This is a genomic window from Microbacterium sp. LRZ72 (assembly GCF_033792225.1).
GTDB lineage: Bacteria > Actinomycetota > Actinomycetes > Actinomycetales > Microbacteriaceae > Microbacterium.
Map to the genome: position 1 here is coordinate 57435 of NZ_JANGEX010000005.1, position 57259 is coordinate 114693.

The following is a 57259-nucleotide window of genomic DNA, read 5'->3' on the forward strand; positions in this document are numbered from 1 at the left end:
CGGTCGTGCGCGCGGTCGACTTCGCCGATGCCGCCCTCGAGCCGCTCGGCGCGCCGACCGTGGAGGTCGTGGCCGTGGCCAAGTCCGCCCTGCCCGCGGGCACGGTGATCGACGGCCTCGGCGGCTACCACACCTACGGCGTCGCCGAACGGGCCGACGTCACCGCCGAGCAGCGGCTGCTGCCCATCGGCGTCGCTGAGGGATGCCGACTGACGCGAGACGTCGCGGCCGACGACGTGCTGACCTACGCCGATGTCGAGCTGCCCGCGGGCAGGCTCGTCGACCGTCTGCGCGCCGAGCAGGCGCGGGAGCTTCCGTCTGGCCCATCGGGCGGGTGACGGATGTCGGGGCGGGTTCTTGGGGACCCGAAAGGTGACCCGCCTCGAGAACAGGAGAACCGGTGGCCAGCCCTCGCGGCAGCCACCGGTTCTCTCGTGTGAGCAGGGGGCGTCAGGCGCGGCGTGGCGCGGCGCCCGTCGCCTCGTCGATCGCTCGTCCGAGCGGTTCGAGCACCAGGTCCGGCATGTCTCGGCGCAGCGCCCGCAGGCGCCACAGATCGGCGAACAGCGCGAGGTACTCGTCGTCGCGGCGCGCGATCTCGAGGTCGCGCCGCCCCTCGAGCAGGGCGACGTCGGCGGGGTCCACCCGGCACACGACCGTGTAGGGCAGGGGCGAGAGCCGCATCGCCGCCGAGAAGTCCACCTGCATGCGCTGGGCGGCGACCTCGAACTGCATCTCGCCCACCGCGCCGAGCATCGGTGTCTGCACGCCTCGTCGCTCGGACTCGAGCAGCTGCACGACGCCCTCCTCGGCGAGCTGGGCGATGCCCTTGCGGAACTTCTTCGCCGTGCTCGAATCCGCGGGAGAGGCGAGCGCGAACACCTCGGGCGCGAAGCGCGGCATGCCCGCGAAACGCACCGCATCCTCGCCGTGCAGCGTGTCGCCGGGGCGCAGCGACGACGCGTTGACCAGCCCGACGATGTCGCCGGGCCAAGCCTGCTCCACCGTCTGGCGCTCCTGCCCGAACATCTGCTGCGCGTACTTCGTCGCGAACGGCCGGCCCGACTGCGCGTGCTGCGTCGTCATGCCCCGTTCGAAGACCCCCGAGCACACCCGCAGGAACGCGAGGCGGTCGCGATGGGCGGGATCCATGTTGGCCTGGATCTTGAACACCTGCGCCGAGAAGCCGGCGGTCACCGCACGGGGGTTGCCGTCGACATCCAGGCGCGGCCGCGCGGCGGGGGCCTCGTCGCGCACGAAGTCCAGCAGGTGCGCGACGCCGATGTTCTGCACGGCCGAGCCGAACAGCACGGGGATGCCGGTGCGATCGAGGAATGCGTCGCGGTCGTACTCGCCGCCATCGAGGGTCACCAGCTCGGACTCGTCGACGGCCGTGCTCCAGTCCGCTCCGGCGACCTCTTCGGCCTCGCGGCCGTCCACGCGGCGGGACTCGGCCACCTGGGCTCCGCCGGCCGTGCGCTCGTACAGCTCCAGGTCGCCGGATTCCACGTGGCGAAGGCCCACCATGTGGCCCGACATGCCGACGGGCCACGTCAGCGGCATCGGGCGCATGCCGGTGACATCCCGCACCTCGTCCATCAGCTCGAGGGCGTCCTTGCCCGGTCGATCCCACTTGTTGATCATCGCGACGATCGGGATGCCGCGATCGGCGCACACGTCGAACAGCTTCACGGTCTGGGCTTCCATGCCCTTGGCGGCATCTATCAGCATCACGGCGGCGTCCACCGCGGCGAGCACCCGGTAGGTGTCCTCCGAGAAGTCGGCGTGGCCCGGGGTGTCGACGAGGTTGACGATGACGTCGCCGACCTCGAACTGGATGGCCGCCGAGCTGATCGAGATGCCGCGCGCCTGCTCCATCTCCATCCAGTCCGACACCGTGCCGCGACGCCCCGCCTTGCCGTGCGTCGCGCCGGCCTGCGAGATCGCGCGGGCGTGCAGCAGCATCGCCTCCGAAAGGGTCGACTTGCCGGCATCCGGGTGCGAGATCACCGCGATCGTGCGCCGCCGGGCGGCCTCGTCTACGACGCGTTGCTGTTCGATGCGGTCCTCCTGGGGTTCCTCACGCAACGTCACAGTCTACCGGCGCAGACCGGGACGGATGCGGTCAGCGCTCGGTGAGGCGCTCGACGAACTCGTCGGCCGCCTCCAACTGCCGGCGCAGCCGGTCGCGCCGCAGCACGGCCTCGTCGCGGATGTCGCCGAGCCGAGCTCGCATCGCCGCATCCCGGGGCTCTGCGGCCAGCGCGTCGATCACGCGCAGCAGCTCGCGCATCTCTTCGAGCGTGTAGCCGAGGGGCTTCATCCGGCGGATGAGCAGGAGCCGCTCCTCGTCGGCCTCCGCATAGAGACGGAAACCCCCCTCGGTCCGCATGGCGGGGGCGAGGAGGCCGACCTCCTCGTAGTGCCGGATGGTGCGCAGCGACAGGCCCGTGCGCTCGGCGAGTTCACCGATGTGCATCGTGTCGTTCACCGTCATGCCGCATCCTCGATTCCCGCCCAACCCTCACGTTGGGGTAGAGTTCAGCGTGCGCGTCCACTCGGACGCACCACACCCCATTTTCACCGCCGGCGCTGGTCGGCACCTGTGCGCAACGGTGCGCTCTCCTCCACCCACGCTTTCCCAGAGAGCACCGACCCCGGGAGCCGAATGACCGCCGTCACCCCTGCTCGCGACAGCGCCAGCCGCTACCGCATCGAACCTACCGTCTTGCAGGCGCTGCGCAGTCCGCGCCTGCTCACCCGCGAGGTGCTGGCCGGGCTCGTCGTCGCGCTCGCCCTCATCCCCGAGGCGATCGCCTTCTCGATCATCGCGGGCGTCGACCCGCGCGTCGGCCTGTTCTCGTCGTTCGTCATGGCCGTGGCCATCTCGTTCCTCGGCGGCCGACCGGCCATGATCACCGCCGCGACCGGCGCGATCGCGCTCGTCGTCGCTCCGGTCGCGCGCGAGTACGGGCTCGACTACCTGATCGCAACGGTCCTGCTGGGCGGTCTCATCCAGATCGTGCTCGCCGTGCTCGGTGTGGCCAAGCTGATGCGCTTCATCCCGCGCTCGGTGATGGTCGGGTTCGTCAACGCGCTCGCGATCCTCATCTTCACGTCGCAGTTCCCGCAGCTGATCGGCGTGCCGTGGCTGGTGTATCCGCTGGTGGCCGCCGGGCTGCTCGTGATGTTCGTGATGCCGCGCATCACGAAGGTCGTGCCCGCTCCACTGATCGCGATCGTGCTCGTCACCGCCGCGGTCGTCGTCATGGGCATCGCCGTGCCGAACGTCGGCGACCAGGGCGAGCTGCCCGACAGCCTGCCTGCCCTGTTCATCCCCGACGTGCCGCTCACGTTCGAGACCCTGGGCATCATCGCGCCGTACGCCCTCGCGGTGGCCGTCGTCGGCCTGCTGGAGTCACTCATGACGGCGAAGCTCGTCGACGACATCACCGACACCCACTCCCGCAAGACGCGCGAGGCGTGGGGGCAGGGCGCCGCCAACATCCTCTCGGGCGCCTTCGGCGGCATGGGCGGCTGCGCCATGATCGGCCAGACGATGATCAATGTGAAGGCCTCGGGGGCGCGCACGCGCATCTCGACGTTCCTCGCCGGCGTTTTCCTGCTCATCCTCGTGGTCGCACTCGGGGGCGTCGTCGCGATCATCCCGATGGCAGCCCTGGTGGCCGTCATGATCGTCGTGTCGATCGCGACCTTCGACTGGCACAGCATCCGCCCCGCCACGCTCAAGCGGATGCCCAAGAGCGAGACGATGGTGATGCTCGCCACCGTGGTCGTCACCGTCTGGACGCACAATCTCGCCATCGGCGTGGCCGTGGGAGTGCTCGCCGCGATGGTCCTGTTCGCCCGGCGCGTGGCCCACTTCGTCACCGTCACCCGCACGCTGCCCGAGGGCGAGGCCGTGCCCACCGCGTATTACACCGTGGACGGCGAGCTGTTCTTCGCCTCGAGCAACGACCTGACGACGCAGTTCGAGTACGCCGACGACCCCGACCGCGTCGTGATCGACATGTCCCGCTCCCACGTGTGGGACGCGTCGACGGTCGCGGCGCTCGACGCCATCGTGAACAAGTACGAGCACCACGGCAAGCGGGTGGTGATCGGGGGCATGAACGAGGCCACCGTCGCGTTCCACGGTCGCCTCACGGGCAACCTCGGCGCGGGGCACTGACCGCGACACGGCGGTCAGGCCACCCGCTGCGGCCCCTCTCGCGTGTCGGCAGCGTACGCGGGCGGGAGCAGCCCCGCCAGCGCATCCGCGGAGACCGACGTGGCGAAGCGCTGCACGAAGACGTCGCGGATGGCGTCGCCGAGAGCCACCGGGTCTGCGGCGCGGATGCGGGCGGCGACCGCCGTCGCGTCACTCCAGTCGTCGATTGGAATATAGGCCCCGGCGCAGTACTCCTCGATCACGGGCGTCGGCGTGGCGACCACCGCGACACCGAAGGCCGCGGCCTCGACGATCTTCGAGGGCAGCTGGTTGCGGGCGGCGCTCGAGGCGGCGCTCTGCGGCACGAGGGTGAAGTCGATGTCGGCATAGACAGCCGGCAGCGCGGCCGCGGACTCGATCGCGCGCCAGGTCGCGCCCCCCGTCGTCGGGCGGAACGAGCCCGAGAAGCTCGCGAACTCGATCTCGGGCATCGCACGTACGAGCTCGAGGATGCGGTCCGCGCCCTTGTGCGGGCGCACCGTGCCGAGATATCCGAGTCGCAGCGGCCCGGGGCGGCGTGTGTCGCGCTCAGCACGCAGCCACGCGGTCGGCCGGGCGTGCGGGACGATGACGGAGGGCCGCTCCGGCAGGCCCCGCGCCTGATACGTCGCGCGGAGCGTCTCGCTCGAGAAGGTGTAGGCGTCGGCGGCGGCCGCCGTTCGGCGTTGGGCGCGGGCCACCCGCACGGGCGACTTGCGGTGCAGCACGTTCAGGTGCACCGCCGTCTTCCATCCCTTGCGCATCTGCTCGCGCATGAGGCTCACGTCGTCGTCGTCGAAGTCCGCGACCACCGTCACTCCGCGCACGCCCGCGACGGCTCGGGCCACGCGGTCGAGCGGCGCGATGCCCTTCGACACCCACACGAGCACGGGCTCGGCGCGCGCCGCCGTGCGGATGCGCTCGACGAGCCGGTCGATGCCGGCGCGTGAGAAGCGGTGCACCGTGAGATCGAAATGGCGCGCCCCCGTCCACGCCGGACCATCGTCCACGGCCCACAGCTCGACGGCGCCCAGCTCGGCGGCGACGAGGCTCATGCTGATGGCGCGACCGAGCGAGTTGTCCCGCGCCGATTCGGCGAGAGCGATCGTGAGCATGGTTCCCCCAGAAACCGTTCGGCCGACGTCCCCCGTGCACACCGGCCCCGCCAGAATAGCGGTGCGCAGACATCGGCGTACACCCCGACGCGGATCGGGCACTCGGGGACCCGGCGTGTCGTCAGGCTGCGGTCGTACACTTAGGCGATCCCGCGTCCCCCCGACATGCCGCATCCGATGACCCTCGCCCCGCCTCGCACCGCGCCCCGCACCGCCCCCGCGCCTCGCCCGCAGCAGGGGGCGGCTGCGCGCCGCGTCCACTACGCCGGCCTCGACGGCCTGCGTGCGATCGCCGTGATCCTGGTGGTGGTGTATCACCTGTTCCCCGCCGCGGGCATCCGGCAGGGGTTCCTCGGCGTCGACGTCTTCTTCGTCATCAGCGGATTCCTGATCACCTCGCTGCTGCTGCGCGAGCGCGCGGCCACCGGCCGAATCGCGCTGGGGGACTTCTGGCGACGCCGCGCGCGGCGGCTGCTGCCCGCGCTCGGCACCGTCGTGCTCGTGGGCACCGCCTGGGCCGCCGTCGTCGGCGGCGACGTGCTCGTCGGCATCGGCCGCCAGGTGCTCGGCGCCGTGACGTTCAGCTACAACTGGGTCGCGATCGGTGCCGGCACGGGCTACTTCAGCGCGTCGGCGCCGGAGCTGTTCCGCAATCTGTGGTCACTCGCCGTCGAGGAGCAGTTCTACGTTCTGTGGCCGCTCGTGCTGCCCCTCGTCCTGCTCCTGCGAGCGACGTGGGCGCGAGTCGCCGTCGCCGTCGCCGCTGCGGCGCTGTCCGCCGCCGTCATGGCCGTGCTGGTGCTGCTCGGCGCCGATGCCACGCGCGTCTACTTCGGCACCGACACGCACGGCTTCGGCATCCTGCTGGGCGTCGCGCTCGCGTTCGCCCTGCATACGGCCCTCGGCCGCACGCGTCGCCCCGCGGGCGGCTCCTGGCTGGCCGCCACCGGCCGCGCGCTCGGGCTCGTCGGCCTCACCGCGCTCGGTGTCTTCGCGCTCGCCGGCATCCTGCTCGTCGCCGTTCTCCGCCCCGCGCCGGGGATCGCGACATTCCCGGGCTGGCTGCTGCTGGCCTCCGTGCTGACCACCGTGGTGATCGCCTGCTCGGTCTGGGCGTGGTCGCCGCTCGGGCGCGCGCTGGATGCCGCTCCGCTGCGGTGGATCGGCATGCGCTCCTACGGCATCTACCTGTGGCACTGGCCGCTCCTGGTGCTCGTGCTGGCGAGCGTGCCGGGCGCGAGCTGGGGCGAGCAGCGCGTGCCGATCTGGGCGGGAGCGCTCACGCTCGCGCTGACGCTCGTGCTCTCGTGGGCGTCGTACCGCTTCATCGAGTCGCCGGTGCGCCGGCACGGGTTCCGCGCCACGCTTCGCCTGGCCTGGCAGCGCGCGGGCCGCAGCGCCGGCACGCGAATCGCTGCCACCGCGACGGGCGCCGCCGTGGTCGGCGCGCTCGTGATCAGCGGCGCCGCCGTGGCGACCGCTCCCGAGTCATCCTCGGCCGAGGTCGCCGTCGCCGCGGGGCAGCGCGCCCTCGCCGACGACGCCCCCTCCGCCTCGGGCGGCGAAGACGCCGGCGGTGGCGGCGCCCAGCCGGATGTCGCGCCCGCGCCCGGTCCGCGCCCGCCGCTGGCCCCGGCCTCCGCGAACGCCCCCGAGCCGGGCCCCGAGCCGACGCCCGTGCGCGGCGAGGAGGTCAGCGCCGTCGGCGACTCCGTCATGCTCGCCTCCGCGGGCGGGCTGCTCGAGCGGCTCCCGGGCGTCGAGGTCGACGCGACGGTGTCGCGTTCGATGTACGCGGCGCCCGGCATCCTCGAGACGATGGCGGATGCCGGGACGCTCCGGCCCTACGTCGTGCTCGCCCTGGGCACCAACGGGCCGATCGACGCCGCCACCCTCGAGCGCGTGACCGAGGTGATCGGCGACCGCCACCTCGTCCTCGTGAACGCCTTCGCCCCGCGCTCGTGGATCGACGGCGTCAACGCCGAGATCTCGAACTTCGCCAAACGGCATCCGCGGGTCACTCTCGCCGACTGGTCGGGCGCGGTGGCACCCCACACCGACCTGCTCGCCGACGACCACATCCACCCCGGACCCACCGGCGGTGCGCTCTTCGCCGAGACCGTCGCCGACGCCGTGCAGTCGATCGAGGACCGGCGCGCGCGGGCGGAGTTCGACCGGGAGCAGGCGCGCTCCGCGCTGCTCGCGCGCTTTCTCGCCGGCGGCGCCTGAGCGCCCCGCGTCGAGTCCCCGAGCCCCCGATCCTCCCCCACCCCCGTTGTGGCTGCAGTTTTCGGCCGCGGCGCCACGAATACGTGCCGCCCGCGCCGCAAACTGCAGCCGCAACGAAAGAAGAGGTGCGCAGCTCGCGACGACCCCGCCCGCCCAGAGCCCCTTGCGGCGGCACTTATCGGCGCGGGCGCCAGCGATAGCTGCCGCCGCGACCGAAAAGTGGCGCCGCAATGGCTTGGGGGGCGCGAGGGCGCGAGGGGCAGGATGCCGGGGCGAGAGCCACCGTGCAACGCGAAAGGTCCGCGCGCCTTTCGGCGTGCGGACCTCTCGGCGGGCTGGAGGGACCTACTTGTCGGTCGCCTCGTCCTCGGCCGTCTCGTCCTCGGACGAGGTCTCGTCAGAAGCCGACTCCTCGGAGGCCTGCTCCTCGGCGACGATCTCGTCCGCCTGCTCCTGGGCCGCCTCGGCTTCGGTCTCGGCGGCCTTGTCGGCGGCGGTCTCGCCTTCGGGCGCCTCGCCCTCGGCGGGCGCCGCGGCGGCTGCGGGCGTCGCCGCAGCCGACGTGCTCGTCGACGACGCCTTGGTCTTGGGCGTCACCGGCTCGAGAACGAGCTCGATCACGGCCATGGGCGCGTTGTCGCCCTTGCGGTTGCCGACCTTGGTGATGCGCGTGTAGCCACCCTCGCGCTCCGCGACGAGCGGGGCGATCTCGGTGAACAGCACGTGCACGACCTCGCGGTCGCCGATCACCGAGAGCACGCGCCGGCGCGCGTGCAGGTCGCCACGCTTGGCGAAGGTGATCAGGCGCTCGGCGAACGGACGAAGGCGCTTGGCCTTGGTCTCGGTCGTCTTGATCGAACGGTGGGTGAACAGGGCCGCGGCAAGGTTCGCAAGCAGCAGGCGCTCGTGGGCGGGGCCGCCTCCGAGGCGGGGACCCTTCGTGGGCTTGGGCATGTCTTAGCTACTCCAGTGAGAAAATCGGTCGGGAAGGACGGATCAGACGGTTTCGTCGTCGTATCCGCCGAAGTACTGCGCGCCATCGAACCCGGGGACCGAGTCCTTCAGCGACAGGCCGAGCGAGACGAGCTTGTCGCGCACCTCGTCGACCGACTTCTGACCGAAGTTGCGGATGTTCATCAGCTGCGTCTCCGACAGGGCGACGAGCTCTGAGACCGTGTTGATGCCCTCGCGCTTGAGGCAGTTGTACGAGCGCACCGACAGGTCGAGGTCCTCGATCGGCATCGACAGCTCGTTCGAGAGCACCGTCTCGACCGGCGCGGGGCCGATCTCGATGCCCTCGGCCTCGACGTTGAGCTCGCGGGCGAGCCCGAACAGCTCGGTGAGCGTGCGACCGGCCGAGGCGACGGCGTCGCGGGGCGCGATCGAGGGCTTCGACTCGACGTCCAGGATGAGCTTGTCGAAGTCGGTGCGCTCACCGGCACGGGTCGCCTCGACGCGATAGCTGACCTTGAGCACCGGCGAGTAGATCGAGTCGACGGGGACCTGCCCGGCCTCGGCGTACTCGTTGCGGTTCTGGGTGGCCGAGACATAGCCGCGGCCGCGCTCGATGATCAGCTCGAGCTCGAACTTCGCGGTGTCGTTGAGGGTCGCGATGACCAGCTCGGGGTTGTGCACCTCGACGCCGGCGGGAGCGGAGATGTCCGCGGCGGTGACCTCGCCCGAACCCGTCTTGCGCAGGTAGGCCGTGATCGGCTCGTCGCGCTCGGACGACACCACGAGCTGCTTGATGTTGAGGATGATCTCGGTGACATCCTCCTTCACGCCCGGGATGGTGGTGAACTCGTGGAGGACGCCGTCGATGCGGATGCTGGTGACGGCCGCACCCGGGATGGACGAGAGAAGGCTGCGACGAAGCGCATTGCCGATCGTGTAACCGAAGCCGGGCTCGAGCGGCTCGATGACGAAACGGCTACGGAACTCCGAGATCTTCTCCTCGGTCAAAGTGGGACGCTGTGCGATGAGCACGGTGTGTTCCTTTCGGCTAAGTGCCCGCTATATGACACTTGCATGGGTGAGGTGTTGAGTTGTGGGAACGACGACGCCGGGACGCCCCTGGGGACATCCCGGCAGCAGCGTCAGACGCGGCGGCGCTTGGGCGGGCGGCAGCCGTTGTGCGCCTGCGGCGTCACGTCCTGGATCGACCCCACCTCGAGGCCGGCGGCCGTCAGCGAGCGGATCGCGGTCTCACGACCCGAACCCGGTCCCTTCACGAACACGTCGACCTTCTTGACACCGTGGTCCTGCGCCTGGCGCGCGGCGGACTCGGCGGCCATGCCGGCCGCGTACGGCGTCGACTTGCGCGAGCCCTTGAACCCGACTCCACCGGAGGACGCCCAGCTGATGACAGCGCCCGAGGGGTCGGTGATCGACACGATGGTGTTGTTGAACGTCGACTTGATGTGGGCGTGGCCCAGCGCGATGTTCTTCTTCTCTTTGCGGCGCGGCTTGCGCGCGGCGGTCTTGGCCTGTGCCATAACGTTCTTCTCCTAAACCTGGGACGCCGGCGGAGGCCTAGCGCGCCTTCTTCTTGCCGGCGACGGTGCGCTTGGGGCCCTTGCGCGTGCGGGCGTTGGTCTTGGTGCGCTGACCGCGCACGGGCAGGCCGCGACGGTGGCGGATGCCCTCGTACGAGCCGATCTCGACCTTGCGGCGGATGTCGGCGGCGACCTCGCGGCGAAGGTCACCCTCCACCTTGTAGGTGCCTTCGATGTGATCGCGCAGCGCGACGAGCTGCTCGTCGCTCAGGTCCTTGACGCGGACATCGGATTCGATCCCGGTCGCGGCGAGGATCTCGCTCGAGCGGGTACGGCCTACGCCGTAGATGTAAGTCAGGGCGATCACCACGCGCTTGTCGCGCGGGATGTCGACGCCGGCTAGACGTGCCATGTCGTCTCCAAAGGAGTGTGGTGGAGGTGTGGAGCAGGTCCGGTGCCCGGGCCTCCAGCCCGGGGTGTCCCCCGCACGGATGCGGGTTCTGGAACTGCCTGTGTGTTCACGACCTTCCGGTCGTTGAGCGAGCGAAGCGAGCCGAAGCGACTGCCGCGCTCACGATATTGAGTTGTACGTTCTCTGAGATTTTGACTCGGGCCTGCGGCCCTCGCTCAATCTTGATTCGAGCCGCATCAGCGCGCAGAGCGCGCGTGATCCGGCTCGAATCAACCCTGGCGCTGCTTGTGGCGCGGGTTGGACTTGCAGATGATCATCACGCGGCCGTGGCGGCGGATCACCTTGCAGTGATCGCAGATCGGCTTGACGCTGGGGTTGACCTTCATGTTTTTTCCTGTTCGCTGTCTTCGTGCCCTGCACGGATGCCGGCGCGCGGCATCCGGTTCGGGCCGTTACTTCTCGACCGGTCTAGCGGTAGCGGTAGACGATGCGGCCGCGCGTGAGGTCGTAGGGCGAGAGCTCCACGACGACGCGGTCCTCGGGGATGATCCGGATGTAGTTCTGCCGCATCTTTCCCGAGATCGTGGCGAGCACCTTGTGTCCGTTGGTGAGCTCCACGCGGAACATCGCATTCGGGAGCGCCTCGGAGATGACGCCCTCGATCTCGATGACACCGTCTTTCTTAGCCATAGCCTCGCTGACGCTTGAGCAGACCGGTCGATCTGCGGTGGATGTGATGGATGGTACGGGGCCTCGAGAAGCTCTCGCGTCTTGGCAGACGCCGCCTCAGGGGACACGCCGAAAGATGGCGCAACGCACCAAAGATCGAGATTACCCTACGATGACCCCGCTGTCCATCCGGCGCCGTCGATGCCGTCGCTGGATGCTGCGATCACGGCAGCCGGTCGACGATGTCGATCTGCGGGTCGCCGGTGAGGGTGAGCCGCTCTCCGTCCACGAGCACCGTCGGGGTGCCTCGCGCTCCGGTCTCGTCGGCCGGCATGTTGGCGGTCTGGGTCGCCACGTACCGCTCGTACGTGCCGCCCTCGATGCACTCCGTCACGCCCGTGGCGCCCGCGGTCTCGGCGATCTCGATGATCTGCTCATCGGTGAGACCGGCCGATCCCTCCGCGGGCTGGTTGGCGTACATGGCCTGGACGAAAGGCGTCACCGCCTCGGGCGAGGACTCGGCGACGCAGTACAGCGCATTCGCCGCCCGCGTGGAGTACTCCGTGCCCTGCGAGACGTTGTCGAGGATCGCGACCGGGTGGTACTCCAGCGTGATGGAGTCGTCCGCGACCAGCTCATTGAGGGTCTCGCCGTAGATCTCCTCGAACTGGTTGCAGATGGGGCACATGAAGTCGATGTACGTGGCGACGACCGTCTCACCGTCGCCCACCGCGATCGCGCCGGTCTCCTCGTTCACGATCGCCGCATCCGGCGCCGGTCCCGGCGCCGAGGCCTGGTTGTTCATCCAGACGACCACCGCGCCCGCCCCGACGAGCACGACGACCACCGCGACCGACATCCAGATCGCGAACCAGTTCTTCTTGCCCGCACCCGCGGCCATATGCGCCTCTTTTCGTCTCAGCTCATGCGATCGGCGTCGGACGGACGCCGAAGGGTGCCAGACCGGCGGCTCCGCCGTCGTGTGCCGTGAGCACCCAGATACCGTCATCATGCACGGCGACGCTGTGCTCCCAATGGGAGCCGGGCGACCCGTCGACGCTCGACACCGTCCACCCGTCGTCCTCGACGAGCGTGGCCTCGTCGCCTGCGACGACCATCGGCTCGATCGCCACCACCAGCCCGGGGCGCACCCGCGCACCTCGCTCCGACGTGCCGTAGTTGAACACCGGCGGGTCCTCGTGCATCTTGCGGCCGATGCCGTGACCGACATAGTCGCGCAGGATGCCGTACACCCGCCCCGTCTGCTCGGCCTCGGCGTCGATGTGCGCCTCGATCGCCGCCCCGACCTCGCCCAGGTGCCTCGCCGTGGCCAGCGCCGCGATCCCCGCCCAGAGCGATCCCTGCGTCACGCGGGACAGCTCCTCGAGCTCGGCCACGACCTCGGGACGGCCCGGGTCGGGCAGCACCGTCGTGAAGGCCGCGTCGCCGTTCCAACCCTGCAGCTCGGCCCCCGCGTCGATCGAGAGGATGTCGCCGGCTTCGAGCACCCGTTCGCCCGGGATGCCGTGCACGACCTGCTCGTTCACCGACGCGCAGACCGTGTGCCGGTAGCCGGGGACCAGCTGGAAGTTCGAGCGCGCTCCCGCGGCCGTGATGACGGCGGATGCCGCGGCATCCAGTTCGAGTGTGGTGACGCCGGGAGCGGCGAGCGCCCGGACGGCCGCCAGCGCGTCGGCGGTGATCAGCCCGGGTTGGACCATCGCCCGCAGCTGCGCGGGCGTCTTGTAGATCGAGCGACGCAGACCCACGTCAGGCGGGCGTGATCGCGCGAGCCGCCAGAGCGGCGAAGATGCGCTCGGTGATCTCATCGAGCGTGCCGACGCCGTCGATCCGGTCGACGATCCCACGGCTGCCGTACACGTCGAGGATCGGCGCGGTCTCGTTCTCGTAGATGTCCAGTCGCCTCGCGATGACCTCGGTGGTGTCGTCGGTGCGACCCTGCTCCTCGGCGCGCAGACGCAGCCGGGCGATGCTCTCGGCGCGGGGCACGTGCAACTCGATGACCGCGTCGAGGCTCTCGCCCCGACCGGCGAGGAAGTCGTCCAGGTGCGCGACCTGACCGAGGTTGCGCGGGTATCCGTCGAGCAGGAAGCCGTGCGCCGCGTCGGGTTGCGCCAGCCGGTCGCGCACGACCTCGCTGGTCAGCTCGTCGGGCACCAGGTCGCCGCGGTCGACGATCTGCTGAACCCGGGCACCGAGTTCGGTGCCCCCGGCGATGTTGGCCCGGAAGACGTCGCCGGTCGAGACGACCGGCACGCCGAGTCGCTCGCCGATGCGCACGCCCTGCGTGCCCTTTCCCGAGCCCTGCGGGCCCACGATCAGCAGGCGGGCGGTGGCGGCAGGGGTCATCGGAGGAGCCCTTCGTAGTGGCGCTGCTGCAGCTGCGCGTCGATCTGCTTGACCGTCTCGAGACCGACGCCGACGATGATCAGGATCGAGGCGCCGCCGAACGGGAAGTTCGCGTTGGCACCGACGGTCGCCAGGGCGATGAGCGGCAGAAGCGCGATCAGACCGAGGTAGATCGAGCCCGGCAGCGTGATGCGGGTGAGCACGTAGTCGAGGTACTCGGCGGTGGGGCGGCCGGCGCGGATGCCGGGGATGAACCCGCCGTAGCGCTTCATGTTGTCGGCCACCTCGACCGGGTTGAACGTGATCGCGACGTAGAAGTACGTGAAGCCGATGATGAGCAGGAAGTACACCAGCATGTAGAGCGGGTGATCACCCGTCGTGAAGTACTGCGAGATCCAGACCACCCAGCCCGGGGGCTCCTCGCCGGGGGCGGGCTGGTTGAACTGCGCGATCAGCGCGGGGATGTACAGCAGCGACGACGCGAAGATGACCGGCACGACGCCCGCCATGTTCACCTTGATCGGGATGTAGGTGTTCGTGCCGCCGTAGGTGCGGCGCCCGACCATGCGCTTGGCGTACTGCACCGGAATGCGCCGCTGCGACTGTTCGACGAAGACGACGAGCCCGATGACGACCACGCCGACGGCGAGGACGAGCAGGAAGGTCTCGAACCCGTTCGACTGCCAGATGCCCCACAGTGCGCCCGGGAAGGTGGCCGCGATGGAGGTGAAGATCAGCAGCGACATGCCGTTGCCCACACCGCGCTCGGTCACGAGCTCGGCGAACCACATGATCAGGCCGGTGCCGGCCGTCATCGTGATGATCATCAGCAGCTGCGCCCACCACACCTCGTTGGTGAGGAGGTTGTCGCAGGCGGCGACGCCGGTGTTGCCGAACAGCTGACCGCTGCGGGCGACCGTCACGAGCGTGGTCGACTGCAGCAGCGCGAGCGCGATCGTCAGGTACCGCGTGTACTGCGTGAGGCGCGCCTGACCGGCCTGGCCCTCCTTGTGCAGCGCCTCGAAGTGCGGGATGACCACGCGCAGCAGCTGCGTGATGATCGTCGCCGTGATGTACGGCATCACGCCGAGCGCGAAGATCGACAGCTGCAGCAGCGCGCCGCCCGAGAACAGGTTGACGAGCGAGAGCAGGCCCTCGGTCCCCTGGTTCTGGCCGATGCACGACTGCACATTGATGAAGTCGACGAACGGCGTCGGCACGTGCGCACCGGCGCGGTAGAGCACGATGATGCCCAGGGTGAAGGCGATCTTCCGGCGCAGATCGGGAGTGCGGAAGACGCGCGCGATAGCGCTGAACAAGAAGGATCCTCCTGAAGGGGACGGGACCGCCCCCGGGGGCGACCAACCACCAGGGTAGCCCAGCGGAGCCCGGCGGCAGAACCGAAGCGGATGCGCGGCTCACGCGGGGTGCGGAACGGCAGAAGGGGCCGGAGGATCACCCCGGCCCCTTCACGAGCGCTATTTGATGCTGCCGCCTGCGGCGACGATCTTCTGTTCCGCGGAACTCGAGACCTTGTCGACGTCGACGGTCAGCGTCACGCCGATCTCGCCGTTGCCGAGCACCTTGACCTTCTCGTTCTTGCGAACGGCGCCCTTGGCGACCAGGTCCGCCACGGTCACCTCGCCACCGCTCGGGTAGAGCTCGGCGAGCTTGTCCAGGTTCACGACCTGGTACTCGACGCGGAACGGGTTCTTGAAGCCGCGCAGCTTCGGGGTGCGCATGTGCAGCGGCATCTGCCCACCCTCGAAGCCGACGCGCACGGTGTTGCGGGCCTTCGTGCCCTTCGTGCCACGACCCGCGGTCTTGCCCTTGGAGCCCTCACCGCGACCCACGCGGGTCTTGGCGGTGTGGGCGCCGGGGACCGGACGCAGGTGGTGCACCTTCAGCACACCGGGACGCGCCGCATCCTGCTTCTTCTCGGCCTTGGCCGCCGGTGACTTCGCAGCCTTCGGCGCCGTGGCCTTGTCGTTCTCGGCCATCAGTCGATCTCCTCAATCTTCACGAGGTGAGCGACGGCGTTGACGTAGCCACGGGTCTGCGCGTCATCGGGACGGACGACCGAGTCGCCGATCCGCTTGAGGCCCAGGCTGCGCAGCGTGTCGCGCTGGCTCTGCTTCTCGCTCACCTTGGACTTGGTCTGGGTGACCTTCAGTCGTGCGGCCATCACGCACCTGCCTTCGACTTGGCTGCCTCGGCCTCGGCACGCACCAGACGCGCAGGCGCGACGTGGTCGAAGTCGAGTCCGCGACGTGCGGCGACCGCGCGGGGCTCTTCGAGCTCCTTGAGCGCGGCGACCGTCGCGTGGACGATGTTGAGCGTGTTCGACGAGCCGAGCGACTTCGACAGCACGTCGTGGATGCCGGCGCACTCGAGCACGGCGCGAACCGGACCACCCGCGATGACACCGGTACCGGCGGCGGCGGGACGCAGCAGCACGACACCGGCGGCGGCTTCGCCCTGCACGGGGTGCGGGATCGAGAGTCCGGCGCGCGGCACGCGGAAGAAGTTGCGCTTGGCCTCTTCGACGCCCTTGGAGATCGCCAGCGGGACCTCGCGCGCCTTGCCGTAGCCGACGCCGACGAGTCCGTTGCCGTCGCCCACGACGACCAGCGCCGTGAAGCTGAAGCGGCGACCGCCCTTGACGACCTTCGACACGCGGTTGATCGTCACGACGCGCTCGAGGAACTGGCTCTCGGCGTTGCGCGAACCGCGGTCGCGGTTGGGGTTGCGCTCGCGCCCGCCGCGGCGGGGCTCGCGGTTGTCCCGCTCGGCCGGCGCCTCCGTGGCGGCGCCCTCGGCGGGAGCCCCCGTGGCGGGAGCCTCGGTGGTGGCGGACACGTTGTTCTCCTTGTTGTCGGTGCTCACAGGTTCAGCCCGCCCTCTCGTGCTCCGTCGGCGATGGCCGCCACGCGTCCGGCGTAGCGGTTGCCACCGCGGTCGAAGACCACGTCGGTGACTCCGGCGACCTTGGCGCGCTCGGCGACGAGCTCGCCCACCTTGCGTGCCTTGGCGGTCTTGTCGCCGTCGAAGGCGCGCAGGTCGGTCTCGAGGGTCGAGGCCGACGCGAGCGTGAAGCCCTTGCTGTCGTCGACAAGCTGCACGAAGACGTGGCGAGCCGAACGGGTCACGACCAGACGGGGCCGCTCGGGGGTGCCCACGACCTTCTTGCGAAGACGGGTGTGGCGTCGCCCGCGGGCGACGGACTTGGAGGTCACAGCCATGGTTACTTACCAGCCTTTCCGGCCTTACGCCGGACAACTTCGCCGGCGTAGCGGATCCCCTTGCCCTTGTAGGGCTCGGGCCTGCGGATCTTGCGGATGTTCGCGGCGACCTCGCCCACGGCCTGCTTGTCGATGCCGCTCACGGTGAGCTTGTTGTTGCCCTCGACCGCGAAGGTGATGCCCGCGGGGGGCTCGACCAGGACCGGGTGCGAGTAGCCGACGGCGAACTCGATCGAGCCGCCCTTCTGGGCCACCCGGTAACCGGTGCCGACGACCTCGAGGCCCTTGGTGTAGCCCTGGGTCACGCCGACGATGTTGTTGTTGATCAGGGTGCGCGTCAGACCGTGCAGCGAGCGCGACTCGCGCTCCTCGTCCGGACGGCTGACGATGACCTGGTTGTCCTCGACCGCGACCTCGATGGGCTGTGCGATCTGCAGGGACAGTTCGCCCTTGGGGCCCTTCACGTCGACGGTGCGACCGTCGACCGTGATGGTGACCCCGGCGGGGATGTCGATGGGGAGCTTACCGATGCGGGACATGACGGATCACCACACGTAGGCGAGGACTTCCCCACCCACGCCCTTCTGCTCGGCCTGCCGGTCGGTGAGAAGACCGGAGGAGGTGGACAGGATGGCGACGCCGAGTCCCCCGAGCACCGTGGGCAGCTCGTCGGACTTGGCGTAGACGCGCAGGCCCGGCTTCGACACGCGCTTGATGCCGGCGATCGACCGCTCGCGGTTGGGGCCGTACTTGAGCGTCATGGTGAGGGTCTGTCCCACGCGGGCGTCCTCGACCTCCCACCCGGTGATGTAGCCCTCCTGCTTGAGGATGTCGGCGATGTGCGTCTTGAGCTTGGAGCTCGGCAGGCTCACGCTGTCGTGGTGCGCCGAGTTCGCATTGCGCAGACGGGTCAGCATGTCTGCGACCGGGTCTGTCATTGTCATGGGTTCTTGGTTCCTTCGTTCACCAGGTTTCGACGTGCCTGTGCAAGGCAGCCGACCTGTGGTGGATTGATTACTGCTGGGCGGACTCGTCGCGGAACGGGAAGCCGAGGTGACGCAGCAGCGACCGGCCCTCGTCGTCCGTCGTCGCCGAAGTGACGACGGTGATGTCGAAGCCGCGTACGCGGTCGATCTTGTCCTGGTCGATCTCGTGGAAGACCGACTGCTCCTGCAGGCCGAACGTGTAGTTGCCGTGCCCGTCGAACTGCTTGGGCGACAGGCCGCGGAAGTCGCGGATACGCGGCAGCGCGAGCGAGACCAGCCGGTCGAGGAACTCCCAGGCCCGGTCGCCGCGCAGCGTGACGTGCGCGCCGATGGGCTGCCCCTCACGCAGCTTGAACTGCGCGATGGACTTGCGGGCCTTGGTGACGACCGGCTTCTGGCCGGTGATGCGGGTGAGGTCGTCGACCGCACCATCGATCACCTTGCTGTCACGGGCCGCTTCGCCGACGCCGGTGTTCACGACGACCTTCACCAGTCCGGGGATCTGGTTGACGTTGCGGTACCCGAACTCCTCCTGCAGCTTCTGCAGGATCTCGGCACGGTACTTCTGCTTGAGGCGCGGCTGGATTTTGCCAGTCGCAACGGCAGTGGTGCTCATATTCAGAGGTCCTTACCTGACTTCTTCGCGTAGCGCACGCGGACGGTGCGCTTGACGCCGTCCTTCGTCTGCTCCTCGACGCGGTGGCCGACGCGGGTCGGCTTCTTCGTCTCGGGGTCGACGACGGCGACGTTCGAGATGTGGATCGGGGCCTCGATGGTCTCGACGCCACCCGTCTTCGTGCCGCGCTGCGTCTGCCCGACGCGCGTGTGGCGCGTGACGTAGTTGACGCCCTCGACGATCACGCGGTCGGAACCGGGCACGATCTCAAGGACCTTGCCCTGTTTGCCGCGGTCGCCGCCGCGCTCGGGCTTGGGACCCGAGATGACCTGGACGAGGTCGCCCTTCTTGATGTTCGCCATGGGTTACAGCACCTCCGGGGCGAGCGAGACGATCTTCATGAATCGCCGATCGCGCAGTTCACGGCCGACCGGCCCGAAGATGCGGGTGCCGCGCGGCTCCCCGTCGTTCTTCAGGATCACGGCGGCGTTCTCATCGAACTTGATGTACGAGCCGTCGGGGCGACGGGTCTCTTTGACCGTGCGCACGACGACGGCCTTGACGACATCGCCCTTCTTGACGTTGCCGCCCGGGATCGCGTCCTTGACGGTGGCGACGATGATATCGCCCACGCCCGCGTAGCGACGGCTCGAGCCGCCCAGCACGCGGATGGTGAGGATCTCCTTCGCGCCGCTGTTGTCGGCGACCTTGAGGCGGGATTCGTTCTGAATCATTTCTTACTTCGCCTTCTCGAGGATCTCGACCAGCCGCCAGCGCTTGGTCGCGCTCAGCGGGCGGGTCTCGTTGATCAGGACGAGGTCGCCGATGCCGGCCGAGTTCTCCTCGTCGTGCACCTTGACCTTCGAGGTGCGACGCAGGACCTTGCCGTAGAGCGCGTGCTTGACGCGGTCCTCGACCTCGACGGTGATCGTCTTGTCCATGCGGTCGCTGACGACGTAGCCGCGGCGCGCCTTGCGGTAGCCGCGCGCGTCGACGTCGCGCACATCGTGCTCGGCCTTCTCGTGGCCGCGCACCTGAGGGGCGGCCTCTTCGGCCTTCTTCGTGGTGGCCATCACTCAGCCTCTCCTTCGGCGTCGGCCGAGGTGTCCTCGGTCTTCTTCGCCTTCGTCTTCTTCGCCTTCGCCGCGACCTCGGCGGGCGCGGGCGTGGCACGGATGCCCAGCTCGCGCTCACGGATCACGGTGTAGAGCCGTGCAATGTCGCGCTTGACGGCGCGGATGCGGCCGTGGCTGTCGAGCTGGCCGGTGGCCGACTGGAAGCGCAGGTTGAACAGCTCTTCCTTGGCCTTGCGCAGCTCCTCGACGAGGCGCTGGTCTTCGAACGTGTCGAGCTCAGCCGGGGCGAGCTCCTTGGTGCCGATCGCCATTACGCGTCGCCCTCCTCGCGCTTGATGATGCGTGCCTTCAGCGGCAGCTTGTGGATTGCACGGGTCAGCGCCTCACGAGCGAGTTCCTCGTTGACGCCCGCGACCTCGAACAGGACGCGGCCCGGCTTGACGTTGGCGACCCACCACTCCGGCGAGCCCTTTCCGGAACCCATGCGGGTCTCGGCGGGCTTCTTGGTGAGCGGACGGTCCGGGTAGATGTTGATCCACACCTTGCCGCCACGCTTGATGTGACGGGTCATCGCGATACGAGCGGACTCGATCTGACGGTTCGTCACGTACGCCGGGGTCAGGGCCTGGATGCCGAACTCTCCGAAGGAGACCTTCGTGCCGCCGGTGGCCTGGCCCGAACGACTCGGGTGGTGCTGCTTGCGGAACTTGACCTTGCGGGGGATAAGCATCAGGCGGACGCTCCTTCTGCGACAGGGGCCTCGTTGCGGGGGCCGCGGCGACGGTCGCCGCCACGGTCATCCCGACCACGGGGCGCCTTCGGGGCGTTGGCCTGTTCGCGAGCGAGCTCCTTGTTGGTGAGATCGCCCTTGTAGATCCAGACCTTCACACCGATGCGGCCGAATGTCGTGCGGGCCTCGTAGAAGCCGTAGTCGATGTTCGCGCGCAGCGTGTGCAGCGGCACACGGCCCTCGCGGTAGAACTCCGACCGGCTCATCTCGGCGCCGCCGAGACGGCCCGAGACCTGGATGCGCACACCCTTCGCTCCGGCCCGCTGCGCACCCTGCATGCCCTTGCGCATCGCGCGGCGGAAGGCGACACGCGCCGACAGCTGCTCGGCGATGCCCTGGGCGACCAGCTGGGCGTCGGCCTCGGGGTTCTTGACCTCGAGGATGTTGAGCTGGATCTGCTTGCCGGTGAGCTTCTCGAGGTCGGCGCGGATGCGCTCGGCCTCGGCGCCGCGGCGGCCGATCACGATGCCGGGTCGCGCCGTGTGGATGTCCACGCGGACACGGTCACGGGTGCGCTCGATCTCGATGTTGCTCACGCCGGCGCGGTCGAGCGAGGTCTTCAGCATCTTGCGGATGCGGATGTCCTCGGCCACGTAGTCGGCGTATCGCTGGCCGGGCTTCGTCGAATCGGAGAACCAGCGCGACACGTGGTCGGTGGTGATACCGAGGCGGAAGCCGTACGGGTTGACCTTCTGTCCCATTACTTGCTCGCCTTCCTGCTCGTGGTGTCGATCGACGAGTCGGCGAGTGCCGGCGTCGAGAGCACGACCGTGATGTGGCTCGTGCGCTTCTTGATCTGGAACGCGCGGCCCTGGGCACGGGGACGGAAACGCTTGAGCGTCGTGCCCTCGTCGACGTAGGCGTTCTGCACGACCAGATCCTGGTCGTCCAGGGCCTCGCCGTCCTTGTCCGCCTTGACGCGCGCGTTGGCCATGGCCGACGCGACCAGCTTGTAGATCGGCTCGCTCGCACCCTGCGGCGCGAACTTCAGGATCGCGAGGGCCTCTTCGGCCTGCTTGCCCTTGATGAGGGCGACGACGCGACGAGCCTTCTGAGGGGTCACGCGGATGTGTCGCACACGGGCGATGGACTCCACCATTTCTCTCTCCTCCTCGCGTCGCCTCAGCGGCGACGGCCCTTCTTGTCGTCCTTCACGTGACCGCGGAAGGTGCGGGTGGGCGCGAACTCGCCCAGCTTGTGGCCGACCATGGATTCCGTCACGAACACGGGGATGTGCTTGCGACCGTCGTGCACGGCGATCGTGTGGCCGAGCATGGCCGGCACGATCATCGAGCGACGTGACCAGGTCTTGATGACGTTCTTGGATCCGGCGTCGTTCTGAGCGGCAACCTTGCGAAACAGGTGCTCATCGACGAAGGGGCCCTTTTTGAGACTGCGTGGCATCTTCTGTTCCTACCTACTTGCGCTTCTTGCCGGCGTTGCGACGACGGACGATGAGCTTGTCGCTTTCCTTGTTGGCGTGGCGGGTGCGCCCCTCCTGCTGACCCCACGGCGAGACCGGATGACGGCCACCGGAGGTCTTGCCCTCACCGCCACCGTGCGGGTGGTCGACCGGGTTCATGGCGACACCACGGACGGTCGGGCGGATGCCCTTCCAGCGGTTGCGGCCGGCCTTGCCCCAGTTGATGTTGGACTGCTCGGCGTTGCCGACCTCGCCGATCGTCGCGCGGCAGCGCGCGTCGACGTTGCGGATCTCGCCCGAGGGCAGGCGCAGCTGCGCGTAGGGACCGTCCTTGGCGACGAGACGCACCGACGCACCGGCCGAACGCGCCATCTTGGCACCGCCGCCGGGGCGGAGCTCGATGGCGTGGAGGACCGTACCCGTCGGGATGTTGCGCAGCGGCAGGTTGTTGCCGGGCTTGATGTCAGCGCCGGCGCCGGACTCGATCGTGTCGCCCTGGCGCATCTTGTTCGGCGCGAGGATGTAGCGCTTCTCGCCGTCCGCGTAGTGCAGGAGGGCGATGCGCGCGGTGCGGTTCGGGTCGTACTCGATGTGCGCGACCTTGGCGTCGACGCCGTCCTTGTCATTGCGACGGAAGTCGATCAGACGGTACTGGCGCTTGTGTCCGCCGCCGATGTGGCGCGAAGTGATGCGGCCCTGGTTGTTGCGGCCGCCGGTCTTCGCGATCGGGCGCAGCAGCGACTTCTCCGGCGTCGAGCGCGTGATCTCGGCGAAATCCGAGACCGACGAGCCGCGACGACCAGGCGTCGTGGGCTTGTGCTTGCGAATAGCCATGATTCTCTCGTCCCTATCCCGACCGTCAGCCGACTGCCGTGAAGATGTCGATGGTGCCCGACTTGAGCGTGACGATCGCGCGCTTGGTGTCCTTGCGCTTGCCCATGCCGAAGCGGGTGCGGCGCGACTTGCCGTTGCGGTTGGCGGTGTTCACCGAGGCGACCTTGACGTCGAAGATCTTCTCGATCGCGAACTTGATCTCGGTCTTGTTCGCGCGGGGGTCGACGACGAACGTGTACTTGCCCTCGTCGATCAGGCCGTAGCTCTTCTCGGAGACGACCGGCGCCAGGATCACCTCGCGGGGGTCCTTGTTCAGGGCGCTGTTCAGCGTGCTCATGCGGAGACCTCCTCGGAGACCGTCTTCGACGCGACGAAGGCGTCGTAGGCGGCCTTGGTGAAGACGATGTCGTCGGAGACGAGCACGTCGTAGGCGTTGAGCTGGTCGTAGGGCAGCACGTGCACGTACGACAGGTTGCGGACGCTCTTGACCGTGATCTCGTCGTCGCGGTCGATGACCACGAGCACGTTCTTGGTCGCGTTCACATCGGCGAACAGCGCCGCCGCGGCCTTCGTCGACGGAGTGCTGTCGAGCCCGAGCGACTCCACGATGTGGAGACGCTCGCCACGCGCCCGGTCGCTGAGCGCGCCCCGCAGAGCGGCCGCGATCATCTTCTTGGGCGTGCGCTGCGCGTAGTCGCGCGGCTTCGGTCCGTGCACGATGCCACCGCCGGTCATGTGCGGCGCGCGGATCGAGCCCTGACGGGCGTTGCCCGTGCCCTTCTGCTTGAAGGGCTTGCGGCCGGCGCCCGAGACCTCACCGCGACGCTTGGTCGAGTGGGTGCCCTGGCGTGCCGCGGCACGCTGCGCGACGACGACCTGGTGGATCAGCGGGATGTTCGTCTTGACGTCGAAGACCGCGGCGGGCAGCTCCACGGAGCCTGCCTTCTTGCCGTCGGCGCCCCGGACGTCGAGCGCGAGAGTCGAGTCAGCCATGTGCTCAGGCCCCCTTCACTGCGTTGCGGACGTAGACGATGCGGCCGCGGGCACCGGGGACCGCGCCCTTGACGAGCAGCAGACCCTTCTCGGCGTCGACGGCGTGCACCGTGAGGTTGAGGACGGTCACGCGCTCGCCGCCCATGCGGCCGGCCATGCGCATTCCCTTGAAGACGCGGCTCGGCGTCGCCGAGGCGCCGATCGAGCCGGGCTTGCGGTGGTTGCGGTGCGCACCGTGCGAGGCGCCGACGCCCTTGAAGTTGTGGCGCTTCATCACGCCCGCGGTGCCCTTGCCCTTGCTGGTGCCGACGACATCGACCAGCTCGCCGGACTCGAACACGCCGTCCACCGAGAGCTCCTGACCGAGTGAGTAGTCGGAGGCGTCCGCGGTGCGGATCTCGGTGAGGTGGCGGCGAGGCGTCACGCCCGCGGCCTCGAAGTGGGCCGTGAGAGGCTGGTTGACCTTGCGCGGGTCGATCTGGCCGTACGCGATCTGCACGGCGTTGTAGCCGTCCTTCTCGGGCGTGCGCACCTGAGTCACGACGTTGGGCGCGAGCTCGATGACGGTGACGGGAATGAGCTTGCCCTGCTCGTTCCAGACCTGGGTCATGCCGAGCTTGGTGCCCAGCATCCCCTTCGAAACTTTGGTGTTGATATCTGCCATGGCGAGTCCTAGAGCTTGATCTCGATGTTGACGTCAGCCGGCAGGTCGAGGCGCATCAGGGAGTCGACCGCCTTCGGCGTCGGGTCGACGATGTCGATCAGACGCTTGTGGGTGCGCATCTCGAAGTGCTCGCGGCTGTCCTTGTACTTGTGCGGCGACCGGATGACGCACACGACGTTCTTCTCGGTCGGCAGGGGCACGGGGCCCACGACGGTCGCGCCGGCACGAGTCACGGTGTCGACGATCTTGCGCGCCGACGAATCCAGACCTGCGTGGTCATACGACTTCAGGCGAATGCGGATCTTCTGTCCCGCCATAGTCTGCTCACTCTCTTTCTCGCGTCTTACGACACCGGTTGGATCACCGGGCGCATCGGACGCACGGCGGCGCTCACGCGCCGGGCACTTCTTCCGCCGCGTTCGCGACGTGATGTTGCACCGCTGTTCTTCTGTCAGTCCGCACGCCATTCGGCCCGCGGCATCCCCTGGCCAGGTCGCGATCCCGGGCACGCAACGGCGCCCGCTACCCGCGGTGGTGGGGATGTGTGGATGTTCTGCTGCCCGCGGCCTAGGCTCGGCATCGGAAACGAATTCCTGCGATGCGTCCTATGCACTGCCCTGGCAGTGATCCGGCGCACACTGACGCGGCCACCGGAATGTTGAACCTGATAAGTCTGCCATGCGCCCCTCGATGCGCGCAACCCGGGCGTGTCGCGGCATCCGGCCGTCATCCGTTCGTCATCCGGGGGCCGCTACGATGTGCTCATGCTGGGGGCATATCGGGGAGACGATGATGACGCGCGCGCGCGTGCCGCACGCGGTGCCGACGGAAGCGAGGCGGGGAACGGGCCGCCCTCCGGGAGAGGCCGCCGGGCGCCGTGGGTGGCGCCGGTGGCCGTCGCGGGGGCGTGCGCGCTGGTAGCCGGTGGCATCTGGCTGCTCGCACCCCTGGCGGTGCAGGTGCAGTCGGCCCCCTCGCCCACGGTCACCTCGATCGTCCCGCTGATCACCTCCACCGTTCCGGCCGGCACCTCGGCCGTGCTCGCCGGTCCCGGCATCGACCCGACCGGCGAGTCCGTGTCGACGGACGGCGTGCGCGCCTTCATCGCGAGTCTGCCCGAAGCCGGTGTACGTGCCGTCGAGGTGCCCGCGGGCAGCGTCATCCGGCTCGACGGCACGATCGAGCTGCCCGCCGACACGGTACTGCGTGGCGGCGGCGAGTTGCGCTGGACCGAGGGGATCGCGAACTCCGCGGCGATCAGCGTCGTCGGCGACAACGTCGAGATCTCCGGCGTCACGCTGACCAACCCGAACGAGCTGGGCACGCCCGAGGGAGGCCGCAACTACGGCATCGAGATCAACGCCTCGGACGTGCGCGTGCTCGGCAACCACATCGAGAGCTTCCAGAACGGCGTCGCCGTCCGCTACGGCGGCGAGTACCACGACATCGTCATCTCCGACAACCGCATCAAGGACGTCGTCGGCGCGGGCGGCGGCCCGGATTCCGAGGAGGGCATCGGCGAGGACCGCGGCGACGGGATCGTCGTCTGGGGAGCCCAGGCGACCGTGACGGGCAACATCGTCAACGCCAAACCCGGCACCGACGCCCGGGTCGGCATCCACACCGAGAGCATCACCCTCGACAACGCCGAGGACGCGCCACACTCCGCGGCGATGGTCACGATCAGCGGCAACGTCGTCTACGGGCAGTTCCGCCGGTCGATCGTCAGCGAGAACGTCGCGCACACCACCATCACCGGCAACACCGTGGCCGATGCCACCTGGTGGAGCATCGCCGTCATCCTGCAGTCGCACGACAGCATCGTCAGCGGCAACACCATCCTCTACACCCGCACGTCCGACGACGGGCAGGGGCAGAACTACGACCCGCGCCGGGCGCCCATCATGGTTTACGGAGGCGTGGAGCGCGCGCAGATCATCGGCAACTCGCTGGTCGTGGATGCGGGCGCCGACGCGCGCGCGTTCGTGGTGGTGCAGGGCACCGGCGACCAGGTGCCCACCGACGTCACGGTCGACGGCAACACCGGTGCGACCCAGGGGGGCGAGGTCGAGGACGGCGTGCTGACCGTGGGGCGCACCGCCGGTCTGCGCGTCACCGACAACCGCCTGAGCGGCTTCGGCGGCGTCGGAGCGGCCCTCAGCGACACGAGCGACTACCTCGTCGAGCGCAACGAACTGGTCGGCGCGGGGGCCACGCTCGGCGTCCGCGTCACCGACTCCACCGGCTGGGGGCGCATCGCCGGCAACGTCATCACGGGCGTGGACACGGCGCTGGAGGTTCCGGACAGCGCCGACGTCTCGGACAACCTCACGCCGTAGCGCGGCGGCAGCGGCATCCCGTTGCGGCTGCACTTCTCGGCGCGGGTGCCGTCCCCGCCCCGTTGCGGCTGCACTTTGCGGCGCGGGCGGCAGGAATAACCGCAGCCGAGGCCGGAAAGTGCAGCCACAACGACCGGAGGTGGGGTGGATGCCGGGCGCCAAGGCCCGGGCGCACGACGAAGGGGCCGGGCCCGAAGGCCCGACCCCTGTCGGTGAGTTGAGATCAGCTCACTTGATGATCTTCGTCACCGTGCCGGCGCCGACGGTGCGGCCACCCTCACGGATCGCGAAGCCGAGTCCCTCTTCCATGGCGATCGGCTGGATCAGCTCGACCGACATGTCGGTGGTGTCACCGGGCATGACCATCTCGGTGCCCTCGGGCAGCGAGATGACGCCGGTGACGTCCGTGGTGCGGAAGTAGAACTGCGGACGGTAGTTCGTGTAGAAGGGGTTGTGACGCCCACCCTCGTCCTTGGACAGGATGTACGCCGTGCCCTCGAAGTTGGTGTGCGGCGTGACCGAACCCGGCTTCACGACGACCTGGCCGCGCTCGACGTCGTCACGCTTGGTGCCGCGCAGGAGCAGACCACAGTTCTCGCCGGCCCAGGCCTCGTCGAGCTGCTTGTGGAACATCTCGATACCGGTGACCGTCGTCTTCTGCGTCGGGCGCAGACCCACGATCTCGACCTCGGAGTTGATCTTGAGCGTGCCGCGCTCCGCGCGACCCGTCACGACCGTGCCACGACCGGTGATCGTGAAGACGTCCTCCACGGGCATCAGGAACGGCTTGTCCTTGTCGCGCACCGGCTCGGGGATCGACTCGTCCGCGGCCTCCATGAGCTCCAGGACCGCGTTGACCCACTTCTCGTCACCCTCGAGGGCCTTCAGGCCCGAGACGCGGATGACGGGCGCGTTGTCGCCGTCGAAGTTCTGGCTCGAGAGCAGCTCACGGACCTCCAGCTCGACGAGCTCGAGGATCTCCTCGTCGTCGACCATGTCGGCCTTGTTGAGCGCCACCAGCAGGTACGGGACGCCGACCTGCTTGGCCAGCAGCACGTGCTCGCGCGTCTGGGCCATCGGGCCGTCGGTCGCCGCGACCACGAGGATCGCGCCGTCCATCTGCGCCGCACCGGTGATCATGTTCTTGATGTAGTCAGCGTGACCGGGCGCATCGACGTGCGCGTAGTGACGCTTCGGGGTCTCGTACTCGACGTGCGAGATGTTGATCGTGATGCCGCGCTGACGCTCCTCGGGTGCCGAGTCGATCGACGCGAAGTCGCGCAGCACGTTGGTGGCCGACGGGTACTTGTCAGCGAGCACCTTCGAGATCGACGCGGTCAGCGTGGTCTTGCCGTGGTCGACGTGACCGATCGTTCCGATGTTCAGGTGCGGCTTGGTCCGCTCGAACTTGGCCTTAGCCACAGGGTCCTCCTCAGGACGTTCATGTAGAAGCTCCGGGCACTGGATTGCGACCGGTTCTCTACGGGGATGGTTCTCAGTCTAGTTATGAAATTGTAGGAATCGAATGCCGCGGCATATCCGAAGGCGGACTATTCGCCCGTCTTCTGGATGATCTCCTCGGCGACGTTCTTGGGAACCTCGGCGTAGCTGTCGAACTCCATGGAGTAGACGGCCCGACCCGAGGTCTTCGAACGAAGGTCGCCGATGTAGCCGAACATCTCGGACAGCGGCACGTTCGCGCGCACCACCTTGACGCCCGCGGCATCCTCCATCGACTGGACCTGTCCGCGACGGCTGTTGAGGTCGCCGATGACATCGCCCATGTACTCCTCGGGAGTACGCACCTCCACCGCCATGACCGGCTCGAGCAACGCGGGGCTGGCCTTGCGGACGGCCTCTTTGAAGCCCATCGACCCGGCGATCTTGAACGCCATCTCCGAGGAGTCCACGTCGTGCGCGGCGCCGTCGAGCAGGGTCGCCCTGACGCCCACCAGCGGGTAGCCCGCCAGCACGCCGACGTTCATCGCGTCCTGGAAGCCGGCATCGATCGAAGGGATGTACTCGCGCGGGATGCGGCCACCCGTGACCTTGTTCTCGAACTCGTACACCGTGTCGCCCGTGACCTCGAGCGGGGACAGCGCGAACTGGATCTTCGCGAACTGCCCCGATCCACCGGTCTGCTTCTTGTGGGTGTAGTCGTGCCGCTCGACGGTCTTGCGGATCGTCTCGCGGTAGGCCACCTGCGGCTTGCCGACGTTCGCCTCGACACGGAACTCGCGCTTCATGCGGTCGACCAGGATGTCGAGGTGCAGCTCGCCCATACCGCGGATGACGGTCTGACCGGTCTCGGAGTTCTGCTCGACGCGGAAGGTGGGGTCCTCTTCGGCGAGCTTCTGGATCGCCGTGCTGAGCTTCTCCTGGTCGGCCTTGGTCTTCGGCTCGATCGCGACCTCGATGACCGGCTCGGGGAACGTCATCGACTCGAGCACGACCTGCGCGTCGGAGTCGGAGAGCGTGTCACCCGTGGTGGTCTGCTTCAGCCCGATCACGGCGTAGATGTGACCCGCCGTGACCGAGTCGACCGGGTTCTCCTTGTTGGCGTGCATCTGGAAGATCTTCCCGATGCGCTCCTTCTTGCCCTTGGTCGAGTTGACGACCTGGGCGCCGGAGTCGAGGTGACCGGAGTAGACGCGGATGTAGGTGAGGCGACCGAAGAACGGGTGCGTCACGATCTTGAAGGCGAGGGCCGCGAAGGGCTCCTCGGCGTCGGAGTGACGCTCGATGATCTTGTCTTCGTCCTTCGGGTCGCGCGCCTCGATGGCGGGCACGTCCAGCGGCGACGGCAGGTAGTCCACGACCGCGTCGAGCATCGGCTGCACGCCGCGGTTCTTGAAAGCCGACCCGCACAGCACGGGGTAGGCCTCGCCGGCGATCGTCAGCTTGCGGATCGCGGCCTTGATCTCCTCGGGCGTGAGCCCTTCGCCGCTGAAGTGCTTCTCGAGCAGCGCCTCGTCGGATTCGGCGACGGCCTCGAGCAGCATCTCGCGGTACTCCGCGGCCTTCTCGACGAGATCGGCGGGGATCTCCTGCACCTCGTACTTGGCGCCCATGGTGACATCACCCTTGGCATCGCCCGGCCACACCAGTGCCCGTTCGTAGATCAGGTCGATCACGCCGACGAAGTCGTTCTCGATGCCGATCGGGATCTGCAGCACGAGCGGCTTGGCCTTCAGGCGGTTGACGATCGTGTCGATCGTGAAGTAGAAGTCCGCGCCGAGCTTGTCCATCTTGTTGACGAAGCAGATCCGGGGGACGTTGTACTTGTCGGCCTGACGCCACACCGTCTCGGACTGGGGCTCGACACCCTCCTTGCCGTCGAAGACGGCGACCGCGCCGTCGAGCACGCGCAGGGAGCGCTCGACCTCGACCGTGAAGTCGACGTGGCCCGGGGTGTCGATGATGTTGATCTGGGAGCCCTCCCAGAAGGAGGTGACGGCGGCGGAGGTGATCGTGATGCCACGCTCCTGCTCCTGCTCCATCCAGTCGGTCGTCGCCGCACCGTCGTGGGTCTCGCCGATCTTGTGGTTGACGCCGGTGTAGAACAGGATGCGCTCGGTCGTCGTCGTCTTGCCGGCATCGATGTGAGCCATGATGCCGATGTTGCGGACCTTCTTGAGGTCGGTGAGCACGTCTTGTGCCACGGGATGTCTTCCTTAGCTGTCGATCGGGAGAGGTCGTTTCGTCTCGCGCGTTTCGTCTCGCTTCGCTCGCTCAACGACCGGTTGGGTTTCCGGCCGTTGAGCGAGGACGAAGTCCGAGTCGAAACGTAGAGAGTCGAACGTGGTTACCAGCGGTAGTGCGCGAAGGCGCGGTTGGACTCGGCCATCTTGTGGGTGTCTTCACGACGCTTCACAGCGGCGCCGAGACCGTTCGAGGCGTCGAGGATCTCGTTCTGCAGACGCTCGGTCATCGTCTTCTCACGACGCGACTTGGCGTAGCTGACGAGCCAGCGCAGCGCGAGGGTGTTCGCGCGGTGCGGCTTGACCTCGACGGGCACCTGGTAGGTCGAGCCGCCGACGCGGCGGCTGCGGACCTCGAGGGTCGGGCGCACGTTGTCGAGGGCCTTCTTGAGCGTCGCGACGGCATCCTGGCTGTTCTTCGCCTCGACGCCTGCGAGGGCGTTGTAGACGATCGATTCAGCGAGCGACTTCTTGCCGTCGACGAGGATCTTGTTGACGAGCTGCGTGACGATGGGTGCGCCGTATACCGGGTCGTTGACGACGGGGCGCTTCGGGGCGGGTCCCTTGCGAGGCATGGTGCTTAACCCTTCTTCGCGCCGTAGCGGCTGCGCGCCTGCTTACGGTTCTTGACGGCCTGCGTGTCGAGAGCGCCACGCACGATCTTGTAACGCACACCGGGAAGGTCCTTCACACGACCGCCGCGGACGAGCACCATCGAGTGCTCCTGGAGGTTGTGACCCTCACCCGGGATGTACGCGGTGACCTCGGTGCCGTTCGAGAGCTTGACACGGGCGACCTTGCGCATCGCCGAGTTGGGCTTCTTGGGGGTGGTCGTGTAGACGCGGGTGCAGACGCCGCGCTGCTGGGGGTTCGACTTCAGCGCGGGAGCCTTGGTCTTGACGACCTTCGGCGAGCGCCCCTTTCGAACCAACTGCTGAATGGTTGGCACGTGTTCTCCTTGTAGTGCTGCACGGTGACAGCGTTCGTGTGCTTCTGCCGGATGCCGCGGCATCCGGTTTCACGTCGATCCACCGGCGCGGCACGACGTCAGCCGCGCAGTCGAAAGTGGATATGCCGTGGGGGTGGCCTGTTCGCAGGCCCGTTCCCGATGCGGCGTCCTCGCTCCCCACCGCGTCGTTCACGTTTCAGGACGAAACGTGCCGAGACACGGGAGAGGCGCGTGTGGACGCACACCCGGTCAATGATAGGCGGGCGTGCGGAAGGGGTCAAACCCCGCGTGTGCCCCCTCGGCGCCGACGAGCGCCCTCACGCCCCGCGACGCGCCCGGCGCCGGTGGATGAGCAGCAGCGAGCCCAGGAGCAGCGCGGCGCCGGCCAGCGCCCCGGCGGGGACGGGCTCGGAGCCCGATGAGGCGAGCCGGCCCGACGGCGAGGGGTCCACCGATCCCGACGTCACCGTCACCGGCGCCCAGGCGGCGACCGTGCCGTCGGTGCGCATCGCCGCGACGGCGTGCTCGCCCGCGGGCAGCGACGACGGCACGTCCACCCCGGCGGTCCCGGACGCGCCCGTCCAGACCCATCCGGCGAAGGTCGCGTCGGAACGGAACCACACCGCCATCCATTGGGATGCGGGCAGGCCCGACAGCGTCAGTCGCTCCCCCGCGCGGACGGGGTCGGGCGTCGCCACGAGACCGCCTCGGGCGGCATCCGTGAGCTGATCCTCGGCGGGCGCCGGTCCCGGACCGGCCGGTTCGGCGGGGCGAAGGGTCGTCACGGCGGCGGTCGTCGCCGGCCCCGCTCGCCCGTCGGCGTTGCGCGCGGCCACCGCGACGGTGTAATCGGTCTCGGGCACGAGCCCCTCGAACCGGTGCGCCTGCTCGTCCGCCCCGACGATGACCGACTCGTCGATGCCGCGCCCCGAGATGCGCACCTCGTAGGAGGCGGCCGCCGGCAGCGCCGCCCATGCGACGTCGACCGCGTCCGTCCCCGCCGTGGTCGTGAGACCCCCGACGGATGGCACGTCGAGCACGCCCAGCATCGCCGTCGCGTCGATCAGCCCGGCGCCGAAGACATCCGCGTCGGCGAAGCCGAGTTCCGCGAGCGGGTTGTCCATCGTGGCCGCGGTCCCCCGGGCGGCGGCGAGAAGGTCGTCGGACGCGGCATCCGGATCGTACTCGGCCGCGAGGGCGACGACCGCCGCCGCGTTCGGCGCGGCCGCCGAGGTCCCGTAGAAGCGGTACTCGGGACCGCTCGGGCCCTCGCTCTCGCTGCCGAAGAAGCTGGTGCGCGTGCCATCGACCGAGGTGAGGACGGGCGAGTGATGCGTGATCGGATCCGGCAGCGCCGGCGAGGGAATGGGCTCCATCGCGTCGATCAGGCCGAACAGCTGCGTGCCCGGGCCGAGCGAGCTGAACTCCTCGGTCTGATCGACGTCGTCCCAGTACGCCGCGCCCACCGCGTTGGCGTAGCCGTCCGCCTGGTGCCCGTAGGCCGTCGGACCCACCACGTCGCCCCCGGCCGAGCGGTCGTACTCGCGCTCGAGCATGCCCCCGCCGCCCCCGATCGCGCCGAACCAGACCGGTGGCGGGTCGCCGTCGGCACCGGCCGTGCGCACCAGGACGAACTGGTGCTCGCCCGCCGGGCGTTCCATGGGGGTGAACAGCGCACCATTCGGCGTGACCGCAGACGAGCGCGCGCTCTCGGCGAGCAGCTCGGGATCGTCGCCGTCGCTGTAGAACTGCAGCGTGAAGTCGCTCTCGGTGCCGAAGGCGACCTCGCCCCACCCGAGCACGATCGAGAGGGGGTTGTCGGCGGAGAGCCGGATCGTGTCGGTCGCGTCCTGCCCGGGCCCCGGGTCGAAGTCGAGGCAGTCCCGCGCCTCGCCCTCGCCGATCTCGACCCAGGCGGGGCAGTCCATTGGCCGGTAGGCGTCGGTCTGCCATCCGCTGATGGGGCGGCCCGCGCTGGGCGTGCCGTCCTCGCCGAGCCCCGTCGAGTTGCCGATCGAGGTGAAGTAGGTCACGCCCTGCTGCTCGACCTGGTCGATCGCCCAGGAGATGAAGCCCGGCTGATAGTAGAGCTCGGAGTAGAACGAGATGTCGTCCACGATGATGTCGGCACCCGCCTCGGCCAGGTTGAGTATCGACTGGATCATCGTGAGTTCGCTCTCGCCGGCGGCCGAGAACATCAGCCGCGCGCCCGGCGCGATGCCGTGCACCAGCTGCGCCATCGCACGCCCCTCGTCGCCGCCGTCGCCGTCCTCGAGAACCTCGACCGGAGTGTCGTACCCGCACGGGTTCCCCGGCCCGGGCAGCACCCCGAGGTCCACGTCCTCCTCCGGGTCGGTGGGCGAGGACAGGCTCGCGAACGAGTCCGAGATGATGCCGATCGTCACACCGGTGCCGTCGACGCCGAACCTCTCGCGCGCCTCGGCGCTGCGCAGCGGCCCGTCGGCCTCCACGGGCACCGCACGGCACCCGTCGCCGACCGCGTTCGGCACCCCGGTGTCCGCCGGCATGCTCGTGGCGGCATCCGAGCGGTGCGCCCCGGTGGCTGCGCGCAGGTCGACCGCGACAGCCACCACCTGGGGCAGCGCCGCGACGGCGGCGAGATCCGAGGCGAAGGCCGAGGCGGACACGGCGGATGAGAAAGAGAACGTCGCCCTGATGTGCGCCAGGCGCTCCAGATCCGCCAGGGCCTCGGCGTCGGGCCGGGTGCGGTACTGCACCGTCACCGAGATGCGGCCGTCCTCGTCGGCCTGCAACGAGCCGGCGCCGGATGCCGGGAGGCCGATCTCGGCCGCCAGGTCATCGGGATCGTCGCCGATCTCGCCGGCGAGCAGGGCGAGTCTCTCACTGAGGGGCCGGGGGGCCGTGGGCTCGTCCTCCTCGGTCGACGCCGCGGCGGGAAGCGCCGCCGCCATCACGAGCGCGAGACCTGCGCCCACCGAAACGACCTTCGCCCACCACGTCATGCGCGCCACTTCCTGTTGTCCTCGCGTCAGGCTAGTGGGCCGCACGGTCGCGATGCACATCGGCGGATGCCGTCGCCGGCATGCACACCGCGCGGCTGTCCGCCCCGCTCAGACGGCGAACACCAGTGCCGCCCAGGCGACGGCGAGAAGCGCGGTCGCGCCCACCGCGCCCGCCACGACCGCCGCGAGCCGGCGTCGTGCGACGGCGCGCAGCGAGCGGTCCGCCGCCGCACCGTCGACGATCGGACCGCCGCCGAGCGCCCCTCCGCCCGACGGCGGACGACGGCGTGCGGCCGGGGTGCCGGGGCGCCCGGCGCGGGTGCCGGACTCGCCGACACCCGGCGCGGACTCGATGAGCCGGTGGCGGGACGCGGTCGGCGCCGGCGTGACCGCGACCGGCGGGACGCTCACCACACCGCGGCGCTGCGCCTGCCTGCGCCGGGCGACGGCCGTGTCATGCGGGTCGTCCTCGGGGTCCGTCCCGACCCCGTCGGTCATGGCTGCTCCCGCGTGATCCGCACCTCGGCGTCGCCGAGCAGGAACCTCTCGGTGACCGGATGCGGCACCCCCGGCGCCACGTCGATCTCGTCATCGCCCTCGGCGAGGAGGATGACCCCGTTCGTCGAGCCGAGATCCGTGATCGACCAGCCTTCGTCGGTGCGGTGCAGCCGCGCATGGGTCTTCGAGACCGTGCGGGTGTCGTCGTCGAGGGCCACGAGCTGTGCGCCGGGGAAGGCCGCGTCGGCGATGGGACGCCGCCCGAGCACGACCACCTCGGCGCTCAGCCGCACGGGCTCTCCCTGCGGGGGCACGAGCGACCAGACGACCCGGCGACGCGCGCCCACGATCGTGCGGTCGAACGCGTCGTCGTCCGCGGCGTCGGCGGCGCGGTGCTGCGCCGAGACGGAGGCGCGTGCAGCGCGCGGCTCGCCGAGGACGGGCGCCGCGGCGTTCGCGGACACCTCGACCGAGCTCTCGGCCGACAGCTCTTCGCGCGGGGGATCGGCGGCGGCATCCATCCCCGGCACGGCGCGGATCGGCGCGGCCGGCGGGGGCGGCACCGGAACGCCGTCGACGACGGGAAAGGTCTGGGTCCACGGCGCCCGATGGGCGAACGAGGACCCCGTCTCCTCGGCCACGACGGCGGCGGCGGCCTCGGCCTGCTCCCGCCGCATGCTCGAGCGGAACGCGGGGGCGGGCGGCACATCCTGCGCGCTGCCCGGGGCACGGGACGGCGCGGCGGCCGAGGACGTGTCCGGCGTCGCCGTGGACGCGGGCGCCGACTCGGACGAGGGCTGCGGCGGGAGCGGCGGAGCCGGGCGGGGTACCACCGAGGGATAGCCCGCCACCGTCGGCGCGGGCGGACGCGGCGGGAGGTCGGGGCCGCCCGCCACTCCGTGGGCGCCGAAGACCGAGTGGCCCGAGGCCGCGGCGCCGCGGCCCGGGGCGAGGCGCCCTTCGAGATCCGGGACGGGATTTCCCCGCCGCACGGCGCCCCCACCGTCGGCGCGAGCGCGCTCGTCGCCGATCCACCGCGACGGTCCCCAGCCCAGCACGCTCGCCCACGCGGGGAACACCAGCACGGCCAGCGCCGTCATCCCCCCGCCGTGGCCGAAGGCGCGCCCGATGCGCCCCGCGACGAGCGCGATCACGACGACCCATCCGACGACGGGCACGAGCAACCCGAGCACGATCCAGCCGGAGTAGCCGGCCAGGCGGGCCAGCGCGACGAGGTTGAGAACAGGCACCCACGCCTGCCAGGCGGGGCGGTCGGCCTTGCGCAGCACCGCCGCGAGCGCGAGCGCCGTCCAGACGTACACGATCGCCCCCACCGACACCGTGAGAACAGGGAACAGGATGACCTCCGCGACGCTCATGATGACTTCGCGGCGTCCGCGGGACGCCGCCTCCTCCTTCCCGATCCGCCCTCACTCCGCCCGCGCTCCTCGGTCTGCGACGGCACGAGCAGGCGCGTGAACGATCTCAACGATACGGCGGCGCGCGCCCGATGCCAGAGGCTTTCGGCGGCGCGCATGCCGGAACGCTCGGCATCCACCAGTCGCCAGACCGCCGCGGCGTCGGCCGGGGACGGGGGCAACGGCGCGAAGACAGCGCGATCCGCGCGCTCGGCGAGCGTGCGAGCGGCGTCGGATGCGTGCAGCTCGGCCACCTGCGCGCGGGTGCGGCCCCCCGGCACCGGGCGACCGTGGTCGGCCGCCGCGTCGGCGTACTCCTCCCACGCGCCGACGACGACGCCCGTCGGGTCGGCCGCCTCCCGGCGGGAGCGTCGCCGGAGCGCCTTGGCGAGCAGAACCGTGGCGAAGGGCGCGGCGAGCACGGCGAGCGAGAGCAGGGCGATCCCCGCCACGCGCGCGACGCGCCACAGCGCCGCCGCATCCCACGCGGCCGGGTCCTCGTCGGCCGCCGCCGTGGTGTCCTGCTGCTCCGGGTCCGGGGGGACGACCTGCTCGGCACCCTCCGGCCGCACCTGCGTCGGGTTCTCCGGGTCGCGCTGCCGGGTGCGATCGGCGACCGCGGGCTCGTCCTGCTGCGGCGTCGCGTCGATGGCGATCCACTCCCCGTCGGCGGTGAGCACCTCGGCCCAGGCGGCGATGTCCGATCCCCGGCAGGTGCCCTGCTCGCAGACGGGCAGCGCCTCGTCCTCGGTCAGGCGTGTCCCCACGACGACGCGCGCGGGAAAACCGAGCTCCTGCGCGAGAAGAGCGGCGGCCACGGCAAACTGCTCATCGTCGCCCGGCGCCGCGACGAGGGACTCGTCGGCGCCCCCCTCGCGCGCGTCGTCCTCCCGCTCGAGCAGGGCGCGGAACAGCGCGTCGATCCGGGCGAGCGAATGCCCCGCGGCGCTCGGCTGGAAGACGGTCGCTCCGCCCTCCGCGAGCCAGGCGGGTGGGTCGTCCGGGTCGATGTGCACGGCGTGGCTGAGGTATCCGCGCTCGCGGAGGAGAGCCACGACCTGTGCCAGAGCGGCGCCGTCGGTGCCCGTGACGTGACGCTCGAGCCAGACCCGCAGCGACTCCGGGGCCTCGACGGCGCCGGGCACCGCGCCCGGGCCGACCGGCGCGGTCGCCTCTTCGAGGGCGGATGCCGGGGGCACGACGCCCGTCAGCCGATAGACGTCCCCGGCACGCACGCCGCCCTCGGCCACCTGGATGCCGGCGGCCGCAGCGCGGCTGTAGTAGAAGCCGTCGGCGAGCGCGGCGGGGCGTGCCCCCGCGAATTCGATGCTCGCGAGCCGGCCGAGCGTCGGCATCCAGATGCCGTCGAGTCCGTCGATCGTCACGGTCGCCTCGAAGGGCTCGGACGCGGCGGCGTCGACGTCGATGAGCGAGGGCACCCGCAGGTAGCGGCCGTCACCCTCGCCGTCACCGGCGCGGAAGACCACCCCGTCGTACGCGTCGAGCGCGGCCAGCCGCACCCGGTCGGGCGTGCCCGCGACGACATCCACGCGGAAGAGCACCTCGTCGTAGCTCGCGTCGGCGAAATTGCCCCGGTACTGCGCCAGCGGGCTGACGACGTCGGTGAGCGAGATCTGCGGGCCCACCCCCGAGCGCAGCACCGTGCGCTCCTGCTCCCCGGCGGCCGCGGGGGCCACGATCGCCCCGACCGCCACGGCGGCCACGACCATCGCCGCGCCGAGCGCGAGGCGCCGTGCGTCGGAGGGTCGCCGCGACCGCGAGACCCGCACGCCGCTCGTCGAGGCGGCCCGGCGGAGTGTGCGCGCGCGTTCCTCGTGCGCCTGCCAGGCGAGCCAGGCCAGAGAGGCGACGAGGCCGAGGGCGCCCGTGGCGGTCTCGACGGGCGCCGAGACCACGAGCGGACCCACCGCCGCGTCTGCGCTGACCTGGGTGCGTCCGAACAGCAGGCCGAAGCCGACCATCGCGAGACCCACCACGACGGCGGCGGCCGAGACGGGCGGCCGCCGCCATGCCAGCAGCAGGGCCGCCGTCACGCCGACGAGGAACACCAGGAGGGCGGGCACGAGCAGGTTGCGGTATTCGCCCACCGGCAGCGTCACGGTCAGCAGGTCCTTCCAGGCGGTCACGGCGCCGCTCAGAACGTCGAGCAGACCGGCCGCCGCATCACCGGGCGACCCGAGGCGCGACGGGACGGCGAGCGGGACGCCGAGCACGAGGACCGCGCCCGTCACGACGACCACGACGGCCCACCCGGGCCACCGCAGCAGCCGGGCGGCGACGGCGATCAGCGCTCCCGTGGTCGCGGCCACGATGACGAGCACCACGAACGCGACCGAGCGGTAGATCGGCCAGGCGGCGAGCGCTGCCAGAGCCGTCACCGTCGCCACATACAGGACGCCTGCGACGATCCGTGCCCGCGGGTCGTCGCGCCTCGACCCCGCCGAGCGCCCCCGGGGGCGCTCGCGCCTGCCGCCGGCCCGCGTCTGGTCGGAGCTCATGCCGCCGCCCTCCGCAGCATCAGCTGGACGAGGTCTTCGAGCAGGCCGATCGTGAGCACCGACATGCCGCCCGTGGACTGCGCGCGCGGATGCGCCCGCTCGTCGCAGCGCACGGCGACCACGGCGGTGTCAGAGTGGAATGCCAGCGCCGCGCGCCGCACGCGGGCGGCGCTCACCCGCGACCCGCACACGACGAACGCGATCGACAGCGCCGGTTTGGACTCGGCGGTCAGCGCGCACACGCTCTCGACCGGCATCGTGTGCTCCCACGTGCGCACGTCGCAGAACCCGTCGAGGAGGGCGCGCGGCGACGCGGCGGAGATGTCCTGGATCGCCCGCAGACGGTCGCGCACGATCCTCGGGATCTCGGTGCCCGTCACCACCTCGAGGTCGCGGCCGTCCCGCACGGCCTGCGCTCCCAGCGAGGCGGCGGCGCTGACGGCGAGCTCGAACTCGTCCGCGTCGGCGTACTCCTCGGCGGCGAGGCCGAGCACGACCGCGATGCGCGAACGACGCGTCTCTTCGAACTGCCGCACCATGAGCCGACCGGTCTTCGCGGTGGACTTCCAGTGGATCTGGCGGCGGCTGTCGCCCGGGACGTACTCGCGGATCGCATGGAACGACATGTCGGCGTCGACGAGCCGCCGGGTGGGCCGGCCCTCCAGGTCGCGCACGAAGCCCGCGCTGGTGGACGGGATCGCGACCGTGCGCGGGTGCACGTAGATGCGGTGCACGCCCTCACCGCCGTGCTCGCGACGCAACAGGCCGACCGGGTCGCTGCGCACGCTGGTCACGGGCCCGACCGTCACGATCCCTCGCCGCAGGGCGGGGATCCGCAGGGGCTGGGCGACGACGTGCCCGGGTCGCAGCAGCGGCACGCCGAGCTCGATCAGGCCGTCGCCCACGGGCAGGTCGAGGCGCCCCGGCAGCCGCGTCGTCCGCGCCCGGTTGCGGATGCTGACCTCGCCCTCGGCGTCGTCGCCCGCCACCACGCGCTCGTGCGCGAGGGTCAGCCGCACGTCGTAGGCCCGGGCGCCGAACAGGAACGGGAGCGCGGCGAGCAGGAGCAGGATCGAGGCGGCGCCCGCGACGATCCACTCGACCCAGCCGAGCGCGAGACCGACCGCGGTGCCGATCGTCGCCGCGCACAGCACGAGCGCTCCCGCGGCGGTCAGGGTCTGCGCGGTCCACAGCAGCGCGGCGCCCAGGCTCTCGCGCAGCATCCGCCAGACGCGCGTGAGCCCGACGACCGTCGCAACCATGCGCGGGTCCCGGGAGGCGCGCGTGACGTGCGTGCGCGCTGTCGCCCCCGAAGCCCCCGAAGCGGACGTCGTGCGTGGGAGAGAGGATCCGGGCGAAGAGGTCACGGAGCCTCGCGCTGCGTGGGCGGGGGCACATCGAGCAGCACCTGCCCGATGACCGCCTCGGGCGTCACGCCGTCGAAGTCGGCCTCGGGGTGGAGGATCAGACGGTGCGCGAGCACCGCGACCGCGAGCGCACGCACGTCGTCGGGGGTGGCGTACGTGCGACCCTGCGAGGCCGCGCGGGTGCGGGTGGCATGCGTGAGGGCCAGCGCACCGCGGATGCTGACCCCCAGCCGCACCTGGTCGGCAGTGCGGGTGGCGTCGACCAGGCGGGCCACGTAGTCCAGCACGAGCGCGTCGACATAGACCTGGGCGGCCAGCTCCTGCATCCCCACGAGCGCCCGCGCGGCGATGACGGGCGCCAGCAGCTCGGTGCCGACGGCCGCCCCGTCGAGGATGCGCACGGTCGCGGCGTGATCGGGATAGCCGAGCGCGGTGCGCAGGAGGAACCGGTCGAGCTGGGCCTCGGGCAGCCGGTAGGTGCCCGCCTGCTCCACGGGGTTCTGCGTCGCGACCACGAGGAAGGGCTCACCCACCGGGCGGCTCACGCCGTCGACCGTCACCCGGTGCTCCTCCATCACCTCGAGCAGGGCGGACTGGGTCTTGGGACTGGCCCGGTTGATCTCGTCGGCGAGCACGATCGTGGCGAAGACGGGGCCGGCGTGGAACGCGAAGTCGCCGCTCTTCTGGTCGTACACGGTGATGCCCGTGATGTCGCCGGGCAGAAGATCGGGCGTGAACTGGATGCGGGAGTGCGTGCCCTCGACGGACTGCGCGAGAGCGCGCGCGAGCGAGGTCTTGCCGGTTCCCGGCACGTCCTCGAGCAGCACGTGACCACCGCTCAGCATCGCCGTGAGCACCAGCTCGACGACGTGGCGCTTGCCGAGCACGGCTCGTTCGACGTTGTCGGCCAGCCGATCGAACGTCTCGTGGAACCAGGTGGCCTGTTCTGCCGTGAGTGTCATCGTCGCGGTGCTCTTCTCGCTGTCGCGGTGGTCATGGGCGGGACGGGAGCGCACGGCACCCGGGCGGTGCGGCTCACGGGGCATCCTCCCCCGGCGGCTCCGGCTCGGGTTCGGGTTCCGGTTCCGGCTCGGGTTCCGGCTCGGGCTCCGGCGGCGGGGGCAGGTTCGGGTCGCACGCGCCGCCGAAGGTCGCGGCCGCGGCATCCAGCCCCCACCCCTGCGCCGCCCACGACACCCGCACGCCGATGCCCTCGACCGAGACCGCGCCCACCGGGACGGTGCGGGCGGCCGGGTCGAACGGGAGGACCGCCCCGCCGCCATCGCGGAAGACGGCGCCCGCGAAGCTGACGTCGATGCCGGCGAGGCCGCCCGTCGACTCGCCCTGCACGCCGATCGGAGAGCCGCCCACGCAGCTCTGCACCCGCCAGCTCGCCCGCACCTGGTAGGGCGCGCTGCCCGGCGCGGGCTGCACCGCCGCCCATGGCGTCGACGTGCCCCAGGACGTGTGCGTGTACCGCACGCGCAGGCCGGGGTCGCGGCCGAACACGCTCGAGGACGGTCCCCCCTGCACCTCGACGGTGTTGTTGCGCGGCGGCCGCTGCGCCGAGCTCGGATCATCCCGGATGACCCACGCGGCTCCCCCGCCCTCGACGCGCGGCTGCGAGTCGACGCGGAAGGTCCAGCCCTCGGGCGCGGCGCCGCTCTGCACCGCGCGCACGGACTCGGTCACCGTGACGACACCGAAGCCCGTTGAATCCGACCACGACTCGGCGCACGCCGTGAACCCGTACTCCTCGCCGTCGGGCAGGCCGGCGAACGAGACGACGCCGTCCGACTCGCCGGGGACGCACCGCTGCCCCGCACGGACGATCGCGTATCGCACGTCGGCGCCGGTGCCGCCGGGCTCTGCCGACGCCTCGGCGCGCACGGTCGACACGCCCCCGCCCGCGGCCGCGGACGACAGCGCGAGAGTGAGGTCGCGCGGCGCACCGATGCCGTGCGCCATGACCGTCACGGCCGCACCGGAGCCGGCACCGTCGAGACCCGGTGGCGGGTCGAACCGCGCAAACGGCGTCACCGTCACGGCTGTCGGCTCGTTCGCGCCGACGGCGAACCGCGCGAGCGTCGCCTCGCTCTGTTCGCGGGCGACGTCGATACGCGCGGTCTCGCCGGCCTCGCTGACGATCTCGAGATAGCCGGTGTCGGCGGCGTCGATGCCGCTCACCGTCAGCGCGACCACTCCGCCCTCGCCCGACGTCACAACCGGCTCCCAGGTCACCGTCGCCGGGGCGCGCGGCGGATCGTAGGCCCACCCACGCGTGCTGACCGCATCCGCCGACTCGCCCACGTCGTTCACCGCGCGCACCTCATAGGTACGCGGTTCGCCGTTGGGAGCGGCGATGGCAGGGCACGCGCCGTCCACGCCGCACTCCGCCACGACCTGTCCGCCCTGGCGCACCGTGAAGCCGGTGAGCGCGGGGTACGCGCGCCGCGCATCACCCGGGTCCACACGCAGGGTGAGCGAGCCGTCCGCATACGCCGTCTGGGCGACGGCGGCCGGGCCGCCGGGGAATCCCTGCAGATCGAGCAGCAACGAGCCATCGCGACCGGATGCCGTCACCCGGCCCTGCGCATCGACCAGGGTGAACGCCGCCCGGCACGTCGCCCCGGGCGCATCGTCGGCCCACGATGCGACGACCGACGCGGGGCCCCCCACCTCGAAGGACACCCCGGTGCAGGTGCCGGTGGCCCGCACCGACACGACCTCCAGGGGCGTGCGCGGCAGCGGATTGACCTCGCCGCCGCCGCCGACGACCTCGATCGTGCATGATGAACCCGCCGCCTGGGAGCACGACTGCGCGACCGTGCCACCCCGCGGCAGTGTCTCGGGCGCAGCCCCGACGCGGAGGATCACCCGCGCGGCCGGGACCCCCTCATGACTGCTCACGCCGACCCGCACGGCCTCCTGGGTGCCCGGCGTCGCGCGGTCCGCGCCCGTGATCGTCAGCCGGGTGCCCTCGCGCTCCACGTCGAAGGACGTGCCGGTGTGCTCGGTCTCGTAGGCAAGGGCCGACCAGTCCTCGCGCCCCTGCCAGCTCGTCAGGTCGGTCAGGTCGTAGGTCACGCTCTCACCGGGTGCGACGGTGAGGGAAGCGGTGCGCAGCACGGGCTGGGGGTCGAGCGGTTCGACCTCGACGGGTACCGACAGGTAGGTCCACTCGCCGCCGTCGCCGGCCAGGCGCACCGGCACCTGGCACGCGTCCGTCCACGGCGCGCCGTTTCCCGCGTCGTAGCGCAGCCGCGTTCCACCGTCGGCCACGCAGCTCGCCTCGGCGCGGGCGCCCGAGGTGGCGACCCCCTCGCCGATCTCGAGGGAGCGAGCCGAGGGGACCGCAACGAGCTCGGCCATGTCGAACCCGATGGAGCCTGCCTCGTCCACGCCCAGTGCGCTCACCCCACCCCGCAGTGCCAGCGTGAGGTCCTCCTCGCCCGGCACGCGCAGGAATCCATACGTCGCAACGGGGCCGTCGGGGCCCTCGCCCGCGAGCCGGAAGGGGATCAGCCTGCTCGTCGCGGTCAGTCCTCCCGCGATGCGGTCCCCCTCCACGCGCACGCCCTCGGGCTCGCCCCAGAGGCTCAGCTCGAGCTCGCCCACGTCGCCGGCGGCCCAGCGGACCTTGCCCGCGACGACATCCACACCGGCGGGAAAACGCTCGCGCGTCTCAGCCGTGAGCGTCGTGTCCGCGACGACGGGGTAGTTGGGCACCGCCTCACGCACCACCTTGACGATGATCAACCCGCGCCCTGTATTGCCGGTTTCGCTCTCGACGTCGTACAGGAACGTCATCGTCGTCGGCGCGGTGCCCGCGCCGATCACGACGGAGGAATCGTCGACGTCGCCGATCAGCGCCTGCTGCCGCACGAACTCCGGACTCGCGGTGCCGTCCTCGAGCGTCTCGGCGACGTCGGGCTGCACCGACACCAGCCGGAGCGTGCCCCGCGTGGGGTCGACGTCGTTGGCCAGCGGACTCACGCGCACGGAGCTCTCGGCGCCGACCTGCACCTGCACATAGTCGCTGAAGACCACCGGTCCCGGATCGGTCTCGTCATCGAGCACCCCGATCCGCACCGTCCCGACTCCCGTGTCGCCGAACCCGTCCACCACCCGATATCGGAACGACACCTGTCCCTCGAACCCGGCCACGCTGGAGTAGAAGATCGACCCGCCGTCGGCCGACAGCGTCGCGGACCCCGACGCGGGCTGCTCGATGATGCGGTCCAGGCGCACGGCATCGCCGTCGGGGTCCACGCCGAACCCGTCGAAGTCGATGGAGGTCGACTGCCCGCTCAGCACCCGGCCCTCGAGCGTCTCGGGCGACGGGGCACGGTTGGCGTCGTCGGCCATCACGCGCACGCGCACTCGCGCGCTGTCGGCGAGGGAGGGCGACCCGCCTCCGAAGACGCCGTACTCCACCGAGTACTCCCCCGGCTCGTCCGGGGCGAGATAGCGCAGCGCGGTGCCCGAGGCGAACGCGAGCGCGTCCGGCGAGCTCGAGCTCACGGCGGCGGGATCGAGCGTGAGCGGCGACGCCGAGGGCGCGACGTCGTTCTCGAGCACCGGGATGTCGACCTGCGCCCCACGCCGGACCACCACGGTGTCGTCCACGGCGATCGGGGCGAGCTCCGGTGCCGGCGGCAGCAGGTACACCGTCGCCTGGCCCCGCACGCGAGACCCCTCGTCCTCCGTGCCGTCGCTGACGGTGTACGAGACCACGCCGAGCGGCCCCGGCTCTCCGGATGCCGTCGTGCCCGACACGCGCAGAAGGTTCTGCCCCACGGCATCCACCTGCAGCTGCGCGCCGGGCTCCGCGGTCGTCTGCACGTCGGAGAGCAGCAGCACCCGCCGGGTGGGGTTGGACACCGCGGCCAGCACGTCCACCGTCGCGTCCTCGCGCGGATGCACGAACGCCACGACCGGCGCCGTGGCCAGCTGTGCGGACGCATCGTCCGGCAGCAGCGTGACCCGCGCGGTCGCGCTCGCCTCGGTGACGCCGTCGCCGACCGTATAGGCCACGCGATAGGTGCCCGCGCTCTCGGCGGTGAGGGTGAACTCCGTGCCGCCCGGCGCCGCGACCGCGCGTGCCGCAGCGTCGTCGAGCACCCGCACGGCGGTCAGCTCGACGGTTCCGGCCGTGGCCGTGACATGGGGGGCGACGTCGATGTCGACGCCGCCGCCGGGGGTGTCCACCACCGTGAACGACTCGGCCGTCACGACCGGGTCGGGAGCGACCCGCACCGTGAGCGTCTTGTGCGCGACCGATCCGCGCGTGTCCGACACCGCCACGTCGAGATCGACGGTGCGGGCGGTGCCGCTGCCGTCGTCGCTGTGCTGATACACGACCTCGCCCGCCGGAGTCGAGGCGACGACGCCCTCTCCCGAGGCGTTCGTCACGGACTGCAGCAGCAGCGGGTCTCCGTCGGGGTCCACCCAGCCGGCGAGCACCGGCACGGTCACGGTGCCGCCGGGCGCGACCTCGGGCCGCGGCCACTCGGCCAGACAGTCCGCGACGCCGCACCACTGCGGTGCGGCGTTGGAGCCGGCGGGCCGGGCCGTGAGCGCGATGCGCGCGGGCTCCGACACGAGACCGTCGGCGCTCGTGCCATCGGTCACGCGATAGGTCAGCGTCGCCGATCCCGTCGCACCGGGCGCGACGCGCACGGCCAGGCGCTGGCCACCATCGATGATGGTCACCTCGCCGAAACCGGGATCGAGACCCGACACCGATTCGGGCACGATGCTCAGCACATCCTCGTTGGGGTCGTGGTCGTTGAGCAGCACCGGCAGGGTCGCGAGGTCGCCTGCCCGCACGCCGAACGCGTCATCCACCGCCACCGGCGGCTTCGGGTCGAGCACCAGGGTCGCCTGCTCCCGCGCGTCCTCGGTGGCGGGATCGACCTGCTCCTCGAGCGTCCAGTCCTGACTCGTCGGCACGAGCGCGCCGTCGGGCAGCGTCCACACCCAGCCGGCGCGCGTCTCGTTCAGCGCCAGGGCGTCGCCGGTGCCGACGAAGACGGGTCGGCGCTCCTCGCCGAGCGACTCCCCGCCGTACTCGAGCGACGAGGGGCCCGCGGTCGACGACCAGAGCACCCCGCCCGCGTCCTGCGGCAGCCAGGCGGCGTAGGTGACCCCGCCCACGGTCACGGGCACGGCCGGAGCCCCGCGAACCTCGTCCCCGGTGCCCTCCTCGCGGATCGGGTCGGCCCCATCCACCGGCAGGCGCAGCAGCTGGGTCTCGTCCGCGACGAACACGGCGTCGCCGGTCGCCGCGGCCCGGCCGACGACCGGGCTGCCCTGCAGCGGCAGCGTGACCGGCGCGTCGCCGCCCCGGCGCCAGGCCCGCCCGGCCTCTGGATCGACGACGAACCACACCCCGGATGCGGCGGTGATCGCGGGGGCGCCCACATCCGCCTCGAGCTCGTCGCGACTGCGCAGGTCGGCCGCATCGATGTCGTAGCGGATCACGGCGGACTCCGCCCGCGAATAGGCGTAGAGCACGCCCGCCTCGTCGACGGCGATCGCCTCGGCGGTGAAGTCGGGGGCCTCGGTCGCCGGGTCGGAGAACGGGTCGATCTGCACCGCGGCATCCGCCAACCGCCCCGCCCAGACCGTTCCGGAATCGGTGCGGTAGGCGACGTACTCGCCCGCGGTCACGACATCGACGGTGCCCTCCGGGGTCGCCGGGGACTCCCGCAGCGCCTCGTCGTCGAGGTCCACCGGCTGCGCCTCGTCGATGCGGGTCACCCTGCCGAGGCTCTCGGTGAACAGGTAGCTGCCCGAGCCGCTCAGGGCCAGTTGGCTGGGATCGCGCACGCTGCGCACCGTGTCCAGCTCCCCGATCGCCGTGTTCACGCGCGCGTACCGCCGACCGTCCGCGGTCTGCAGCGCCCAGACCGACGCGTCCGAGGTCGGCGTCTGCTGCGCGTCGAGTCCGGGCCAGACGATGCTGACCCCCACGGCGACGCCGACCGCGGCGACGGCGGCGAGCACGGCGAGGAAGACGCGCCGACCGTGCACCGGCGTCCTCGCCCGCCCTCCGAACCGCGCGCTCACAGCGAGCCCGCGCCGATCATCGCGCCGATGACGCCCGCGAGGATGCCGACCCCGAGCACGACCGCCGCCCCCACCACCCACGGCCACAGGGCGCGACGCGGCTCGCGCGGCCCTGAGATCTCGTCGTCCTCGTCGCGCGCGAGCGCCGCGAGCCCCACCCGCGCGGGGGCTTTGCGCGTCGTCCGCTGCGGGATGCTGGTGCGCACCGGGCCCCGCAGCGCGGCGTCGGCGAAGTCCACCGCCGCGGCCTGCGGCATCCACTCGGACGCGGCGACCTCGACCGGTGTCGGCGGCTCCCCGAGTCGCACCTGCACCTGCTGCAGCGCCTCGGCGACCTCGAGCGCGCTGGCGGGCCGGCGTGAGGGGTCCCGGTGCATCGTCGCCGCGAGCACCTCCTGCAGGTCGTCGGGCGCATCGGCGCGCGCCAAGCGGGGCAGCGACGCCCTCGTGATGCGTCGGCGCAGGTGCTCTCGCGTGTTCTGGCCCCGCTCGGGGCGCTCGAACGGGCTGTGGCCGGCGAGCAGCGAATACACGGTGGCGCCGAGGGCCCATACCTCGCTCGAGATGTCGCCGGCCGTCGCCTCGGTGATCACCTCGGGGGCGCTCCACGGCACGCTCATCGCGAGCGGGTCGCCCGCGCGATCGCGCGCCAGCGACGACGAGATGCCGAAGTCCGCCAGCACCGGGGCGCCGAAGCTGGTGATCAGGATGTTGCTCGGCTTGATGTCGCGGTGGATGAGGCCGGCGCGATGCGCCGATTCCAGGGCCCCTGCCATCTTGACCCCGATCGCGAGCACCTCCGAGACCGGCATCCGCTCGAGGCGATACCGCTGGGCGAGCGAGCCGGGGCAGTACTCCATGACGATGTAGGGACGACCCTCGGCCGAGATGCCGGCTTGATAGACCGTGACGATCGACGGGTGGGCCGAGAGGTGCGCGAGCACGTCTGCCTCGGCATTGAACATGCGCATGAGGTCGGCGTCGTCCACATCGCTCGGCAGCACCTTGACCGCCACCAGGCGCCGCGGCATGTCCTGCTCGTAGAGGAAGACGTCGGCGAACCCGCCGGAGCCCAGGGGACGCACGTACGAGAATCCGGGCAGGATCGGAGGGTCGGATGGCAGGCGCTTCGCCATGTCGTTCCCCCCAGCGGCGCCGCCCCCGGCGCACATGACATGCCCTCGTGCGCCGTCCGGTCCCCTCCGAGCCGTCGCGTCCCCCGCCGGCGGCGGGGAGTGCAGTCATGGTAACAAAGGCGCCCGCTCCCGAGGCGGCCGGCGGCTGAACCGGTGGATGGACGGCCGACGGATGCCGCGGCGCTCAGCGGCCGGGTTCGATCCCACCCAGGCCGGGGTCGCGGGGATCGAAGGGAGCATCGAGCGAATCGGCCAGCTCCGCGAGCATCGCCGTCACCTGCGGCTCGACGTACTCGGCGATCGCGTCCTGGATGCGCAGGCGGTGGTGCAGCAGGATCGCGCACACCTCGCGCCCGATCAGATTGGCGTAGTCGTCGGCGAGGGCGACCTCGTGCCGCAGGGCCGCCTTCGCCTCGTCCGAGAGCGGCGGCAGGGCCGGCACATCGGCATCCACCTCCTGCGCGAGGCCCGAGATCGTGAACAGGAACGGGGCGCCGGGCGTGGGGTCCGGATCGAGCGGCATGCCCTCGAACTCGGGTTCGAGCCCCTCGGCGGGGCGGTAGCTGCGCGCGCGGTTTCGTGCCGCCTGCTGGTCGAGCTCGGTCTGCAGCAGGGGCAGGTTGCTCGCCGTATACGCCGCCACGGCGTGATCGACGATCGTCTTCACCCGCGTCGAGAGCCCGTGCTGCACGCCGTGCGGGACGTCCGCGCCCAGCCCCGCCGCCGAGAGCACCGGGGAGCCGAAGCAGCGCCGGCAGGGCGCCACGCGCCCACGATGCGTCGAGGGCTCCCACCGCGGGAGCCAGCGCAGCCAGGCGTCGACAGCCTGACTCACCTGCGTTTCGAGCGAGCGCTCCACCGTTCTACCGTAGCCCGCGCATCGTCACTCGTCCTTCTCCCACGGCCATCGCGCGACTCCCGGATCCGACCGCGCGGCCACCGCCGCGCCTGCACCTGCCACGACCCCTACTGCGACGATCACGAGGCCGACCCACGAGAGGACGACCGCCACGGCGATCGTCGCGGCGCGGAAGGCGTCGACCCCGGCGACCACGGCTCCCGCCGCGACACCGAGTCCATAGCCACCGGCGGCCGCGGCGCCCGCCGCGAAGGCGGAGCCGACGCCGGCCCAGCCGTGCCGCAGTGCGGACGCGGTGACGGTCGCGAACGCGCCGAGGCAGAGGATCGTTCCGGCGACGCCGGGGACCTGCGAGAGCCCCTCTTCGGCGATCACGGGCTCACCCGTGGCGAGCGAGGTCATGCCCAGCCCGAAGACGAACAGGGCGAAGAAGGCGGCCGACGCGAAGGCGAGGATCGTCCAGGACCGGCGGCGGTCGTCGGCATCCTGCCCGCTCACCGCCGCCGCCCCTTCTCTGGCTAGTGCCGGACGAGCTGGGGCCCGGCCTCGAGCGTGCGCTCGTACTCGCGCTGCGCCTCGTCGTTGATCTCGCGGATGCGACGCCCGCGTGCCGAGATCCACGCGCCGAACCAGATGGTGAGCTCGCGTCCGATGACGAAGGCGACGAACGCGAGCGGGGCGACCAGCTGCGCTTCGACGAGCTCGGCGCCCTGCGTGCGGGTGAGCTGCCAGAACGGCGCCTGGAACAGCTGGCCGACGAGGTGGGCGCCGTAGGCGACCACGCCGACCAACAGGCCCCAGATGACCCAGTGGCCCCACCGGCCGAGGTTGATGATCGCGCCCAGCAGCCAGAACCCGAGGAAGAACAGGATCGTCGTCACCCAGAGCCACCAGGACTGCAGTCCCGACAGGGCGCCCTCGGCGAGCGTGTCGATGGTGTACGTGCGGTCGAGCAGCCCGATCACGAGCGCCGCGGCCAGGTACAGCACGGCGAAGGAGAGGGCGGCCAGCAGCCCGATCAGGCCGGCGGCCGCGCGGTTTCCCCGCGGACGCGGCGGCTCGGGCGCCTGCACGAAGATGTGCTGCGGGCCACCGGCAGCCGATTCGTCGGCGGCGGCGATTCCGCTGGTGGTGCCGGCAGCGGCACCGGTGTAGGCGGGCTCCGCCGACGCGGGCGGCAGGGTGTAGGTCGTCGCGGAGGGCGAAGGCGCCTCGGCCTGGGCGGCCGGCGAACGCGAGGTCTCGTGCGCGGCGGGAGCCTCATAGGCGGCAGGAGCCGCGCCGGCGGCGGTGGCCGCCTCCGTCTCGGGAGCATCGGCGGACGCCGCGGCGGTGGCGGGCGGCTCGTACGCCGCACCGCGGGTGTCGGCGGGGGTGGTGGAGTCGGCGGGATCCGCGTACGGCCGCGAGGCTTCCCCCTCGGTCGAGATGTCGCGCTGCGCGGCTTCGGCGTCGGCGAGGCCTTCGTTCGCCCGCACCACGACGTCGTCCACCGGCTGCGGCTCGTCGACGGGTTCGCCGGGTGCCTTGTCGGGGTCGCTCATCTGGGTGCACTCCTCACGCGGGGCCGGTCCCCGCGTGGCCAGGCTACCGTCCCGGTGCGCGCGCACGCGTGAGGCTGGCGCGCGTCGTGTCGCGATCTCGTATCAGGGCCAGACGTGGGCGACGAGCATGTCCTGCGGCACTGGCGGGCTCGGCAGCGTGCGCACGACGGCGAGCCAGAGTCCGCCGCGGATGACATGCAGCTCCGCATTCTCGCCGTCCTCGCCGTCTCGGCCCTGTCGCTCGCAGGCGAGGGCATCGGCGCGCTCGGAACAGTCGTAGTCGGCGGCCGTGAGCACCCGCTCGGCCGTCGCCGCCGCATCGTCGGCGACCTCGGCGAGCGTCACGACGGCCTCCCCGTCCTCGCCCCGCCAGGTGCAGCCCACGTTCATCTGCGCACCCATCGCCTCGGGCAGGCCCGCGAAATCGGCGGGCGGAAAGCGCACCGACTCGTCGAGGCTGACGCGACCGGGTTCCGAGAGCTGCGCCCAGACCTCGGCCGAGAACAGCTCGGCGCAGGATGCCGGGACCTCGGGGGGTTCGGCTGGTTCGGGTGTGGGGGCGGACGGCGTGTCTGCGGGCGTCGTCCCGGTGCCGCCGGCCGGTTCGGGATCTTCGGCGGGCTCGGCTTCCGGCGCGCCCTGTTGCGTCACGTGTTGGATGGTCTGCTGCGCCCAGCCCGCCACGACCGGCGTCATCGGCAGCGCCAGCCAGACCAGTCCCGCGACGACGGCGAGGCTCGCGACGCCCACGAGCCAGGCGTACGCGGCCTGCCGGCCTGCGATGCGCGCCACCGGTCCACCTCCCGTGTCCCCCGGTCATCCGCTCCCAGGCTAGGCCGGGTGGCCCGCCCGACCTCGGAGGCCCGCCGGGGCTTGCGACCCGGGGCTCGCGGCCCGGGTCTCGCGGCCCGGGGCTCGCGGCCCGGGGCTCGCGGCCCGGGGCTCGCGGCCCAGGGGTTGTGGCGGCACTCTCCGGCGGCGGCTGCAGCAATCGCTGGCGCCGCGGCCGAAAACTGCCGCCGCAGTGGACGCTCGACCCCGACCACCCGCGGCCCCGGGACTTGTGGCGGCACCTTCCGGCGGCGGCTGCAGCAATCGCTGGCGCCGCGGCAGGAAAGTGCCGCCGCAGTGAACGCTCGACCCCGACCACCCGCCGCCCCGGGACTTGCGGCGGCACCTTCCGGCGGCGACTGCAGCAATCGCTGGCGCCGCGGCCGAAAACTGCCGCCGCGGCGCACCGCCCGACAGCGCGACACGCCGGCGCAACGACAAGGGGCCCCGCCGTGTGGCGAGGCCCCTCGTTGTCGCGGTGCGATCAGTTGTACGTGCCGGGCGTGAAGTCGTCCGTCGAGAAGCTGTCGAAGTCGACGAACCCGAGATCGGCCTCGGAATAGACGCCGTCCGATGCGAACACCCGGTTGGGGTACCGCTCGCTCTTGGCCTCGTCCGTCGCCTCCACGGTGACGTTGCGATACTTCGACAGGCCCGTGCCGGCCGGGATCAGCTTTCCGATGATCACGTTCTCCTTCAGGCCGACCAGCGGGTCGGTCTTGCCCTGCATCGCCGCCTCGGTGAGCACGCGCGTCGTCTCCTGGAACGACGCGGCCGACAGCCACGATTCGGTCGCAAGCGACGCCTTCGTGATACCCATCAGCTCGGGACGACCGGAGGCCGGGCGCTTGCCCTCGGCGACCGCCTGGCGGTTGATGTCGATGAACCGACGCGAGTCGACCATCTCACCGGGCAGCAGGGTCGTGTCGGCGTGATCGACGACCGTGACCTTGCGCAGCATCTGGCGCACGATGACCTCGATGTGCTTGTCGTGGATCGGCACACCCTGCGAGCGGTACACGCCCTGCACGCCGCCGACGAGGAACTTCTGCACCTCGCGGGCACCCTGCACACGCATGATGTCCTTCGGGTCGAGCGTGCCGACCTGCAGCGGGTCGCCGACCTCGACGTGCTGGCCGTCCTCGACCAGCAGCGTCGCGCGCTTGAGCACCGGGTACACCTTGGGCTCGTCGCCGTCGTCGGGCGTGATGATCACCTTGCGGGTCTTCTCGGTCTCGTCGATCGTGACGCGTCCGGCCGACTCCGCAATGGGCGATCCGCCCTTGGGGGTGCGCGCCTCGAAGAGCTCCTGCACGCGGGGCAGACCCTGCGTGATGTCCTCGGCCGAGGCGGAACCACCCGTGTGGAACGTACGCATCGTCAGCTGGGTGCCGGGCTCGCCGATCGACTGGGCCGCGATGATGCCCACGGCCTCACCGATGTCGACGAGCTTTCCGGTCGCGAGCGAGCGACCGTAGCACTTGGCGCAGACGCCGACGGCCGAGTCGCAGGTGAGCACCGAGCGCACCTTGATCGATTCCACGCCCGTCTGGAACAGGCGCTCGATCAGCACGTCTCCGACATCCTCACCGGCGGCGGCGAGCACGTCGCCGTTCTCGCCCACGACGTCCGAGGACAGCGTGCGCGCGAACACCGAGTTCTCGACGTTCTTGTCCTTGACCAGCTCGCCGTCGGCACCGGGGGCCGCGATGACGTACTCCAGGCCCTTGCTGGTGCCGCAGTCCTCTTCGCGGATGATGACATCCTGCGAGACGTCCACGAGACGACGCGTCAGGTACCCCGAGTCGGCGGTACGCAGAGCGGTGTCGGCCAGGCCCTTTCGCGTTCCGTGCGTGGCGATGAAGTACTCGGCCACACTCAGCCCCTCGCGGTACGAGGAGATGATCGGACGCGGGATGATGTCGCCCTTCGGGTTGTTCACCAGGCCTCGCATGCCCGCGATGTTGCGGATCTGCAGCCAGTTACCACGTGCCCCCGACGAGACCATGCGGTTGATGGTGTTGTCCTCGGGAAAGTTCGCGCGCATCGCGACCTGCACCTCTTCGGTCGCCTTGGTCCAGATGTCGATGAGCTCCTTACGACGCGCTCCGTCGTCGATGAAGCCCATGTCGAAGTCGTCCTGGACCTTCTTGGCGTCGGCCTCGTAGCGTCCGACGATCTCTGCCTTGTTCGGCGGCGTGAGCACGTCCGACAGCGCGACCGTGACGCCCGAGCGGGTCGCCCAGTAGAAGCCGGCGTCCTTGATCCGGTCCAGCGTCGCGGCGACGTCGGCCGGGAACTCCTCGGCCAGCTTGTTCACGATCTGCGAGAGCTTGGTCTTGTCGGCCTGCTCGCGCACGAACGGGTAGCCCTTCGGCAGGGCGTCGTTGAAGATCGCCTGGCCGAGCGACGCGTCCACGAGCCCGTGGTTCTCGTAGCCCTCGGGCGCTTCGCCCTCGAGGAACGTCAGGCCGCGTACGCGGATGCGCACCTTGGCCTGCATGTCGAGCGTTCCCTCGTCGCGCGCCATGATCGCCTCGGACACCGAGCCGAACACGCGGCCCTCGCCGGCGCCGCCGACCTTGAGGGTCGTCAGGTGGTGCAGCCCGATGATCATGTCCTGCGAGGGCAGGGTCACCGGACGACCGTCCGACGGCTTCAGGATGTTGTTCGACGCGAGCATCAGCAGGCGGGCCTCGGCCTGCGCCTCCACCGAGAGGGGGAGGTGCACGGCCATCTGGTCACCGTCGAAGTCGGCGTTGAACGCCGCACAGACGAGCGGGTGCAGCTGGATCGCCTTGCCCTCGACCAGCTGCGGCTCGAATGCCTGGATGCCGAGGCGGTGCAGCGTGGGCGCACGGTTGAGCAGCACGGGGCGCTCGCGGATGATCTCCTCGAGCACGTCCCAGACCTCGGGGCGCGTGCGCTCGACGGCGCGCTTGGCCGACTTGATGTTCTGCGAGTGACCCAGATCGATCAGGCGCTTGATCACGAACGGCTTGAACAGCTCGAGCGCCATCTGCTTGGGCAGACCGCACTGGTGCAGCTGCAGCTGCGGGCCGACGACGATGACCGAACGACCCGAGTAGTCCACGCGCTTGCCGAGCAGGTTCTGACGGAACCGGCCCTGCTTGCCCTTGAGCATGTCGGAGAGCGACTTGAGGGCGCGGTTTCCGGTGCCCGTCACGGGGCGACCGCGGCGGCCGTTGTCGAACAGTGCGTCGACGGCCTCCTGCAGCATCCGCTTCTCGTTGTTGACGATGATCTCGGGGGCACCGAGGTCGATCAGGCGACGCAGGCGGTTGTTGCGGTTGATCACGCGACGGTAGAGGTCGTTGAGATCGGATGTCGCGAAGCGGCCACCATCGAGCTGCACCATGGGGCGCAGCTCCGGCGGGATCACCGGGACGACGTCGAGCACCATGGATGCCGGCGAGGCGCCGGTGGTCAGGAACGAGTTGACGACCTTGAGCCGCTTGATCGCGCGGATCTTGCGCTGGCCCTTGCCCTCGGAGATCTGCCGGTGCAGGTCCTCGGCCTCGGCGCTCAGGTCGAACGACTCGAGGCGCTTCTGGATCGACTCGGCGCCCATGTGCGCCTCGAAGTAGAGGCTGTAGCGGTCCTGCAGCTCCTGGAAGACGTCGTCCTCCGGCTTGAGGTCGCCCACCTTGAGGTTGCGGAAGTCCTCCCAGACCCGCTCGAGGCGGGAGATCTGCTCGTCGAAGCCCTTGCGGATCTGCCCCATCTCCTTCTCGGCGGCGTCCTTGGTCTTCTTCTTCTGGTCGGCCTTGGCCCCCTCGGCCTCGAGGGCCGCGAGGTCGTCCTCGAGGGTGTGCAGACGCGTCGCGATGCGGGAATCGCGCTGGTCGTTCAGCGTCTTCAGCTCGAGGCGCAGCTCGTTCTCGAGCTGGGGCATGTCGGCGTGACGAGCGTCGTCGTCGACCGAGATGACCATGTAGGCGGCGAAGTAGATGACCTTCTCGAGGTCCTTCGGCGCCATGTCGAGCAGGTACCCGAGGCGCGAGGGCACGCCCTTGAAGTACCAGATGTGCGTGACGGGCGCGGCGAGCTCGATGTGGCCCATGCGCTCACGGCGCACGGAGGACTTGGTGACCTCCACGCCGCAGCGCTCGCAGACGATGCCCTTGAAGCGCACGCGCTTGTACTTGCCGCACGCGCACTCCCAGTCGCGGCTCGGTCCGAAGATCTGCTCTCCGAACAGGCCGTCCTTCTCGGGCTTGAGGGTGCGGTAGTTGATGGTCTCGGGCTTCTTGACCTCGCCGTAGGACCAACGGCGGATGTGGTCGGCGGTGGCCAGGCCGATGCGAAGCTCATCGAAAGTTGTTGCGTCGAGCACGAATTCTCCTGTGCGTGAGGTAAAACCGGTGATGTTGTGGGGCGGCGGAGCCGCCGCAGTGATATCGCGCCTGGTGCTAGATCTCGTCGATCGACGAGGACTCGAACCGGCTGGAGATATTGATGCCGAGCTCTTCCGCCGCGCGGAAGGCGTCGTCATCCGTGTCGCGCAGGTTGACCGCCTGGCCGTCCGCCGAGAGCACCTCGACGTTCAGGCAGAGGGACTGCATCTCCTTGATGAGCACCTTGAAGGACTCGGGGATGCCGGGCTCCTGGATGTTCTCGCCCTTGACGATCGCCTCGTACACCTTGACGCGGCCGAGGATGTCGTCGGACTTGATCGTGAGGAGCTCCTGCAGCGCGTAAGCGGCGCCATAGGCCTCGAGGGCCCAGACCTCCATCTCACCGAACCGCTGACCGCCGAACTGCGCCTTACCACCCAGCGGCTGCTGCGTGATCATCGAGTACGGACCCGTCGAACGCGCGTGGATCTTGTCGTCGACGAGGTGGTGCAGCTTCAGGATGTACATGTATCCCACCGCGACGGGCTCCGGGAAGGGGTCTCCGGAGCGGCCGTCGAACAGCCGGGTCTTGCCCGTGCCGTCGATGAGTCGCTCGCCGTCGTGCGTGGGGATCGTCGAGTCGAGCAGACCGCGGATCTCCTCCTCGCGGGCGCCGTCGAACACCGGCGTCGCCACCTTGGTGCCCGGCTCCGCCTCGCGGGCGATCTCCGGCAGGGTCGATGCCCATTCCGGCTCGCCCTCGACCTTCCAGCCCTGCTTGGCGATCCACCCGAGGTGGGTCTCGAGCACCTGGCCGAAGTTCATGCGTCCGGGGATGCCGAGGGGGTTGAGCACCACGTCGACGGGCGTGCCGTCGGCGAGGAACGGCATGTCCTCCACCGGCAGGATCTTCGCGATGACGCCCTTGTTGCCGTGGCGTCCGGCGAGCTTGTCGCCCTCGGTGATCTTGCGCTTCTGGGCGATGTAGACGACCACGCGGCGGTTGACGCCCGAGCCGAGCTCGTCGTCGCCGTCCTCGGCGTTGAACTCCTTGACGGCGATGATCGTGCCCTGCTCACCGTGGGGGACCTTCAGCGACGTGTCGCGCACCTCGCGGCTCTTCTCGTTGAAGATCGCGCGCAGCAGGCGCTCCTCGGCGCTCAGCTCGGTCTCGCCCTTGGGCGTGACCTTGCCGACCAGGATGTCGCCGGGTCGCACCTCGGCGCCGATGCGGACGATGCCGCGCTCGTCGAGGTCCTTGAGCAGGTCGGGGCTGACGTTGGGGAGATCGCGGGTGATCTCCTCCTTGCCGAGCTTGGTGTCGCGCGAGTCGACCTCGTACTCCTCGATGTGGATCGACGAGAGCGTGTCGTCCTTCACCAGGTCCTGGTTGAGGATGATCGCGTCCTCGAAGTTGTGACCCTCCCACGGCATGAACGCCACGAGCAGGTTCTTCCCGAGGGCGAGCTCGCCGTTCTCGGTGGCGGGGCCGTCGGCGAGGACCTCGCCGATCTCGACCCGATCGCCCGCCGAGACGACGACGCGCTGGTTGTAGCTC

At 70.5% G+C, this 57259-nt stretch carries 55 protein-coding genes (2 of these 55 only partly in view); 4 read left to right on the forward strand and 51 right to left on the reverse strand.

The window, feature by feature from the left end:
• Positions 1-338 carry the end of an NAD(P)H-dependent oxidoreductase gene (locus M4I32_RS07250; protein ID WP_319033814.1) on the forward strand. Its footprint begins 967 nt before the window's first position, so only the last 338 of its 1305 coding nucleotides appear in the window; the start codon falls outside the window, past its left edge; it ends in the stop codon at positions 336-338.
• Positions 339-450: 112 nt separating this feature from the next.
• On the opposite strand, the gene M4I32_RS07255 is transcribed toward M4I32_RS07250, so the two are convergent.
• The gene (locus tag M4I32_RS07255) at positions 451-2088 is read right to left on the reverse strand and encodes a peptide chain release factor 3 (RefSeq protein WP_319033815.1); all 1638 of its coding nucleotides are present in this window, start codon (positions 2086-2088) and stop codon (positions 451-453) included.
• Positions 2089-2125: 37 nt separating this feature from the next.
• Positions 2126-2497, reverse strand: coding sequence for a MerR family transcriptional regulator (locus M4I32_RS07260; RefSeq protein WP_319033816.1), 372 nt, complete (start codon positions 2495-2497; stop codon positions 2126-2128).
• Positions 2498-2668: 171 nt separating this feature from the next.
• Between M4I32_RS07260 and M4I32_RS07265 the strand changes: the two genes are divergently transcribed.
• Positions 2669-4192: a SulP family inorganic anion transporter gene (locus M4I32_RS07265; RefSeq protein WP_319033817.1), complete on the forward strand. Its 1524-nt coding sequence runs from the start codon at positions 2669-2671 to the stop codon at positions 4190-4192.
• Between the two features lie 14 nt (positions 4193-4206).
• On the opposite strand, the gene M4I32_RS07270 is transcribed toward M4I32_RS07265, so the two are convergent.
• Entirely contained in the window at positions 4207-5325 is a 1119-nt protein-coding gene (locus M4I32_RS07270) for a hypothetical protein (RefSeq protein WP_319033818.1), read from the reverse strand.
• A gap of 177 nt (positions 5326-5502) precedes the next feature.
• On the opposite strand from M4I32_RS07270, the gene M4I32_RS07275 reads away from it, so the two are divergent.
• Positions 5503-7554 carry an acyltransferase family protein gene (locus M4I32_RS07275; RefSeq protein WP_319033819.1) on the forward strand — a complete coding sequence of 684 codons (2052 nt, stop codon included), beginning with the start codon at positions 5503-5505 and terminating at the stop codon, positions 7552-7554.
• Between the two features lie 345 nt (positions 7555-7899).
• On the opposite strand, the gene rplQ is transcribed toward M4I32_RS07275, so the two are convergent.
• From rplQ to rpsJ, 30 genes are all read right to left on the reverse strand, one after another.
• The gene (rplQ, locus tag M4I32_RS07280) at positions 7900-8508 is read right to left on the reverse strand and encodes a 50S ribosomal protein L17 (protein WP_319033820.1); all 609 of its coding nucleotides are present in this window, start codon (positions 8506-8508) and stop codon (positions 7900-7902) included.
• A gap of 42 nt (positions 8509-8550) precedes the next feature.
• Complete coding sequence (locus tag M4I32_RS07285) at positions 8551-9540, reverse strand: DNA-directed RNA polymerase subunit alpha (RefSeq protein ID WP_319033821.1); 990 nt, start codon at positions 9538-9540, stop codon at positions 8551-8553.
• 110 nt (positions 9541-9650) lie between these two features.
• A complete protein-coding gene (gene rpsK, locus M4I32_RS07290; RefSeq protein WP_319033822.1) occupies positions 9651-10049 on the reverse strand; it encodes a 30S ribosomal protein S11 in 399 nt (132 codons plus the stop codon).
• 37 nt (positions 10050-10086) lie between these two features.
• Positions 10087-10461, reverse strand: a complete 375-nt coding sequence (gene rpsM / locus M4I32_RS07295) for a 30S ribosomal protein S13 (RefSeq protein ID WP_319033823.1) — start codon at positions 10459-10461, stop codon at positions 10087-10089.
• A 269-nt stretch (positions 10462-10730) separates the two neighbouring features.
• On the reverse strand, positions 10731-10847 hold the full coding sequence (gene rpmJ / locus M4I32_RS07300) for a 50S ribosomal protein L36 (protein WP_319033824.1): 117 nt from the start codon (positions 10845-10847) through the stop codon (positions 10731-10733).
• 82 nt (positions 10848-10929) lie between these two features.
• Complete coding sequence (gene infA / locus M4I32_RS07305) at positions 10930-11151, reverse strand: translation initiation factor IF-1 (RefSeq protein ID WP_028496510.1); 222 nt, start codon at positions 11149-11151, stop codon at positions 10930-10932.
• A 202-nt stretch (positions 11152-11353) separates the two neighbouring features.
• Positions 11354-12031 (reverse strand): DsbA family protein, encoded by a 678-nt coding sequence (locus tag M4I32_RS07310; protein ID WP_319033825.1) that lies wholly within the window; start codon positions 12029-12031, stop codon positions 11354-11356.
• 22 nt (positions 12032-12053) lie between these two features.
• A complete protein-coding gene (map, locus tag M4I32_RS07315; protein WP_319033826.1) occupies positions 12054-12899 on the reverse strand; it encodes a type I methionyl aminopeptidase in 846 nt (281 codons plus the stop codon).
• Between the two features lies 1 nt (position 12900).
• Positions 12901-13500, reverse strand: a complete 600-nt coding sequence (locus tag M4I32_RS07320; RefSeq protein ID WP_319033827.1) for an adenylate kinase — start codon at positions 13498-13500, stop codon at positions 12901-12903.
• Positions 13497-14819 carry a preprotein translocase subunit SecY gene (gene secY, locus M4I32_RS07325; protein WP_319033828.1) on the reverse strand — a complete coding sequence of 441 codons (1323 nt, stop codon included), beginning with the start codon at positions 14817-14819 and terminating at the stop codon, positions 13497-13499. Before secY ends, M4I32_RS07320 begins: the two co-directional genes overlap by 4 nt.
• A 159-nt stretch (positions 14820-14978) precedes the next feature.
• A complete protein-coding gene (gene rplO, locus M4I32_RS07330) occupies positions 14979-15500 on the reverse strand; it encodes a 50S ribosomal protein L15 (protein ID WP_319033829.1) in 522 nt (173 codons plus the stop codon).
• Positions 15500-15685 (reverse strand): 50S ribosomal protein L30, encoded by a 186-nt coding sequence (rpmD, locus tag M4I32_RS07335; protein ID WP_319033830.1) that lies wholly within the window; start codon positions 15683-15685, stop codon positions 15500-15502. The genes rplO and rpmD overlap by 1 nt, the downstream gene beginning before the upstream one ends.
• The gene (rpsE, locus tag M4I32_RS07340; RefSeq protein WP_413466796.1) at positions 15685-16386 is read right to left on the reverse strand and encodes a 30S ribosomal protein S5; all 702 of its coding nucleotides are present in this window, start codon (positions 16384-16386) and stop codon (positions 15685-15687) included. Before rpsE ends, rpmD begins: the two co-directional genes overlap by 1 nt.
• Positions 16383-16742, reverse strand: coding sequence for a 50S ribosomal protein L18 (rplR, locus tag M4I32_RS07345; RefSeq protein WP_319033832.1), 360 nt, complete (start codon positions 16740-16742; stop codon positions 16383-16385). The genes rpsE and rplR overlap by 4 nt, the downstream gene beginning before the upstream one ends.
• Before the next feature lie 2 nt (positions 16743-16744).
• The gene (gene rplF, locus M4I32_RS07350) at positions 16745-17281 is read right to left on the reverse strand and encodes a 50S ribosomal protein L6 (RefSeq protein ID WP_319033833.1); all 537 of its coding nucleotides are present in this window, start codon (positions 17279-17281) and stop codon (positions 16745-16747) included.
• Between the two features lie 6 nt (positions 17282-17287).
• Entirely contained in the window at positions 17288-17686 is a 399-nt protein-coding gene (rpsH, locus tag M4I32_RS07355) for a 30S ribosomal protein S8 (RefSeq protein ID WP_319033834.1), read from the reverse strand.
• A gap of 70 nt (positions 17687-17756) precedes the next feature.
• Positions 17757-18344 (reverse strand): 50S ribosomal protein L5, encoded by a 588-nt coding sequence (rplE, locus tag M4I32_RS07360; protein WP_319033835.1) that lies wholly within the window; start codon positions 18342-18344, stop codon positions 17757-17759.
• A 2-nt stretch (positions 18345-18346) separates the two neighbouring features.
• Positions 18347-18706: a 50S ribosomal protein L24 gene (gene rplX / locus M4I32_RS07365; protein WP_319033836.1), complete on the reverse strand. Its 360-nt coding sequence runs from the start codon at positions 18704-18706 to the stop codon at positions 18347-18349.
• 3 nt (positions 18707-18709) lie between these two features.
• The gene (gene rplN / locus M4I32_RS07370; RefSeq protein ID WP_319033837.1) at positions 18710-19078 is read right to left on the reverse strand and encodes a 50S ribosomal protein L14; all 369 of its coding nucleotides are present in this window, start codon (positions 19076-19078) and stop codon (positions 18710-18712) included.
• Between the two features lie 3 nt (positions 19079-19081).
• Entirely contained in the window at positions 19082-19417 is a 336-nt protein-coding gene (gene rpsQ, locus M4I32_RS07375; RefSeq protein WP_319033838.1) for a 30S ribosomal protein S17, read from the reverse strand.
• Positions 19417-19731 carry a 50S ribosomal protein L29 gene (gene rpmC / locus M4I32_RS07380; protein ID WP_319033839.1) on the reverse strand — a complete coding sequence of 105 codons (315 nt, stop codon included), beginning with the start codon at positions 19729-19731 and terminating at the stop codon, positions 19417-19419. Before rpmC ends, rpsQ begins: the two co-directional genes overlap by 1 nt.
• Complete coding sequence (gene rplP / locus M4I32_RS07385; RefSeq protein WP_319033840.1) at positions 19731-20150, reverse strand: 50S ribosomal protein L16; 420 nt, start codon at positions 20148-20150, stop codon at positions 19731-19733. The genes rpmC and rplP overlap by 1 nt, the downstream gene beginning before the upstream one ends.
• The gene (gene rpsC, locus M4I32_RS07390; protein WP_319033841.1) at positions 20150-20911 is read right to left on the reverse strand and encodes a 30S ribosomal protein S3; all 762 of its coding nucleotides are present in this window, start codon (positions 20909-20911) and stop codon (positions 20150-20152) included. The genes rplP and rpsC overlap by 1 nt, the downstream gene beginning before the upstream one ends.
• Positions 20911-21309: a 50S ribosomal protein L22 gene (gene rplV, locus M4I32_RS07395; RefSeq protein ID WP_319033842.1), complete on the reverse strand. Its 399-nt coding sequence runs from the start codon at positions 21307-21309 to the stop codon at positions 20911-20913. The genes rpsC and rplV overlap by 1 nt, the downstream gene beginning before the upstream one ends.
• Positions 21310-21332: 23 nt before the next feature.
• The gene (gene rpsS / locus M4I32_RS07400; protein WP_319033843.1) at positions 21333-21614 is read right to left on the reverse strand and encodes a 30S ribosomal protein S19; all 282 of its coding nucleotides are present in this window, start codon (positions 21612-21614) and stop codon (positions 21333-21335) included.
• A gap of 13 nt (positions 21615-21627) precedes the next feature.
• A complete protein-coding gene (gene rplB / locus M4I32_RS07405) occupies positions 21628-22467 on the reverse strand; it encodes a 50S ribosomal protein L2 (protein ID WP_319033844.1) in 840 nt (279 codons plus the stop codon).
• Between the two features lie 25 nt (positions 22468-22492).
• A complete protein-coding gene (rplW, locus tag M4I32_RS07410; protein WP_319033845.1) occupies positions 22493-22804 on the reverse strand; it encodes a 50S ribosomal protein L23 in 312 nt (103 codons plus the stop codon).
• Positions 22801-23460, reverse strand: coding sequence for a 50S ribosomal protein L4 (rplD, locus tag M4I32_RS07415; protein ID WP_319033846.1), 660 nt, complete (start codon positions 23458-23460; stop codon positions 22801-22803). Before rplD ends, rplW begins: the two co-directional genes overlap by 4 nt.
• A 4-nt stretch (positions 23461-23464) precedes the next feature.
• Positions 23465-24124 carry a 50S ribosomal protein L3 gene (gene rplC / locus M4I32_RS07420; RefSeq protein WP_319033847.1) on the reverse strand — a complete coding sequence of 220 codons (660 nt, stop codon included), beginning with the start codon at positions 24122-24124 and terminating at the stop codon, positions 23465-23467.
• A gap of 8 nt (positions 24125-24132) precedes the next feature.
• Positions 24133-24441 (reverse strand): 30S ribosomal protein S10, encoded by a 309-nt coding sequence (rpsJ, locus tag M4I32_RS07425; protein WP_039403048.1) that lies wholly within the window; start codon positions 24439-24441, stop codon positions 24133-24135.
• Positions 24442-24888: 447 nt separating this feature from the next.
• On the opposite strand from rpsJ, the gene M4I32_RS07430 reads away from it, so the two are divergent.
• Positions 24889-26463 (forward strand): NosD domain-containing protein, encoded by a 1575-nt coding sequence (locus M4I32_RS07430; RefSeq protein ID WP_319033848.1) that lies wholly within the window; start codon positions 24889-24891, stop codon positions 26461-26463.
• 228 nt (positions 26464-26691) lie between these two features.
• Here M4I32_RS07430 and tuf read toward each other — a convergent pair whose 3' ends face one another.
• The 18 genes from tuf to rpoB form a co-directional block, all read right to left on the reverse strand.
• On the reverse strand, positions 26692-27885 hold the full coding sequence (gene tuf / locus M4I32_RS07435; RefSeq protein WP_319033849.1) for an elongation factor Tu: 1194 nt from the start codon (positions 27883-27885) through the stop codon (positions 26692-26694).
• Between the two features lie 128 nt (positions 27886-28013).
• The gene (gene fusA / locus M4I32_RS07440; protein ID WP_319033850.1) at positions 28014-30125 is read right to left on the reverse strand and encodes an elongation factor G; all 2112 of its coding nucleotides are present in this window, start codon (positions 30123-30125) and stop codon (positions 28014-28016) included.
• A gap of 143 nt (positions 30126-30268) precedes the next feature.
• Entirely contained in the window at positions 30269-30739 is a 471-nt protein-coding gene (gene rpsG / locus M4I32_RS07445) for a 30S ribosomal protein S7 (RefSeq protein ID WP_319033851.1), read from the reverse strand.
• A gap of 5 nt (positions 30740-30744) precedes the next feature.
• Positions 30745-31113 (reverse strand): 30S ribosomal protein S12, encoded by a 369-nt coding sequence (gene rpsL, locus M4I32_RS07450; RefSeq protein WP_319033852.1) that lies wholly within the window; start codon positions 31111-31113, stop codon positions 30745-30747.
• 317 nt (positions 31114-31430) lie between these two features.
• Complete coding sequence (locus M4I32_RS07455; protein ID WP_413466800.1) at positions 31431-34097, reverse strand: S8 family serine peptidase; 2667 nt, start codon at positions 34095-34097, stop codon at positions 31431-31433.
• Positions 34098-34205: 108 nt separating this feature from the next.
• Positions 34206-34595, reverse strand: coding sequence for a hypothetical protein (locus M4I32_RS07460; RefSeq protein ID WP_319033854.1), 390 nt, complete (start codon positions 34593-34595; stop codon positions 34206-34208).
• Entirely contained in the window at positions 34592-35974 is a 1383-nt protein-coding gene (locus M4I32_RS07465) for a DUF5684 domain-containing protein (RefSeq protein ID WP_319033855.1), read from the reverse strand. Before M4I32_RS07465 ends, M4I32_RS07460 begins: the two co-directional genes overlap by 4 nt.
• Positions 35971-38532 carry a transglutaminase-like domain-containing protein gene (locus M4I32_RS07470; RefSeq protein ID WP_319033856.1) on the reverse strand — a complete coding sequence of 854 codons (2562 nt, stop codon included), beginning with the start codon at positions 38530-38532 and terminating at the stop codon, positions 35971-35973. Before M4I32_RS07470 ends, M4I32_RS07465 begins: the two co-directional genes overlap by 4 nt.
• The gene (locus tag M4I32_RS07475) at positions 38529-39794 is read right to left on the reverse strand and encodes a DUF58 domain-containing protein (RefSeq protein ID WP_319033857.1); all 1266 of its coding nucleotides are present in this window, start codon (positions 39792-39794) and stop codon (positions 38529-38531) included. Before M4I32_RS07475 ends, M4I32_RS07470 begins: the two co-directional genes overlap by 4 nt.
• Before the next feature lie 101 nt (positions 39795-39895).
• Positions 39896-40861, reverse strand: coding sequence for a MoxR family ATPase (locus M4I32_RS07480; RefSeq protein WP_319033858.1), 966 nt, complete (start codon positions 40859-40861; stop codon positions 39896-39898).
• A 73-nt stretch (positions 40862-40934) separates the two neighbouring features.
• The gene (locus tag M4I32_RS07485; protein WP_319033859.1) at positions 40935-46937 is read right to left on the reverse strand and encodes an Ig-like domain-containing protein; all 6003 of its coding nucleotides are present in this window, start codon (positions 46935-46937) and stop codon (positions 40935-40937) included.
• 32 nt (positions 46938-46969) lie between these two features.
• Complete coding sequence (locus tag M4I32_RS07490) at positions 46970-48109, reverse strand: serine/threonine-protein kinase (RefSeq protein ID WP_319033860.1); 1140 nt, start codon at positions 48107-48109, stop codon at positions 46970-46972.
• Between the two features lie 184 nt (positions 48110-48293).
• Positions 48294-48968 carry a spermidine/putrescine ABC transporter substrate-binding protein gene (locus M4I32_RS07495; protein ID WP_319033861.1) on the reverse strand — a complete coding sequence of 225 codons (675 nt, stop codon included), beginning with the start codon at positions 48966-48968 and terminating at the stop codon, positions 48294-48296.
• Between the two features lie 24 nt (positions 48969-48992).
• Entirely contained in the window at positions 48993-49466 is a 474-nt protein-coding gene (locus tag M4I32_RS07500) for a hypothetical protein (protein ID WP_319033862.1), read from the reverse strand.
• Positions 49467-49486: 20 nt separating this feature from the next.
• Positions 49487-50512 carry an ABC transporter gene (locus M4I32_RS07505; RefSeq protein WP_319033863.1) on the reverse strand — a complete coding sequence of 342 codons (1026 nt, stop codon included), beginning with the start codon at positions 50510-50512 and terminating at the stop codon, positions 49487-49489.
• Positions 50513-50614: 102 nt separating this feature from the next.
• The gene (locus tag M4I32_RS07510; RefSeq protein WP_319033864.1) at positions 50615-51304 is read right to left on the reverse strand and encodes a hypothetical protein; all 690 of its coding nucleotides are present in this window, start codon (positions 51302-51304) and stop codon (positions 50615-50617) included.
• Positions 51305-51827: 523 nt separating this feature from the next.
• Positions 51828-55700, reverse strand: coding sequence for a DNA-directed RNA polymerase subunit beta' (locus M4I32_RS07515; protein WP_319033865.1), 3873 nt, complete (start codon positions 55698-55700; stop codon positions 51828-51830).
• Positions 55701-55776: 76 nt separating this feature from the next.
• A protein-coding gene (gene rpoB / locus M4I32_RS07520) for a DNA-directed RNA polymerase subunit beta (protein WP_319033866.1) crosses the window boundary here: on the reverse strand, positions 55777-57259 show its final stretch. The gene runs 2012 nt beyond the window's last position; the window shows 1483 of its 3495 coding nt (coding positions 2013-3495); its start codon lies beyond the right edge, outside the window — the gene reads right to left on this strand; it ends in the stop codon at positions 55777-55779.

Coding starts and splice junctions, on each gene's coding strand:
- M4I32_RS07265 (WP_319033817.1), top strand. CDS start 2,669: ATGACCGCCGTCACCCCTGCTCGCGACAGCGCCAGCCGCTACCGCATC.
- M4I32_RS07460 (WP_319033854.1), bottom strand. CDS start 34,595: ATGACCGACGGGGTCGGGACGGACCCCGAGGACGACCCGCATGACACG.
- rpsC (WP_319033841.1), bottom strand. CDS start 20,911: ATGGGACAGAAGGTCAACCCGTACGGCTTCCGCCTCGGTATCACCACC.
- rplN (WP_319033837.1), bottom strand. CDS start 19,078: ATGATTCAGAACGAATCCCGCCTCAAGGTCGCCGACAACAGCGGCGCG.
- rpsQ (WP_319033838.1), bottom strand. CDS start 19,417: ATGGCCACCACGAAGAAGGCCGAAGAGGCCGCCCCTCAGGTGCGCGGC.
- M4I32_RS07465 (WP_319033855.1), bottom strand. CDS start 35,974: ATGAGCGTCGCGGAGGTCATCCTGTTCCCTGTTCTCACGGTGTCGGTG.
- rplR (WP_319033832.1), bottom strand. CDS start 16,742: ATGGCTGTGACCTCCAAGTCCGTCGCCCGCGGGCGACGCCACACCCGT.
- rpsG (WP_319033851.1), bottom strand. CDS start 30,739: ATGCCTCGCAAGGGACCCGCCCCGAAGCGCCCCGTCGTCAACGACCCG.
- rpsH (WP_319033834.1), bottom strand. CDS start 17,686: ATGACAATGACAGACCCGGTCGCAGACATGCTGACCCGTCTGCGCAAT.
- M4I32_RS07490 (WP_319033860.1), bottom strand. CDS start 48,109: ATGGCGAAGCGCCTGCCATCCGACCCTCCGATCCTGCCCGGATTCTCG.
- rplV (WP_319033842.1), bottom strand. CDS start 21,309: ATGGTGGAGTCCATCGCCCGTGTGCGACACATCCGCGTGACCCCTCAG.
- rpsS (WP_319033843.1), bottom strand. CDS start 21,614: ATGCCACGCAGTCTCAAAAAGGGCCCCTTCGTCGATGAGCACCTGTTT.
- M4I32_RS07470 (WP_319033856.1), bottom strand. CDS start 38,532: ATGAGCTCCGACCAGACGCGGGCCGGCGGCAGGCGCGAGCGCCCCCGG.
- M4I32_RS07320 (WP_319033827.1), bottom strand. CDS start 13,500: ATGACCCCTGCCGCCACCGCCCGCCTGCTGATCGTGGGCCCGCAGGGC.
- rpmJ (WP_319033824.1), bottom strand. CDS start 10,847: ATGAAGGTCAACCCCAGCGTCAAGCCGATCTGCGATCACTGCAAGGTG.
- M4I32_RS07270 (WP_319033818.1), bottom strand. CDS start 5,325: ATGCTCACGATCGCTCTCGCCGAATCGGCGCGGGACAACTCGCTCGGT.
- rplE (WP_319033835.1), bottom strand. CDS start 18,344: ATGAGCACCACTGCCGTTGCGACTGGCAAAATCCAGCCGCGCCTCAAG.
- M4I32_RS07475 (WP_319033857.1), bottom strand. CDS start 39,794: ATGGTTGCGACGGTCGTCGGGCTCACGCGCGTCTGGCGGATGCTGCGC.
- rplC (WP_319033847.1), bottom strand. CDS start 24,124: ATGGCAGATATCAACACCAAAGTTTCGAAGGGGATGCTGGGCACCAAG.
- rpsK (WP_319033822.1), bottom strand. CDS start 10,049: ATGGCACAGGCCAAGACCGCCGCGCGCAAGCCGCGCCGCAAAGAGAAG.
- rplF (WP_319033833.1), bottom strand. CDS start 17,281: ATGTCCCGCATCGGTAAGCTCCCCATCGACATCCCCGCCGGGGTCACC.
- infA (WP_028496510.1), bottom strand. CDS start 11,151: ATGGCTAAGAAAGACGGTGTCATCGAGATCGAGGGCGTCATCTCCGAG.
- rplP (WP_319033840.1), bottom strand. CDS start 20,150: ATGCTTATCCCCCGCAAGGTCAAGTTCCGCAAGCAGCACCACCCGAGT.
- M4I32_RS07430 (WP_319033848.1), top strand. CDS start 24,889: ATGCTGGGGGCATATCGGGGAGACGATGATGACGCGCGCGCGCGTGCC.
- rpsM (WP_319033823.1), bottom strand. CDS start 10,461: ATGGCACGTCTAGCCGGCGTCGACATCCCGCGCGACAAGCGCGTGGTG.
- rplD (WP_319033846.1), bottom strand. CDS start 23,460: ATGGCTGACTCGACTCTCGCGCTCGACGTCCGGGGCGCCGACGGCAAG.
- rplX (WP_319033836.1), bottom strand. CDS start 18,706: ATGGCGAACATCAAGAAGGGCGACCTCGTCCAGGTCATCTCGGGTCCC.
- rplB (WP_319033844.1), bottom strand. CDS start 22,467: ATGGCTATTCGCAAGCACAAGCCCACGACGCCTGGTCGTCGCGGCTCG.
- rpmC (WP_319033839.1), bottom strand. CDS start 19,731: ATGGCGATCGGCACCAAGGAGCTCGCCCCGGCTGAGCTCGACACGTTC.
- rplW (WP_319033845.1), bottom strand. CDS start 22,804: ATGAGCACGCTGAACAGCGCCCTGAACAAGGACCCCCGCGAGGTGATC.
- rplQ (WP_319033820.1), bottom strand. CDS start 8,508: ATGCCCAAGCCCACGAAGGGTCCCCGCCTCGGAGGCGGCCCCGCCCAC.
- M4I32_RS07505 (WP_319033863.1), bottom strand. CDS start 50,512: ATGAGCGACCCCGACAAGGCACCCGGCGAACCCGTCGACGAGCCGCAG.
- M4I32_RS07275 (WP_319033819.1), top strand. CDS start 5,503: ATGACCCTCGCCCCGCCTCGCACCGCGCCCCGCACCGCCCCCGCGCCT.
- rplO (WP_319033829.1), bottom strand. CDS start 15,500: ATGGCCGAGAACGACAAGGCCACGGCGCCGAAGGCTGCGAAGTCACCG.
- M4I32_RS07260 (WP_319033816.1), bottom strand. CDS start 2,497: ATGACGGTGAACGACACGATGCACATCGGTGAACTCGCCGAGCGCACG.
- M4I32_RS07310 (WP_319033825.1), bottom strand. CDS start 12,031: ATGGCCGCGGGTGCGGGCAAGAAGAACTGGTTCGCGATCTGGATGTCG.
- rpsJ (WP_039403048.1), bottom strand. CDS start 24,441: ATGGCGGGACAGAAGATCCGCATTCGCCTGAAGTCGTATGACCACGCA.
- rpmD (WP_319033830.1), bottom strand. CDS start 15,685: ATGGCCGCACGACTGAAGGTCACCCAGACCAAGTCCAAGGTGAGCGAG.
- M4I32_RS07480 (WP_319033858.1), bottom strand. CDS start 40,861: ATGACACTCACGGCAGAACAGGCCACCTGGTTCCACGAGACGTTCGAT.
- M4I32_RS07455 (WP_413466800.1), bottom strand. CDS start 34,097: ATGACGTGGTGGGCGAAGGTCGTTTCGGTGGGCGCAGGTCTCGCGCTC.